The organism is Streptomyces olivochromogenes, from assembly GCF_001514115.1.
Classification (GTDB): Bacteria; Actinomycetota; Actinomycetes; order Streptomycetales; family Streptomycetaceae; genus Streptomyces; species Streptomyces olivochromogenes.
Genome location: NZ_KQ948478.1, coordinates 1 through 55,482, shown reverse-complemented (window position 1 = coordinate 55,482; position 55,482 = coordinate 1). Strand labels below are relative to the sequence as shown.

Annotated in this window: 53 protein-coding genes and 9 pseudogenes (1 of these 62 only partly in view); 35 read left to right on the top strand and 27 right to left on the bottom strand. The window is 68.4% G+C overall.

Annotated features, from left to right (window positions below):
- The 6 genes from AQJ27_RS44355 to AQJ27_RS44330 form a co-directional block, all read left to right on the top strand.
- Window positions 1-741, top strand: the 3' portion of a protein-coding gene (locus AQJ27_RS44355) for an alpha/beta fold hydrolase (RefSeq protein ID WP_067382597.1). 126 nt of this gene lie to the left of the window's left edge; 741 of the gene's 867 nt are visible here — the last part of the coding sequence; its start codon lies beyond the left edge, outside the window; the stop codon is at window positions 739-741.
- The gene (locus tag AQJ27_RS44350) at window positions 738-1,457 is read left to right on the top strand and encodes an SDR family oxidoreductase (protein WP_067382594.1); all 720 of its coding nucleotides are present in this window, start codon (window positions 738-740) and stop codon (window positions 1,455-1,457) included. The genes AQJ27_RS44355 and AQJ27_RS44350 overlap by 4 nt, the downstream gene beginning before the upstream one ends.
- A gap of 119 nt (window positions 1,458-1,576) precedes the next feature.
- Window positions 1,577-2,446, top strand: a complete 870-nt coding sequence (locus AQJ27_RS44345; protein WP_067382591.1) for a DUF427 domain-containing protein — start codon at window positions 1,577-1,579, stop codon at window positions 2,444-2,446.
- 52 nt (window positions 2,447-2,498) lie between these two features.
- The gene (locus AQJ27_RS44340; RefSeq protein ID WP_067382587.1) at window positions 2,499-4,229 is read left to right on the top strand and encodes an MOSC and FAD-binding oxidoreductase domain-containing protein; all 1,731 of its coding nucleotides are present in this window, start codon (window positions 2,499-2,501) and stop codon (window positions 4,227-4,229) included.
- Window positions 4,230-4,547: 318 nt separating this feature from the next.
- Window positions 4,548-4,769, top strand: a complete 222-nt coding sequence (locus AQJ27_RS44335) for a biotin/lipoyl attachment domain-containing protein (protein WP_067382584.1) — start codon at window positions 4,548-4,550, stop codon at window positions 4,767-4,769.
- Window positions 4,769-5,224 (top strand): VOC family protein, encoded by a 456-nt coding sequence (locus AQJ27_RS44330; protein WP_067382581.1) that lies wholly within the window; start codon window positions 4,769-4,771, stop codon window positions 5,222-5,224. The genes AQJ27_RS44335 and AQJ27_RS44330 overlap by 1 nt, the downstream gene beginning before the upstream one ends.
- A gap of 128 nt (window positions 5,225-5,352) precedes the next feature.
- On the opposite strand, the gene AQJ27_RS44325 is transcribed toward AQJ27_RS44330, so the two are convergent.
- Window positions 5,353-5,883, bottom strand: coding sequence for a GNAT family N-acetyltransferase (locus tag AQJ27_RS44325; RefSeq protein WP_067382577.1), 531 nt, complete (start codon window positions 5,881-5,883; stop codon window positions 5,353-5,355).
- Window positions 5,884-6,421: 538 nt separating this feature from the next.
- Here AQJ27_RS44325 and AQJ27_RS44320 point away from each other — a divergent pair.
- Window positions 6,422-7,534 carry an ABC transporter substrate-binding protein gene (locus tag AQJ27_RS44320; RefSeq protein WP_067382574.1) on the top strand — a complete coding sequence of 371 codons (1,113 nt, stop codon included), beginning with the start codon at window positions 6,422-6,424 and terminating at the stop codon, window positions 7,532-7,534.
- Window positions 7,535-7,972: 438 nt separating this feature from the next.
- Here the strand turns inward: AQJ27_RS44320 and AQJ27_RS44315 are convergent, their stop codons facing one another.
- Window positions 7,973-9,217: a ricin-type beta-trefoil lectin domain protein gene (locus AQJ27_RS44315; protein ID WP_067382571.1), complete on the bottom strand. Its 1,245-nt coding sequence runs from the start codon at window positions 9,215-9,217 to the stop codon at window positions 7,973-7,975.
- 342 nt (window positions 9,218-9,559) lie between these two features.
- Between AQJ27_RS44315 and AQJ27_RS61035 the strand changes: the two are divergent.
- The 3 genes and pseudogenes from AQJ27_RS61035 to AQJ27_RS44305 all read left to right on the top strand — a co-directional run.
- Window positions 9,560-9,830: pseudogene (locus AQJ27_RS61035) on the top strand (IS5/IS1182 family transposase); the annotation flags it as partial.
- 105 nt (window positions 9,831-9,935) lie between these two features.
- The gene (locus AQJ27_RS44310) at window positions 9,936-10,238 is read left to right on the top strand and encodes an amidohydrolase family protein (RefSeq protein ID WP_235613915.1); all 303 of its coding nucleotides are present in this window, start codon (window positions 9,936-9,938) and stop codon (window positions 10,236-10,238) included.
- 145 nt (window positions 10,239-10,383) lie between these two features.
- Complete coding sequence (locus tag AQJ27_RS44305) at window positions 10,384-11,523, top strand: lactonase family protein (protein ID WP_235613914.1); 1,140 nt, start codon at window positions 10,384-10,386, stop codon at window positions 11,521-11,523.
- A 108-nt stretch (window positions 11,524-11,631) separates the two neighbouring features.
- Here AQJ27_RS44305 and AQJ27_RS44300 read toward each other — a convergent pair whose 3' ends face one another.
- Both AQJ27_RS44300 and AQJ27_RS44295 read right to left on the bottom strand, forming a co-directional pair.
- Entirely contained in the window at window positions 11,632-12,177 is a 546-nt protein-coding gene (locus AQJ27_RS44300) for an ATP/GTP-binding protein (protein ID WP_067382565.1), read from the bottom strand.
- Window positions 12,178-12,454: 277 nt separating this feature from the next.
- The gene (locus AQJ27_RS44295; protein ID WP_067382562.1) at window positions 12,455-13,288 is read right to left on the bottom strand and encodes a helix-turn-helix transcriptional regulator; all 834 of its coding nucleotides are present in this window, start codon (window positions 13,286-13,288) and stop codon (window positions 12,455-12,457) included.
- A gap of 210 nt (window positions 13,289-13,498) precedes the next feature.
- Between AQJ27_RS44295 and AQJ27_RS44290 the strand changes: the two genes are divergently transcribed.
- The 4 genes from AQJ27_RS44290 to AQJ27_RS44275 all read left to right on the top strand — a co-directional run bounded on the left by AQJ27_RS44290 (window position 13,499) and on the right by AQJ27_RS44275 (window position 17,297).
- Entirely contained in the window at window positions 13,499-14,932 is a 1,434-nt protein-coding gene (locus AQJ27_RS44290) for an aldehyde dehydrogenase family protein (protein WP_067382559.1), read from the top strand.
- A 26-nt stretch (window positions 14,933-14,958) separates the two neighbouring features.
- Window positions 14,959-16,326, top strand: a complete 1,368-nt coding sequence (locus AQJ27_RS44285) for an MmgE/PrpD family protein (protein WP_067382556.1) — start codon at window positions 14,959-14,961, stop codon at window positions 16,324-16,326.
- The gene (locus AQJ27_RS44280; protein WP_067382553.1) at window positions 16,326-16,925 is read left to right on the top strand and encodes a carboxymuconolactone decarboxylase family protein; all 600 of its coding nucleotides are present in this window, start codon (window positions 16,326-16,328) and stop codon (window positions 16,923-16,925) included. Before AQJ27_RS44285 ends, AQJ27_RS44280 begins: the two co-directional genes overlap by 1 nt.
- Window positions 16,926-17,003: 78 nt before the next feature.
- The gene (locus tag AQJ27_RS44275; RefSeq protein ID WP_079065743.1) at window positions 17,004-17,297 is read left to right on the top strand and encodes a DUF1214 domain-containing protein; all 294 of its coding nucleotides are present in this window, start codon (window positions 17,004-17,006) and stop codon (window positions 17,295-17,297) included.
- A gap of 8 nt (window positions 17,298-17,305) precedes the next feature.
- Here the strand turns inward: AQJ27_RS44275 and AQJ27_RS44270 are convergent, their stop codons facing one another.
- Entirely contained in the window at window positions 17,306-18,406 is a 1,101-nt protein-coding gene (locus AQJ27_RS44270; protein WP_079065742.1) for a dipeptidase, read from the bottom strand.
- Window positions 18,407-18,461: 55 nt separating this feature from the next.
- The gene (locus AQJ27_RS44265; RefSeq protein WP_067382546.1) at window positions 18,462-19,775 is read right to left on the bottom strand and encodes an amidohydrolase family protein; all 1,314 of its coding nucleotides are present in this window, start codon (window positions 19,773-19,775) and stop codon (window positions 18,462-18,464) included.
- A gap of 117 nt (window positions 19,776-19,892) precedes the next feature.
- Between AQJ27_RS44265 and AQJ27_RS44260 the strand changes: the two genes are divergently transcribed.
- From AQJ27_RS44260 to AQJ27_RS44245, 4 genes are all read left to right on the top strand, one after another.
- Window positions 19,893-20,663, top strand: coding sequence for an IclR family transcriptional regulator (locus tag AQJ27_RS44260; protein WP_067382543.1), 771 nt, complete (start codon window positions 19,893-19,895; stop codon window positions 20,661-20,663).
- Window positions 20,660-21,604 carry an ornithine cyclodeaminase family protein gene (locus AQJ27_RS44255; protein ID WP_067382540.1) on the top strand — a complete coding sequence of 315 codons (945 nt, stop codon included), beginning with the start codon at window positions 20,660-20,662 and terminating at the stop codon, window positions 21,602-21,604. The genes AQJ27_RS44260 and AQJ27_RS44255 overlap by 4 nt, the downstream gene beginning before the upstream one ends.
- Window positions 21,605-21,956: 352 nt before the next feature.
- Window positions 21,957-22,256, top strand: a complete 300-nt coding sequence (locus tag AQJ27_RS44250) for a transposase (protein ID WP_067382537.1) — start codon at window positions 21,957-21,959, stop codon at window positions 22,254-22,256.
- Window positions 22,253-22,600, top strand: coding sequence for an IS3 family transposase (locus AQJ27_RS44245; RefSeq protein ID WP_079065740.1), 348 nt, complete (start codon window positions 22,253-22,255; stop codon window positions 22,598-22,600). The genes AQJ27_RS44250 and AQJ27_RS44245 overlap by 4 nt, the downstream gene beginning before the upstream one ends.
- A 169-nt stretch (window positions 22,601-22,769) precedes the next feature.
- Here the strand turns inward: AQJ27_RS44245 and AQJ27_RS44240 are convergent, their stop codons facing one another.
- On the bottom strand, window positions 22,770-23,780 hold the full coding sequence (locus AQJ27_RS44240) for an NADP-dependent oxidoreductase (RefSeq protein ID WP_201264527.1): 1,011 nt from the start codon (window positions 23,778-23,780) through the stop codon (window positions 22,770-22,772).
- 110 nt (window positions 23,781-23,890) lie between these two features.
- Between AQJ27_RS44240 and AQJ27_RS44235 the strand changes: the two genes are divergently transcribed.
- The gene (locus tag AQJ27_RS44235) at window positions 23,891-24,484 is read left to right on the top strand and encodes a TetR/AcrR family transcriptional regulator (RefSeq protein WP_067382531.1); all 594 of its coding nucleotides are present in this window, start codon (window positions 23,891-23,893) and stop codon (window positions 24,482-24,484) included.
- Window positions 24,485-25,139: 655 nt separating this feature from the next.
- On the opposite strand, the gene AQJ27_RS44225 is transcribed toward AQJ27_RS44235, so the two are convergent.
- The 4 genes and pseudogenes from AQJ27_RS44225 to AQJ27_RS55150 all read right to left on the bottom strand — a co-directional run.
- The gene (locus AQJ27_RS44225) at window positions 25,140-26,072 is read right to left on the bottom strand and encodes an alpha/beta fold hydrolase (protein WP_067382525.1); all 933 of its coding nucleotides are present in this window, start codon (window positions 26,070-26,072) and stop codon (window positions 25,140-25,142) included.
- 453 nt (window positions 26,073-26,525) lie between these two features.
- Window positions 26,526-26,723 (bottom strand): annotated as a pseudogene (locus tag AQJ27_RS44220) (GNAT family N-acetyltransferase); the annotation flags it as partial.
- Between the two features lie 28 nt (window positions 26,724-26,751).
- Window positions 26,752-27,195, bottom strand: coding sequence for a hypothetical protein (locus AQJ27_RS59485; RefSeq protein WP_235614039.1), 444 nt, complete (start codon window positions 27,193-27,195; stop codon window positions 26,752-26,754).
- Window positions 27,196-27,257: 62 nt separating this feature from the next.
- Window positions 27,258-27,353 (bottom strand): annotated as a pseudogene (locus tag AQJ27_RS55150) (IS5/IS1182 family transposase); the annotation flags it as partial.
- Between the two features lie 329 nt (window positions 27,354-27,682).
- Between AQJ27_RS55150 and fabV the strand changes: the two are divergent.
- Window positions 27,683-28,897: an enoyl-[acyl-carrier-protein] reductase FabV gene (gene fabV / locus AQJ27_RS44205; protein ID WP_067382515.1), complete on the top strand. Its 1,215-nt coding sequence runs from the start codon at window positions 27,683-27,685 to the stop codon at window positions 28,895-28,897.
- Window positions 28,898-29,257: 360 nt separating this feature from the next.
- On the opposite strand, the gene AQJ27_RS60325 is transcribed toward fabV, so the two are convergent.
- On the bottom strand, window positions 29,258-29,386 hold the full coding sequence (locus tag AQJ27_RS60325) for a hypothetical protein (protein ID WP_268814659.1): 129 nt from the start codon (window positions 29,384-29,386) through the stop codon (window positions 29,258-29,260).
- 252 nt (window positions 29,387-29,638) lie between these two features.
- On the opposite strand from AQJ27_RS60325, the pseudogene AQJ27_RS59480 reads away from it, so the two are divergent.
- Window positions 29,639-29,980: pseudogene (locus tag AQJ27_RS59480) on the top strand (ATP-binding protein); the annotation flags it as partial.
- 123 nt (window positions 29,981-30,103) lie between these two features.
- On the opposite strand, the gene AQJ27_RS44195 reads toward AQJ27_RS59480, so the two are convergent.
- Complete coding sequence (locus AQJ27_RS44195) at window positions 30,104-30,763, bottom strand: DUF1707 SHOCT-like domain-containing protein (protein WP_067382510.1); 660 nt, start codon at window positions 30,761-30,763, stop codon at window positions 30,104-30,106.
- Between the two features lie 605 nt (window positions 30,764-31,368).
- Between AQJ27_RS44195 and AQJ27_RS53545 the strand changes: the two genes are divergently transcribed.
- Window positions 31,369-31,908, top strand: a complete 540-nt coding sequence (locus tag AQJ27_RS53545) for an IS5 family transposase (protein WP_159064565.1) — start codon at window positions 31,369-31,371, stop codon at window positions 31,906-31,908.
- A gap of 132 nt (window positions 31,909-32,040) precedes the next feature.
- On the top strand, window positions 32,041-32,430 hold the full coding sequence (locus AQJ27_RS44185; RefSeq protein ID WP_235614038.1) for a hypothetical protein: 390 nt from the start codon (window positions 32,041-32,043) through the stop codon (window positions 32,428-32,430).
- A gap of 781 nt (window positions 32,431-33,211) precedes the next feature.
- On the opposite strand, the gene AQJ27_RS44180 is transcribed toward AQJ27_RS44185, so the two are convergent.
- Together AQJ27_RS44180 and AQJ27_RS44175 are read right to left on the bottom strand one after the other, a co-directional pair.
- The gene (locus AQJ27_RS44180; RefSeq protein WP_067382507.1) at window positions 33,212-33,550 is read right to left on the bottom strand and encodes a cupin domain-containing protein; all 339 of its coding nucleotides are present in this window, start codon (window positions 33,548-33,550) and stop codon (window positions 33,212-33,214) included.
- 93 nt (window positions 33,551-33,643) lie between these two features.
- A complete protein-coding gene (locus tag AQJ27_RS44175; RefSeq protein WP_159064564.1) occupies window positions 33,644-34,141 on the bottom strand; it encodes a hypothetical protein in 498 nt (165 codons plus the stop codon).
- 689 nt (window positions 34,142-34,830) lie between these two features.
- Here AQJ27_RS44175 and AQJ27_RS44170 point away from each other — a divergent pair.
- The 4 genes and pseudogenes from AQJ27_RS44170 to AQJ27_RS56880 all read left to right on the top strand — a co-directional run bounded on the left by AQJ27_RS44170 (window position 34,831) and on the right by AQJ27_RS56880 (window position 37,519).
- Window positions 34,831-35,697 (top strand): LLM class F420-dependent oxidoreductase, encoded by an 867-nt coding sequence (locus AQJ27_RS44170; RefSeq protein WP_067382500.1) that lies wholly within the window; start codon window positions 34,831-34,833, stop codon window positions 35,695-35,697.
- A gap of 460 nt (window positions 35,698-36,157) precedes the next feature.
- Window positions 36,158-36,679, top strand: coding sequence for a hypothetical protein (locus AQJ27_RS44165; RefSeq protein WP_235614037.1), 522 nt, complete (start codon window positions 36,158-36,160; stop codon window positions 36,677-36,679).
- Window positions 36,680-36,699: 20 nt separating this feature from the next.
- Window positions 36,700-36,919, top strand: a pseudogene (locus AQJ27_RS59475) (IS1380 family transposase); the annotation flags it as partial.
- Between the two features lie 447 nt (window positions 36,920-37,366).
- On the top strand, window positions 37,367-37,519 hold the full coding sequence (locus tag AQJ27_RS56880; RefSeq protein ID WP_159064563.1) for a hypothetical protein: 153 nt from the start codon (window positions 37,367-37,369) through the stop codon (window positions 37,517-37,519).
- Between the two features lie 287 nt (window positions 37,520-37,806).
- Here AQJ27_RS56880 and AQJ27_RS44160 read toward each other — a convergent pair whose 3' ends face one another.
- Window positions 37,807-38,379 (bottom strand): TetR/AcrR family transcriptional regulator, encoded by a 573-nt coding sequence (locus AQJ27_RS44160; protein ID WP_067382497.1) that lies wholly within the window; start codon window positions 38,377-38,379, stop codon window positions 37,807-37,809.
- Between the two features lie 76 nt (window positions 38,380-38,455).
- Here AQJ27_RS44160 and AQJ27_RS44155 point away from each other — a divergent pair, with 76 nt between their 5' ends.
- A complete protein-coding gene (locus AQJ27_RS44155) occupies window positions 38,456-39,151 on the top strand; it encodes an alpha/beta fold hydrolase (protein WP_067382495.1) in 696 nt (231 codons plus the stop codon).
- 76 nt (window positions 39,152-39,227) lie between these two features.
- On the opposite strand, the pseudogene AQJ27_RS55960 reads toward AQJ27_RS44155, so the two are convergent.
- The 3 genes and pseudogenes from AQJ27_RS55960 to AQJ27_RS44150 all read right to left on the bottom strand — a co-directional run.
- Window positions 39,228-39,383, bottom strand: a pseudogene (locus tag AQJ27_RS55960) (IS701 family transposase); the annotation flags it as partial.
- A gap of 65 nt (window positions 39,384-39,448) precedes the next feature.
- Window positions 39,449-39,805, bottom strand: a complete 357-nt coding sequence (locus AQJ27_RS53525) for a DUF1707 SHOCT-like domain-containing protein (protein ID WP_079065736.1) — start codon at window positions 39,803-39,805, stop codon at window positions 39,449-39,451.
- Window positions 39,798-40,385, bottom strand: coding sequence for a winged helix-turn-helix domain-containing protein (locus tag AQJ27_RS44150; RefSeq protein WP_079065735.1), 588 nt, complete (start codon window positions 40,383-40,385; stop codon window positions 39,798-39,800). The genes AQJ27_RS53525 and AQJ27_RS44150 overlap by 8 nt, the downstream gene beginning before the upstream one ends.
- 191 nt (window positions 40,386-40,576) lie before the next feature.
- On the opposite strand from AQJ27_RS44150, the pseudogene AQJ27_RS61030 reads away from it, so the two are divergent.
- Window positions 40,577-41,401: pseudogene (locus AQJ27_RS61030) on the top strand (IS5 family transposase).
- A 21-nt stretch (window positions 41,402-41,422) separates the two neighbouring features.
- On the opposite strand, the gene AQJ27_RS44140 reads toward AQJ27_RS61030, so the two are convergent.
- From AQJ27_RS44140 to AQJ27_RS44120, 5 genes are all read right to left on the bottom strand, one after another.
- A complete protein-coding gene (locus tag AQJ27_RS44140; protein ID WP_067382489.1) occupies window positions 41,423-41,881 on the bottom strand; it encodes a pyridoxamine 5'-phosphate oxidase family protein in 459 nt (152 codons plus the stop codon).
- Window positions 41,882-41,969: 88 nt separating this feature from the next.
- Window positions 41,970-42,677, bottom strand: coding sequence for a DUF4232 domain-containing protein (locus AQJ27_RS44135; protein WP_067382486.1), 708 nt, complete (start codon window positions 42,675-42,677; stop codon window positions 41,970-41,972).
- Window positions 42,678-42,996: 319 nt separating this feature from the next.
- A complete protein-coding gene (locus AQJ27_RS44130) occupies window positions 42,997-43,407 on the bottom strand; it encodes a hypothetical protein (protein ID WP_067382483.1) in 411 nt (136 codons plus the stop codon).
- A gap of 1,278 nt (window positions 43,408-44,685) precedes the next feature.
- The gene (locus AQJ27_RS44125; protein WP_067382480.1) at window positions 44,686-46,656 is read right to left on the bottom strand and encodes a phosphocholine-specific phospholipase C; all 1,971 of its coding nucleotides are present in this window, start codon (window positions 46,654-46,656) and stop codon (window positions 44,686-44,688) included.
- Between the two features lie 29 nt (window positions 46,657-46,685).
- The gene (locus tag AQJ27_RS44120; protein ID WP_067382477.1) at window positions 46,686-48,449 is read right to left on the bottom strand and encodes an endonuclease/exonuclease/phosphatase family protein; all 1,764 of its coding nucleotides are present in this window, start codon (window positions 48,447-48,449) and stop codon (window positions 46,686-46,688) included.
- Between the two features lie 722 nt (window positions 48,450-49,171).
- Here AQJ27_RS44120 and AQJ27_RS59460 point away from each other — a divergent pair.
- Both AQJ27_RS59460 and AQJ27_RS44115 read left to right on the top strand, forming a co-directional pair.
- Window positions 49,172-49,528, top strand: a complete 357-nt coding sequence (locus AQJ27_RS59460; protein ID WP_235614035.1) for a helix-turn-helix domain-containing protein — start codon at window positions 49,172-49,174, stop codon at window positions 49,526-49,528.
- A gap of 177 nt (window positions 49,529-49,705) precedes the next feature.
- Window positions 49,706-50,068, top strand: a complete 363-nt coding sequence (locus tag AQJ27_RS44115) for a cupin domain-containing protein (protein WP_067382474.1) — start codon at window positions 49,706-49,708, stop codon at window positions 50,066-50,068.
- 160 nt (window positions 50,069-50,228) lie between these two features.
- Here the strand turns inward: AQJ27_RS44115 and AQJ27_RS56875 are convergent, their stop codons facing one another.
- Entirely contained in the window at window positions 50,229-50,405 is a 177-nt protein-coding gene (locus tag AQJ27_RS56875; RefSeq protein ID WP_159064562.1) for a hypothetical protein, read from the bottom strand.
- Window positions 50,406-50,672: 267 nt separating this feature from the next.
- On the bottom strand, window positions 50,673-51,032 hold the full coding sequence (locus AQJ27_RS44110; protein ID WP_067382471.1) for a PIN domain-containing protein: 360 nt from the start codon (window positions 51,030-51,032) through the stop codon (window positions 50,673-50,675).
- A gap of 204 nt (window positions 51,033-51,236) precedes the next feature.
- Between AQJ27_RS44110 and AQJ27_RS44105 the strand changes: the two genes are divergently transcribed.
- The 3 genes and pseudogenes from AQJ27_RS44105 (at window position 51,237) to snpA (ending at window position 54,327) form a co-directional block, all read left to right on the top strand.
- A complete protein-coding gene (locus AQJ27_RS44105; protein ID WP_067382468.1) occupies window positions 51,237-52,526 on the top strand; it encodes an MFS transporter in 1,290 nt (429 codons plus the stop codon).
- Window positions 52,527-52,715: 189 nt separating this feature from the next.
- Window positions 52,716-52,850 (top strand): annotated as a pseudogene (locus AQJ27_RS59455) (VOC family protein); the annotation flags it as partial.
- Between the two features lie 718 nt (window positions 52,851-53,568).
- Window positions 53,569-54,327 carry a snapalysin gene (gene snpA, locus AQJ27_RS44100; RefSeq protein WP_079065734.1) on the top strand — a complete coding sequence of 253 codons (759 nt, stop codon included), beginning with the start codon at window positions 53,569-53,571 and terminating at the stop codon, window positions 54,325-54,327.
- A gap of 357 nt (window positions 54,328-54,684) precedes the next feature.
- Here the strand turns inward: snpA and AQJ27_RS56870 are convergent, their stop codons facing one another.
- A complete protein-coding gene (locus AQJ27_RS56870; RefSeq protein WP_159064561.1) occupies window positions 54,685-54,852 on the bottom strand; it encodes a hypothetical protein in 168 nt (55 codons plus the stop codon).
- Window positions 54,853-55,047: 195 nt separating this feature from the next.
- Between AQJ27_RS56870 and AQJ27_RS44090 the strand changes: the two are divergent.
- Window positions 55,048-55,482: pseudogene (locus tag AQJ27_RS44090) on the top strand (helix-turn-helix domain-containing protein); the annotation flags it as partial.

Here is a 55,482-nt window from a genome sequence, read left to right as displayed (position 1 = left end):
CGGAACCTGATCCCGCTGCTGGCCGACCGGTTTCACGTGATCGCCCCCGACCATCTGGGCTTCGGCCTCTCCGACGCGCCACCGGTGGATGAGTTCGACTACACCTTCGACGCCCTGGCCGACCTGACCGCGGAGCTGCTGGAACAGCTCGGGGTCAGCCGGTTCGCCTTGTACGTCCACGACTACGGCGCACCCCTGGGCTGGCGGCTCGCCCTGGCGGACCCCGCCGCGGTCACGGCGATCATCAGCCAGAACGGCAACGGCTACGAAACGGGGTTCACGGAGGACTTCTGGAAACCGGTGCGCGCGTACTGGCAGGACCAGACACCGCAGACCGAGGCCGCGATACGTCAGGCGCTGACCCTGGAGGTCACGCGATGGCAGTACCTGCACGGCGTGCCGGACGAGAGCCTGGTCGACCCCGACACCTGGTATCACGACTTCGCCCTGCTGTCCCGGCCGGGCAACGACCTGGTCCAACTGCGGCTGTTCGCCGACTACGCCGGCAACCTCCCGCTGTACCCGAAGCTGCACACCTACCTCCGCGACAGCGGGGTACCGCTGCTGGCCGTATGGGGCCGCAACGACGAGATCTTCCGCCCCGAGGGCGCGCTCGCCTTCACCGACGACTCACCCCGGGCCGAGATCTGCCTGCTCGATGGCGGCCATTTCCTGCTCGAAAGCCATCTTGACGCCGCTGCGGGCACCATCCGCAGCTTCCTGGAAAGGACACTGACATGACCGGCCTCCTGAAGGACGAGACAGTCCTTGTCGTCGGGCGGGGCGGTGGGATCGCCCGCGCCATCGCCTTCGCCGCCCGGGACGCGGGGGCCCGCGTCATCGCCGCGGGCCGCGACCGGCACGCCCTCGCCGACGCCTACGCCGGCGAGCCCGACATCACCACCGACACCGTCGACCTCACCGACGAAGCCGCCATCGCCGCCCTCGGCGAACGGCTCGGTACCGTCGACCATGTGGTGTCCACGGCCTCGGCCCGTGCTCGGGGGCACCTCGCCGGCCTGGACCGGGATGCGGTCAGGCTCTCGTTCGACACCAAGGTGATCGGCCCGCTCATGCTGGCCAAGCACCTGAGCCCCCGCATCGGTGAAGGCGGGTCGTTCACGCTCTTCTCCGGCGTGGCCGCGGCGAAGATCGCGGTGGGAACCCTGGCCGTGGCCATCACCAACGGCGCCGCCGAGGTCCTGGCCCGCTCGCTCGCCCTGGAACTGGCCCCGATCCGGGTCAACGCCATCTCTCCCGGTGTGATCGACACCGGCGCCTGGGACGCCCTCGGCGAGCAGGGCAAGGCGGACTACTTCGCCGATATGGGCGCCCGCAACCCCGCACGGCGTATCGGCACCGCCGACGACATCGCCAATGCCGTCCTGTTCGCCATGACCAGCACCTTCCTGACCGGCGTGACCCTGCACATCGACGGCGGTGAGCCGCTCACCTGATCCCGTCCCCGGTCCGATCCGAACAAGATTCCGAAAGGAAACGAGACTTTGAAAGGAGGCAGGACCCCGAAGGAAAGCATGACTCCGAAAGGAAGCAAGACTCCGAAAGGAGCAAGACGATGGGCCTCTCCTGGCAGCAAGGACCGCTCGCGCCCGCGGCGGTCGGCCGGTTTCTGGTCCCCGATCCGCTGCCCGAACGGATGCTGTTCGCCGAGCCGCTGCGCCGTCGCATGCGTGTCCGGTTCGGCGGCACCTGGATCGTCGACAGCGAGGACGTCGTACTGCTGCACGAGCCCGGCCGCTATCCGGTGGCCTACTTCCCGCTCGGCGACGTCACCGCCGACGTACTGCAGCCGGACGAGCACACGACCCGGCACCGTGACCTCGGCACGACGTCCTGGTACACCGTCCGGGCCGGGACGCAGAGCAGGCAGCGCGCGGCGTGGCAGCACACCGAACTGCCCGACCACGCCGGAGACCTGAAGGGACGGGTCGCCTTCGCGTGGCGGGCGATGGACGCCTTCTACGAGGAGGACGAGCGGATCGTCGGCCACGCCGCCGACAGCTACCACCGCGTCGACATCCGCTCCACCAGCCGCCACCTGGTCGTCCGCAGCGGCGACCGGGTCGTCGCCGACACCACCCGCCCCCTGGTCCTGTACGAGTCCGGGTTCGCACCCCGCTGGTACGTCCCGCGCGCCGATGTCGACGAGTCCGCGCTGACCCCGGCCGAGGGCCGGACGTTCTGCCCGTACAAGGGTCTGGCCAGCTACTACGACATCGTCGGCGCCCACCGCGCGGCGTGGTCGTACGAGGACGCCTGGACCGAGGTGCGGCGTGTCTCCGGGCTGGTGTCGTTCGAGCCGGACGAGATCGAGGTGCTCCTGGACGGCATCCGGCTGAGGCTGGAGCCCGGTCAGGGCGTGGTCTCGCACGGCGTCGACCGCAACCTCAGCCTCGACGAGACGACCGCCGTCCGGCAGGCATGACCGGCACCGTCGTACTCGACGGCACTGCCGGTGCCACAGGAAGGAGCACGCGATGCCCACCCTGCTGTCGGTGAACGTCGGCATGCCGAAAGTCGTGTCCTGGCAGGGCAGGACCGTCCGCACCGGCGTGTGGAAGCTCCCCATACACGGCCCGGCGAGGGTTCGTCGGCTCAACATCGACGGCGACGGCCAGGGCGACACCAACGGCCACGGCGGCGAGCAGCGGGCCGTGCTGGTCTACCAGATCCAGTCGTACCGGCACTGGCAGCAGTACTTCGGACGCGACGACTTCGGGTTCGGCCAGTTCGGGGAGAACCTCACCGTCGACGGCCTGCTCGACGACGAGGTCTGCATCGGCGACCGGTACCGCATCGGTGAGACCGAATTCGAAGTGACCCAGCCGCGGGTCACCTGCTACCGCGTGGGCCTGCGCCTCGGCGAACCCGAACTTCCCGCGCTGCTGGTCAGCCACCACCGTCCTGGCTTCTACATGCGGGTCATCCATGAGGGACACATCCAGGCCGGCGACCCGATCGTGCAGACCAGGACCGGGCCCGGAGCGCTGAGCGTGGCCGACACCGACGCGTTGCTCTACCTCCCCGACCCCGAACCCGCCAAGCTGCGCCTGGCCCTGCGGATCCCCGCCCTCAGCCCCGGCTGGCAGGAGTCGTTCCGTGACCTGCTCAAGTCCGTCGACAGCCCGGTGGTCGTCGCGGCCACCGGCCCGGCCTGGGACGGCTTCCGGCCGCTGCGTGTGGCCGAAGTGGTCCCCGAGAGCACGACGGTCACCTCGATCCACCTGGCCGCCCCGGACGGGTCCCGGCTCCCGGCTGCCCACGCAGGCCAGTACCTGACCCTGCGCATCCGCGAGGCCGGCCGGCCCGCCCCGGTGCGCAGCTACTCGCTGTCCTCGACGCCCGATGCCGGCCGCTACCGGATCAGCGTCAAACACGAGCCCCACGGCACCGCGAGCGGCTATCTGACCACGAGGCTGCGGCCGGGAGCGATCCTCGACGCCGCAGCACCGCGCGGTGACTTCATGCTCGACGAAGGCACCGGCCCGGTCCTCCTCGTCTCCGCCGGCATCGGCCTCACCCCGGTGCTGTCCATGCTGCACGAGCTCGCCGCCCAGGACAGCGAGCGCGAGATCTGGTGGATCCACGGGGCCCGTCGGCCACAGGAACACCCGCTGGCCGCCGAGGCACACGTCCTGCTCACCTCACTGCCGCACACCCACGAGCATGTCTTCTACAGCACAGCCACACCCGAAGAACGCAAGCGTGCCCATGCCGTCGCCGGGCGACTCACCAAGGACAAACTGGTCGCGCTGTCCGTTCCGGCCGACGCGACCGCCTTCGTCTGCGGACCCGCCTCGTTCATGACCGACATGCAGCACGCCCTCACCGCGGCCGGCATCGACCCGTCCCGCATCCACACCGAGCTCTTCGGAGCCATGCCCTCCATCAACCCCGGCCTCACCGGACAGGAGGCTCGGACACCCCACCAGCCCCCGGGGCCGCCCGGAACCGGCCCGCTGGTGACCTTCGCACGCAGCGGTATCTCCGTGCCCTTCCCCGACGGCAAGCCCAGCGTGCTCGAACTCGCCGACGCCTGCGACGTCCCCACCCGCTGGAGCTGCCGCACCGGCGTGTGCCACACCTGCACCACCCCGCTCCTGTCCGGCGACGTCACCTACTCCCCGACCCCGCTGGAGCCCCCACCCGACGGCCACGTGCTCATCTGCTGTGCCCAGCCCAGCACCGACGTCGTCCTCGACATGTAAGGCCGGCCAACACCATGACCACACCAGCCCCACAGCCAGACAGAGCCGACGACGACAAGCAGACAGCTGTCGCACCGGCCGAGTCGGATCCGGTCGCCGTCACTCCGGCCATCGGCCCGATACCGGCCATCTACATCCCCCGGTCATCGAACAAGGCATGCGCCGCCAATCGGATCTGGCATACCGCAGTCCGGGCGGCACGCAGGGCGGTCCAACGAGCCACCCGCCGTCCGCCGGACCACCGGATACCCCGGGACGGTGAACGTCCGGCCATCAGCTCTGCCACCCGCCCTGTGAGCAGTATCGACAGGAGGAACGATGCCCGAGACCCCAGCTGACCTGCGCTACAGCAGTGATCGCCGCTGGTTCCGCTTGGACCATGCCGGCGGCCTCGTCCGCGTCGGAGTCACCGGCTTCGCCAACACCGATCCCTATGGACAGGGCTGGATGTTCGAGACCGACATCGACCCATCGGCGTGGGACGAGCAAGTCGCCGTACGGATGGATGCCCGCGCCCACCGAAGCCCGGCAGGTGCCTGATGGACTACCAGCTCGAAGTGATCACCCTGTCCGTCAGCGACGTCGACCAGGCCGCCGCCTACTACACCCAGGCCGGCTTCATCCTCGACGTCGACTACCACCCGGCCGACAACTTCCGCGTGTTGCAGCTGACTCCGCCGGGCTCGGCCTGCTCGATCCAGATCGGTGTCGGGCTCACCGATGCCCCACCGGGATCGGCACGCGCCGTCTATTTGGCCGTCACCGACATCGAAGCCGCACACCGCCAACTCACCGAACGCGGCGTCAAGGTCAGCAGCATCCGACACAAGTCACCGATCGACGACTGGAAAGGCGACTGGGCGTCGGGCCCCGACCTCGACCGCCGGGACTACGCCAGCTTCGCCGACTTCGCCGACCCGGACGGCAACACCTGGACACTCCAGGAAATCGGCCACCGGCAGCCGGAAGGCGCCGACGACGAAGGGGGTCGCTGAATCTTCGTACGGCCGTCGCGCCCAGGCGCCAGCGGCCTCGGGGTCACATCAGGCGTGCCATGTACGACATGGCGCCGCCGCTCCTTCGCCCGAACCAGCGATAGCACCACACCTGTTGCGCACGTTGTCTACAGAGTGATCCAGTAGCGGCGCTTGATGCCCGCGTCGGTGGTGCGGACATCTTCCAGGACACCACCGTTGCGTTCGATGCTGCGTGCCGACGCGACGTTGTCGTCGTCGCAAGTGACGAGGACTCGATCCAGACCGAGCGCACGGGCCTCTGGTAGAACCGCCCCGAGAGCCCAGGTAGCCAAGCCGCGTCTCCGGAAGGAGGGTCGGATGCTGTAGCCGATGTGCCCGCCGATGTCGAGCAGAAGGGCGTTCAGGTAGTGCCGCAGATCAATGGCCCCCAGGTAGCTGTCACCCTCGACGATCCACCAATGGGTGGCATGAACGCGCTCCTCCCCGACGGCAACCGACCTGTCCGACTGCTGTCGCAGTCGTTCGACCCACTCCGAGAAAACGTCGGGGCTGTCGAGGTCCGCATCAGGAGCGAGACGCAGGCCCGTCCCGTCCTGGTGGGCACCTGGAGACCACTCGTCACGCGCTGCGAGCCATGAGGAATGCAGCCGACCTGTGGGTGCGATCAGTTCAGGCATACGGGCGACGCTAGCACTCGTTCGTATCCCGTGATCACGTTTTTCTGCGCTGGGTTGTTGGCGTGTGCTGGTCACGCGGTGAAGGTGGGATTGTGCAGGTGGGCCACGGCCTGGTCCGCGTGCTGGAGGTCATTGCCGCGGTGCCGGCAGCCGCCGAGGATCGTGTCGTGCTTCGGCATCCGTACCTGATCGCTTTCTCGGGCACCATCCTGCGCCGACACCATGACCTCGAACCACCAACGACTCGGTGTGTAGGCAGAGTTGCGGCTCGGCGGATAGCTGAGCCCCCGGATTGCCCTGGTGCCAGGCCCACTGGGATCCGGCCCTACTCGCCGCGTCCCGTGCTCCTGGTGGGCCTGTTGCGGCAGGGCTGCCCGAAGCCCCTCAGGCTCGATCGACGGCGCGAGGGCCGGCTGACGGCCACGGAACGGGGCGCCGAAGTCGGCCATTCGCGGCTCGGCTACTCTCGGCGCCACTGACGTTCACTCTGCGATTCGGGCAAACCGCGACCGAACCGCCACTCGGGAGACGCCACCGCATGAATACGCCACCATCGCCGCCTGGAGCGGAGCGGACTGACGGATCGTCCGTCCGGATCGGCGCTCTCGTTCCGCTGACTCGGCCTGGCTGGGTCGAGGCGGGCCAACACCTGCTCGCTGGACTCGAGTTGGCCGTTCGCGAAGTCAATGACGCCGGCGGGATCGTCGGAAGACCGCTCGAGCTGGTGGTCCGAGACACCGCGGCCGATCCGCAGAGGGCCGCGTCGGCCGTGGACGAATTGGCTGGCCTGGGCGTGGCTGCCTTGGCGGGGGAGTATCACAGCGTCGTCGCGCGCGCCGCTGCCGCCAGGGCCGACGCCCTCGGCCTGCCGTTCCTCTGCTCGTCAGCGGTTCTCGACGCGCTCACCGAACAGCCGACCGATTGGGTCGCGCGCCTCGCCCCCGCACAGTCCCACGGTTGGCGGATCTACGCAGACTTCCTCCTCAGCGCGGGCCACAATCGAATCGCCGTAGCAGCCGAGCCGAGTGTCTACTGGGCATCCGGGGCCCGCATTCTGCGGGACTACCTCGCTCCACGCGGCGGTACCGTCATCGGACTCGACATGCGCGCGCTCGACCCCACGGCCGTGTGCGACGAACTCGCCGACAATCGCGCGACAGCCCTCCTTCTTCTGGTCGGCCACCCGGAGCCGGCCGCGTCGATCGTCAAGTCCGTCCGCCGCGACCAGCGCCTCGCCGAGATCATGATTGGTGCGCCGGCCGGGCAACCGGAGTTCGCCGAATGGGCGAAGTTGCTGGGCGACGACAGTGCCGCGATCCCGTTCTTGCGCTACCTGCCCGAGCGCCTCAGCCCACTCGGTGCACGAGTCGAGACGGCCCTCCGCGAGCGGCTGGCCGAACCCCCCTCGTTCGTCGCCTTCGAGGGTTACGACACGGTCGTCGTCCTCGCCGATGTGCTGCGCTCTCACGGCGCGGACCGGGCGCGCACTGCCGAATCCTGGCCGCGCGTCTCAGTCGAAGGAACCCGCGGGCAGATCCAGTTCTCCCGCGCGCCAGGCATCAGCGTTTGGCAATGGGCTTGGACGCCTGTCCAAGTCGTTGATCGAGATCCGGCGCAACCCGATCGCTTTCGGATCCTCCACACCGGTTGAGAGAACACGGAAGTCCGACTGCCCAGATCTGTCCGTACCTGAGGCATCACGTTCGGCCCAGCAGGAGCCGGCGGTTGGGCGGATGGCGAGCTTGCGGATCCCGACGGGTGGTGCCGTTCCGCCTCCTGGTCGGAGATTCACGTTGAACCGGCACAACGAGCAACCAGGCAAGCATTCCCGGTCACAGCGCCGGCTGAGGATGCGCCAGTTCTAGATCAGTGGTTGACGAAGTCCGGGCCGGCCGCTCCGTATACGGACCGCACACCTGGTTCATGGGCTGCAGACCGGCGCTGTCCGCCCGTGGTGGGAGGCCGTAGGCGGACAGCCGACGGTACGTGCGCCCCGGGCGCTGAGCACGAGGGACGCGTACGGGGGTCCGGCCGGGGCGAACCCCACCGGACCCCCGTCCCCCGTTCCCCCGTCCCCCGTGGCGGAATCTCAGCTCACGGTCCACTTCTGGTTGGCGCCGCCCGAGCACGACCAGATCTGCAGCCGGGTGCTGTTGGCCGAGCTGTTGCCCGTCACGTCCAGACACTTGTTGGCCTGCGGGTTCACGATGTCGTGGGCCGCGCTGACGGCCCACTTCTGGTTGGGCCCGCCCGTGCAGTCCCACAGCTGTACGGTCGAGCCGTCCGCCGTGCCGTTGCCGGTGACATCCAGGCACTTGCCCAGCGCGCGTATGGTGCCGTCGGAGGAGACCGTCCACTGCTGGGCCGTGCTGCCGTTGCAGTCGTAGAGCTGTACGGGCGTGCCGTTGGCCGCGTTCGCCCCGGCCACGTCCACGCACTTGCCGGCCAGGCCGGTGATCGGGCCGCCGGTGGACCCCGAACCGTCGCTCGTCGTCACCTTCACCTCGTCCACCACCAACTGCTGCGGGAAGACGGTGGAGCCGTCGGGGTCGCCCGGCCAGTAGCCGCCGACCGCGAGGTTGAGGATCATGAAGAACGGCTTGTTGAACACCCAGGTCTTGCCGCCCAGATCGGCGGGCGTGCGCCGCTGGTAGACCGTGCCGTCCACCGACCAGCTGATCGAGTCGGGGGCCCAGTCGACGGCGAAGGTGTGGAAGGCGTCGGCGAAGGCCTGGCCCCCAGGCAGGGAGTAGGCGGCGCCGATGCCCCCGGATCCCGAGTACCCGGGCCCGTGGATGGTGCCGTGCACGGTCGAGGGTTCGAAGCCGACGTTCTCCATGACGTCGATCTCGCCCGAGTTCGGCCAGCCGACCTGTCCGATGTCGCTGCCGAGCATCCAGAAAGCGGGCCACATGCCCTGCCCGCGCGGGATCTTCATCCGCGCCTCGACATGGCCGTAGGTTCCGGTGAACTTCCCGGAGGTGTTCATCCGGGCCGAGGTGTACTCACAACGCCCGTACCAGCACTGGTAGTTGCCAGGATTCTCGCGACGAGCGGTGATCACCAGGTGACCCTGGCCGTCCAGCGTCGCGTTGTTGCTTCCGGACGTGTAGTACTGCCGCTCGTGGTTGTTGACGTTGTCTCCGGTCTCGATCTGCCACTTCGAGGTGTCGACGCCCGCACCCGCGGGACCGTCGAACGTGTCGGAGAAGGTGGTGACGGCCGCGGCCGCCGTGGGGGGATCCGCCTGGGCGGGAACGATGGCGGCAGCGGTGACGAGCGCTGCGGACAACGCTGCCAAGAGGCATCTGCGGAGCAGACGTGGGGAGTCCAAGACTCTCCCTTCCGTACGGTGCCCCGAGAAGGGGGCGCCGACTGAGGTGGGGGGTGCGTGCATCGCCTCTTGATTTAAGGAGTGAGGTAAGGGGGTGTCAATACTTTGGTCCGGACCAGCCGTTCGGGTTTGGCCCAGGTCTCCTGGGAGTCGCGCCGGTTGCGGAACTGACGGCCCGGGCGCGGCGCATCGCCCGGCCGTGTCGTCGCCCCAGCTGGGACAACTCCCCAGCACTCCAATGGTGTTGAGAATGACGTCGTCGATGTCGAAGCGCGCCGGGTGATGACCGCTTTGCTGACTGAAGGGTGTTGCAGAAGCCTGTGAGCCGGGCGTTTCCCTTGCATGGCTGGGGTCTTGAGGGCTGAGCCGTGTGGGTGGAGACGTTCACCGGGCTGCGGATGAGGCAGTTCGAACGGGTGCTGACGGTGGTGGGGGAATGGGGCGGGACCGGTCCCGGAGGCGGCCGATCGTGCTGCCTGCCGCTGGCCGAGCAAGTGCTGCTGGGGTCGGTCTAATACCGCACGAATCTCACGACGTCGAGGGGCTGGAGCGGTTGTGGATCGTGAACGGCACGCTGATCCCGGTCCGTGACCGGAAGGGCGGTGCGTCCTCGCCCGGTCACTGCGTGGTAGACGGTCTCAGCGGGGGGTGCCGCTTTGTGTTTGGTCAAGGTGGTGGGTTGCTGCCGGGCCGGAGGCCACCTGGCACCCTGTCTGCCATGAGCGATGAAGCATGTGTGGAAGAGCCGGTCGATGAGGGCGTGCGGCCGTGCGTCTTTTGCCATCACTCTGTGGTGGAACTCGGCATGGACCCACTGGCCGCGATCACCGCAGGCACGCTCACCGCGGCCCGGCTCCTTGGGGTCGACGACCGACTGGGTTCCCTGGAGGCGGGTAAGACCGCGGACTTCGTGGCGGTCGACCAAGACCCCCTGCGCGACATCGGCAGCCTCGGCAGGCCCGAGAACGTTGTACTGGTCGCCCAGGCGGGAGCACTGCGCAAGGACCTTACGAGACTCTGACGCGGAGTCCGAACGCCTTGATACATTGCTGCACAGTGGCAACTCTGGTCCCACACCCCCCGGGCCAGAGGAGCCGCACATGAGCAGGCACAACAAACGCAGGTCGAAGCTACAAAAGAGACTGACCGTCTTAGGCGGAGGGGCGGTGGCCGTCGTGGCGGCCGTGGTCGCGGTCAACGTCGCGTCCGCGGCGCAGGTTTCACCCACCCCGCGCGCCGCCTCGAAGGCCGACCACGCCGTATTCGTCCAGGGCAACGAACTGAGCGGAAACACCATCCGCGTCTTCCGCCGGGGCGACGACGGGCAGTTGACCGCCGCGGGGACGTACGCGACCGGCGGCAAGGGCGGCGACCAGACCGACGCGCCCACCGACTCGCTCGCCTCGCAAGGATCACTCGTCTACGACCACCGCTCCGGCCGGCTCCTGGCGGTCAACGCGGGCAGCGGCACGCTGACGTCCTTCGCCGTGCACGGTCAGAAACTGACGAACCGTCAAACGGTATCCACGGGAGGCGACTTCCCATCCGCCGTCACGGTCTCGGGGGATCTCGCCTACGTCATGAACGCGGGCGGTGCGGGAAGCGTCCAGGGCTTCCGGATCACCTCCAAGGGGCTGAAGCCGCTGAGCGGTTCGAGCCGCGGTCTGGCGCTGAAGAACGAGAAGGTGCCGCTGTTCAGCAGCTCGCCGGGACAGGTCGCGTTCACGCCGGACGGCCGGAACCTGGTCGTCACCACCAAGTCGGCGAACACCATCGAGGTCTTCCCCGTGGGGGAGGACGGCCTCCCGGCGGACAAGCCGGTCGTGAACAAGTCGGCGGGCATGGTGCCGTTCGCCATCGCCTTCGACAAGTCCGGGCGCATGCTGGTCGCCGAGGCCGCCCATTCCACCGTCACCACCTACAAGGTGCGCCACGACGGCGAGTTGAAGACCGTACAGGCGTCCCTGCCGAACGGGCAGAACGTCCTGTGCTGGCTGGAGCGGGCCGGTGACTTCTTCTACGGCGGCAACACCGGCAACTCAACCGTCAGCGGCTACCGCCAGGACGCGCACGGCCGACTCGCCCTGACCGACGAGGCGGGCATCGCCGCCGCGCCGTCCGGAATGTCGCAAGGTGTCATCGACCTCGCCGTCGCCGCCGACAAGTTCGTCTACGTCCAGAACGCGACCTCCGGCACCGTCGACGGCTTCCGTGTCGGGCGCACCGGCGCCCTCACCAAGATCACGACGGTCACAGGACTGCCCGCCTTCGCCGCTTCCGGCATGGAGGGCATCGCCGCGGTGTAAGAAAGCGGCCACCGCGGCGGAACGTCCCGGGCACGCGACGAGCGCGCCCGGGACGTCGCGCATGGGGCAGTCGTGTTCCCCGCGCGGATCGAGCATGACGGGCGTTGTTCACGAGGCAGGGCGTGAGATCACTGAGCTGACCGCTGCAACACGGTGGGCCAGGTCGCCGGCAGGGATGTCGATGAGCTCGTAGCCGAACGAGCGGTAGCTCTGTTCATGGATCTTCTCGAACACCAGTGACTCCTGGAAGCCGATCCGTCGTGCCGCGGTGGGCTCGCAGAACCCCAGATTGCGGACGAAGAGCACCTGGCGCTCGTAGATTCCCTCGCAGGCGATCCGTTCGAGCTCCGCAGTCAGTGACCGGGGCACTGGCCACCCTAGATAGGTAGCGAGCGCGTGGGTGCAGATCGGCGACCGGTCGAATACTTGGACAGAGCCTGTGGTGGGGGCCGCCAACTGCCGCTGTCGCTGCAGAACGACGATCTCCTCGACAAAAGACGCCCGTGTCCATGGCTCGTCCTCGCCCCGGGCCTGCGCTTGCGCGATAACTGCTGTCGCCGCCTCCTCGACGACCCCGTAGCCGAGATCATCCAGACACCGCAGGATCGATGTCTTGCCGGCACCCGGAGTGCCGGTCAGAACGTACCGTCGCATGATCGCAAACCTTTCCTGCGTGTCGGGGCAAGCTGACTGACCCCCAAGTTCCGGTGGAGGCCCAGAATCAGCGGAACGCTGGGGATGAGGACGTCGGCAGTGGCGGATCCTCGAACGGCTTGGATGCCGGAGGCGCTCACCACGCCCGTGAGGTCGAGCAAGGCGACTACCGCCAGGTTGCTCAACGTCGTGCTCCAGTACAGCCTGCCTGCCGGGGCCGTGGCAACCGCCCTTCGGCGATCAGCCAGTGGGAACTTTCCGAGTCGTTCGCCGCACGTCAAAGGAGTTGGTCGCCCAGAACGGAGAGGAATTGGAGTCTCTCGTAGCTCTCGCTGCCTGGGGTGGCGGTGAAGACAGTCAGGATCTGGGACTGGTCGGGATCTATCAGGCTCTGTCCGTGCAACTCCATGAGGCCGACTCGGGGATGCTCTATCAGCTTGGGTGCGCAGTACGGGCCCAGGACCGGGTGCTGGCGCCAGATATCGGCGAACTCCTCGCTCCTCTTGAGCAGTGCCTCGACTAGGCCGGTGACGCGGGGGTCGTCGGGATTGCGGGTGTGGGTCGCGAGGAGCTGGGCGGAGACGGTACGGCCGTGCTGGGCATGGTCGTCGGCCGGGAAGCGCTGCCGTTCGGCGGGGTCGGTGAACCAGCGGTAGGCCAGCGAGCGGGCCATGCCGGTGTGCAGGGTCTGGTCGCCGACGAGGAGGGTGGAGAGGCGGTTCTGCGCGAGTGTCTCGCCCAGATGGTTGATGATCTGGGCCGGACTGTCGTCCATGCGCTGGAAGATGCGCTGCATCCCGGGGTTGATGTGGTCGGTGCGTGAGACGCGCTTGGGAGTGTCGTAGCCGCCCAGCCGGAAGAGGTGGTCGCGTTCGTCCAGCGTCAGGCGCAGGCCCTGCGCGAGGGCGGCGAGCATCTGCTCGGAGGGACGTGGGCCGCGCTGCTGCTCGATACGGCTGTAGTAGTCGGTCGACACGCTGCTGAGGGCGGCGACCTCCTCGCGGCGCAGACCCCCGGTACGGCGGCGACGAGTCCGCGGCAGACCGACGTCCTCGGGCTGCAGCGCCGCGCGCCGGGTACGCAGGAAGTCGGCGAGCTCGGCGCGGTCCATACGCCTGCTCCTCTCACTTCGCTCATCGGCGACGCCCAGGTCAGAAGCGCTCCCATCACCCAGTTTCGCAGATCGGACAGGGCCGCCGAAGAGCTCAGCCAGGGTCGGTCGATCCGTGGATGAGCGGCCACCAGCCGTACTGAATGTGACGTGGATCACGGGACAATCTGTCCCTGGATACGATCTTCGGCGCTTGTGACTCTGGGTTGCATGAACGCCAACAGCGAACTCAGCTTCCCCGCCCCCGCCCACTGGATCGACGGCAAGGCGGTTCCCTTCGACGGGCCCGTGATCGAAGTGGTCAACCCGGCCACCGAGGCCGTCATCGCCACGGTCCCGGCCGGCACGGCTGAGGACGTGGACCGTGCCGTGGCGGCGGCCACCGCCGCGTTCCCGGCCTGGGCCGCGACAGACCCGGCGGAGCGTGCCGCCGTCGTCCGGCGCGTCGCGGCGGGGCTTCAGGCGCGCTCCGAGGAGATCGCCGCCACGATCAGCGCCGACATGGGTGCACCGATTTCCTTCGCCCGTATGGGCCAGGCGGGCCTGCCGGTGATGGCCGCCGAGGCCACCGTCTCCGTCGTGGCGGACTTCCCCTGGACCGAGGAGATCGCGAACTCGCTCGTCGTACGGGAGCCGATCGGTGTGGTCGGCGCGATCACCCCGTGGAACTTCCCGTTGCAGCAGGTCATCACCAAGGTCGTCCCGGCTCTGCTGGCGGGCAACACCGTAGTGCTCAAGCCGTCGGAGGTCGCCCCGCTGGCCGCCCGGATCCTCGCGGAGGTCACCGCCGAGGCCGGTGTGCCCGCCGGGGTGTTCAACGTCGTGCACGGCACCGGTCCGGTCGTCGGTGAGGCGATCGCCGCGCACCGGGGAATCGACATGGTGTCCTTCACCGGCTCCACCCGCGCCGGCAAGCGTGTCTCGGAGCTCGCCTCGGCGACCGTCAAGAAGGTCGCGCTGGAACTCGGCGGCAAGTCCGCGAACATCATCCTGCGGGACGCCGACCTGAAGGACGCCGTCACCCGCGGCCTGTCGAGCGCCTGGATCAACAGCGGCCAAGTGTGCGGCGCTTACACCCGCATGCTGGTCCCGGCCGAACTGCACGATGAGGTGGTCGACCTGCTCCGCGAGGCGGCCGCCGCGTACACGGTGGGCGACCCGACCGAGGAGAGCACCCTTCTCGGCCCGCTCGCCTCCGAGACCCAGCGCGCACGCGTCGCCACCTACATCGAACGCGGCGTCGCCGACGGTGCCACGGTCGTCGTCGGCGGACCCGGCCGGCCCGAGGGACTGGAGACCGGTGCCTACGTCCGGCCCACCGTCTTCGCCGACGTCGACCCCGACTCCGTCATCGCCTGTGAGGAGATCTTCGGCCCCGTGCTGGCGGTCATCCCCTACACCGACGACGACCACGCCGTACAGATCGCCAACAGCACGGACTACGGCCTCAACGGCGCCGTGTTCGGCGAGACGGAGCACGCACTGGCCATCGCCAAGCGGATGCGCGCCGGGCAGATCGACGTCAACGGTCCGCAGATGAACCTGCTCGCCCCGTTCGGCGGCTACAAGCAGTCCGGCAACGGCCGCGAGATGGGTCGCTTCGGCCTGGAGGAGTTCCTGGAGACCAAGGCCATCCAGCGCTGACCACCCCCACCGCGACGAGGTGCGTGATGAGTGAGAACACTCTGGCAACCCGGCTGGCAGCATGGGTCGCGGCCCTGGAGTACGACCAACTGCCGCCCCGCGCGGTCGAGATGGCGAAGCTGCTGATCCTCGACCAACTGGGTCTGCAGGTCCGCGGCGCGACCCTGCCCAACGTCCAGCCCGAGCTACGGCTCGTCGAAGCGATGAAGGCCACGCCGGAGAGCACGATGGTGCTCTCCGGCGCCCGGACGGTCGCCCCGTACGCTGCCTTCGCGAACGGAACCCTGGGCGCCGCCTTCGAGTTCGACGACGTCCACATGTACGCCGCGCACATCGGCTCGGCCGTGGTCCCGACGGCTCTGGCGTTCGGCGAGAGCACCAGTGCCGACGGCCGTGAGGTGCTCACGGCCGTGGTCGCCGGGGCGCAGGTGATGTCGCTGCTGGGCGCCACCACCGTGCGGGACATGGTCCGTGTGGGCTGGCACGGCTCCAAGATCCTGGGCACCTTCGGTGCCGCGGCGACGGCGGGCCGGCTCCTCGGCCTGACTCCGGGCCGGCTCACCGAAGCCCTCGGGATCGCGGGCCGTGACGCGGGCGGCACCATGGAGTACGAGCGGAGCGGCGGCGAGGTCAAGCGGATGCACTCCGGATCAGCCGCTCGCAGCGGCTCCCAGGCCGCGCTGCTTGCCCAGGACGGACTCACCGGACCGGCGACGATCATCGAGGGCGAGCGCGGACTTTTCCGTCTCTTCGCCGGCACCCGGGACACGTCGGGCGTCGACGGGCTCTGGGACCACTTCCACATCGTCGACACGATCTTCCGGCTGTATCCCACGATCGGATCCGCCGGACCGGCCATCGAAGCCGTGGCTCATCTTCTGGCCCGCGACCACCTGCCGTGGCGCGAGATCAAGGAGATCCGGCTCGGTCTGCCCGCGATCGCGGTCGGGCACGGGGCGGCGGTCACCCGGCCGACGGACATGGTCTCGGCACAGTTCAGTACGGCGTTCAGCGTGGCGCTGCGGCTGGTCCGAGGCCACAACCGTCCCGAGGACTACATGGATCCCGCTCTGTGGACCGACCCGGATCTGTTGTCGGTCGTCGACAAGGTGGTGCCCTATGCGATGGAGTTCCCGTCGGACGCGCCCTTTCTGAGCTGCCGGGTCGACATCGCCCTCGTCGAGGGCCGCGTGCTGTCCCACACCCAGTGGGGCGTCCGGGGACACCCCGCGCACCCCGACACCGAAGACACCGACATCGAGACCAAGTTCCTCGACAACGTCGAAGGCATCATCAGCCGCCCGGCCGCGCGAAAGATCATCGAGCGGATCAAGGGACTCGAACGCCTCCCCGACGTGGCCGAGTTGATGAATCTCACCGGACGGAGAGAGTAATGACCCGACTGCGGGACCCCGACCCGAACGACATCCCCGAGGATGTCGCCCGGTTCCTGGCCGACTTCCCGCCGGACCCGATGTTCAGGATGCTGGCACACTCACCGTCCACCGTTCAGCCCTTCATCGGCCTGGCGCAGGCCCTCTACACCTCACTTGAACTACCCGTGCGAGCGCGGGAGTTGGCCATCCTGACCGTGGCCGAGGGTGTGCGGTGCGACTTCGTCTTCACTCAGCACGTACCCCTGTCACGGAACGCCGGCGTGGACGACGCGACCCGCGAACTGATCAAGAACGGGGACCATGTGAATTCGGCACTGTCGAAGCACGACCGTGCGGTGATCCAGTTCGCCGCCGAGGTCGTCGCGGGACCCCGGGTGTCCGATGAAGTGTTCGCCGCAGCAGGCGAGTTCCTCTCCAGCCGCGAACTTGTCGAGCTCCTTCATCTCTGCGGCTACTACTGGACCTTCAGCCGTCTGTGCACCGTGCTGGACGTGCAACTCACCCAGATGTACACGCAGTTGCAAGAAGCGGACGGCTGGGCGGGTCCCGAACGACCGGCGGACAGGCCGCCATCGGGCCGGGGCGCTACGCGATGAACGGCGCGAGTTGTCCGGTGTTCAGCCGCTGTCGCGGGTGCCTCTGCGGCGCAGGGCGATGAAGCCGCGGCCGGCGAACTGCCGCCGGTCGACGCGTTCTGGTCGGTCACGCTGTACGGCCAGGACTGGCGCCTCGTGGAGAATCCGATCCAGCGCTACTCGATCGGCGACCGTACGACGGGCCTGGCCTACGGCACCGACGGTTCGCTCGAACTGCTCATCCAGAACGATGAGCCGTCAGAAGGCCAGGCCAACTGGCTTCCGGCGTCGACTGGTTTCTTCATCCTGGTACTGCGTACCTATCAGCCGGGCAAGGCGCTGCTCGACGGCAGTTACGAAATGCCGCCGATCACGACGGCCGACCCCCTCTGACGCCGGCATCAAGAAGTCCAGACGCGCTCCGCGTAGTCCGCGAAGTTCTTGCCGAGGATCTTCTCGATGCGATCCGAACGGTAACCGCGCTTCTCCAACAGCCGGATCAGCTCGCGGAATTGGTCGACACCCCGCAGGTCGACGACGAACGGGTAGACGTCGTCGCCCTCGCCCGTCGCGCTGGCGCCGGCCTCGCGGCGCCGGGCAACCTGCTCGGCGAGGTCGGCCCGGTAGGCGTCCAGGTCGTCGATGGCGGTGACGGGACCGTCGGTGCCGATGCCGACATGGTCCTCGCCGCAGACGTTGACGGCGTGGTCGATGTGCTCGACGACATCGGTGGCGCGGGCGTGGCCGGAGGAGGTGAGGAACGGCATGAAGTAGATGCCGACGAACCCTCCGCGCGAGGCGACCAGGCGCAGTTCCTCGTCCGTCTTGTTGCGCGGGAGGTCGGTGAGCGCGCGGCAGCCGGTGTGGTTGATGGAGACAGGCTGTCGGGAGATCCGCGCTGCTTCCAGGCAGGTCTGCTCGCCGCTGTGGGAAAGGTCGACCATGAGGTGACGGTCGTTCAGGCGCTGGATCACCTCACGGCCGAAGGGCGTCAGGCCGCGGTTGCGCGGCTCCATCGAACCGTCGCCGAGTGCGTTCGCCTGGTTGTACGTGAGCTGGACGACGCGTACGCCGAGCCGGTCGAAGGTGTCGACACGAGTGACGTCGTCGCCGAGCGCGACGGCGTTCTGGAAGCCGTAGATGACGCCGATCCGGCCGTCGCGCTGGGCCTGGTGGAGGTCGGCCGCCGTGCGCACCTTGACGACGTCGGCTGCGTTGTCCCGCAGGATCGTGTCCCAGACCGTTATGTCGTGCAGGGTGTGCTCGTAGGGGTCCATGTCGCCCATCACGTATCCGAGCGTGATGTTGACCGCGGTCAGCCCGGAGGCGTGCGCCTCGGCCAGGGTGCGCGCGTCGATGGTGACGTCCTCGCCGGTCTGGACGAGCTTGCCGGCGGTCGCCGACGAGTGGGGCGCGTTGGGGTTGTCCAGCACACCCAGCGCGTTGATGATCATGTAGTCGCGTGTGAAGTGGTCCGCGTCTGCAAGGGGATTGGCGGTCATCGGGCGTCGTGTCCCTTCGGGGTGTGCATGTCTCGTGGCTGGGGTCCGACGACTGTCAGCGGCCGGGGGCGGCCGGCTCGTAGTCGCCACGGTCGTAGCGGCAGCCGCGTTTGACAACGAACTCGATGCCGGTGAGATGGGCCATGTCGTCGAGCGGATTCGCCGACAGGACGGCGAAGTTCGCGAGCTTGCCCGTCTCAAGCGTGCCCATTACGTCTTGTGCGCCCATGCTCATGGCGCCGACCAGAGTGGCTGAGCGGATGACCTGTACTGGGGGAATGCCGCATTCCCGAGCCAGGAAGGCCATCTCGTCGTGCAGTGCGGGGAAGGGGTGCTCGGGGGCGTTCTCGTAGTCGCTGCCCGCGGAGACGGGGACGCCGACGCGGTACGCGTGGCTGGTGATCCGGGCGGCCAGGCGCGAGTTGGCCCGAACACGCTCCTGTGACTCGGGATCCGTCGCCTCGGCGGCGAAGTAGTTCGCCCACATGCCGGCGGTCGCGTCAAGGATCGTGCCCTGCTCCAGCATGCGCTCGAACAGCGCCTGGAGGTTCGGGTCGTCGCCGTCCGCGAACCGGTCGTACTCGATGGGTGGCTTGTCCTTGTACGTGGTCAAGGGGTGCTGGGTGCCCTCCTGCGCGAGCGCCGTGGCGTGCGAGACCACGTCGACGCCGGCGTCGACGACGTCACCGGGGCTCGCGGGATAGACCGTGCCGTGCGCCCAGGCGGCGAGCCCCTGCCGGTGTGCCTCGGCTGTGATCGCTGTGACCGTGTCCGCGGTGAGGTCGGCGTAGATCTTGACCGCCCGGGCACCGGTGCCCCGAGCCATTGCCACCGCCAGGGGCAGGTCGGTCTCGTCGGTGATCGCCTGCATCCACGGCACGGCGCCGGGCGTTCCGCCCTGTGACACCTGCTGGGTGCGCGGGTCGTCGAAGAAGGTCGGCCCGGCCATGAGGGCGGCGAAGTGGATATCGGGTCCGGGGATCTCGCCGACCTGCGCGGCGCGGGCGAATTCGGCCACCTGACGGAGGTCGTCGGCCATGACCCGGATCGCCGTGACACCGCCGTAGACCTGTCGGCGCAGCATGGCCTCGGCGGCGTCGCGATCGGGCGGCGTCGCGATGTGCTGGTGGGAGTCGATCAGGCCGGGGACGACGAAGCGTCCCGTGAGGTCGACGACCGTCGCTGTGCTGTCGGCGATCTCGGCATCGGGGACGACGGCCCGGATGGTCGTGCCGTCGGTGACGATCGACGTCGCCGTCCGCGCCGGTCCGCCCGTCCCGTCGATCACCGTCGCTCCTCGGTAGACCACCACGGCGCCCGTCGCGGGCGGGGCCCAGGGAGTGGGCGCACCGAGAACCTCATGACCCATCGAATTGACCTCTCCGTGGTGGGGACGCAAGTAGTGGTGTTACATCAGGCGCAACATGTGTATCATCATGTGCAACATCGAGAATGTAGCACCGGAGTGCGACAAGGGGCGCCACGCATGCCGAAGCCATCCAGCTCCGCTGTCGACAAGGCACTGGACCTGATCGAGGCACTCGCCCGGTCCAACCGCCCGTTGCGCCTCAGTGAGCTCGCGGGCGAGGTCGGTCTGCATCGTGCGACCGCCTACCGCGTCCTGATCGACCTGATCCGCCGAGGCTGGGTGCTGCGCACCGACGACCACTACCTCCTCGGCGCGGCAGCGCTCCAGCTGTCGCACTCGGCTGCGCACAACTCGCTTGTCGCGGTGGGCCGTCCGATGCTGGAGGCCCTCTCGGAGCGCACCGGCATGATGGTGAACCTCCAGGTGCTGGAAGCCGACCGCTCGCGCGTGATCGACGTCGTACGACCGCCGCGACTGGAGATGATCAATCATCTGCGGGACGAGATGCTCCCCGTCCACAGATTCGCCGGTCCAGTGGCGCTGGTGGCACTGCTCGACAAGGACGCGCGACGCCCCTATCTGCGCCTGGCGGAGGAGGCCGGTCATCCGCTGACCGGCCCGGAAGGCCTCCTGACGGACATCGAGGAGGCCGAACGCACCGGTTACGCCTTCGAACGCGGTCGCGCCGAGCACCTCGTCGCGTCGGTGAGCCGGGCCGTGGTCTCCGCGAAGGGGTGGCCGATCTGCGCGCTCACCCTGGTCGGGCTCGACGCCGAGTTCGACGAGCCGCACCTGTCCGAACTGAAGCGGCAGCTCCGCGGCGCGACGGACGCACTGCAGGACGCGCTGACGGGCCTTTCCTCGTCGCCGCAGGCGGATCCCGGATGAGCGGCGTACTGGTCCTCGACCGCTCGCAGACCCGGGCCGGCCTGGATCCGGCGCGGGTCCTGACAGCGGTCACTCAGGCGCTCGTCTCGATCAGCCGCGACGAGGTCTCGGCTCCTGCCCGGATCGCCGCGCAAGCGCCCGCGGGACTCCTCGGCGCGATGCCGGGCTACGTTCCGGGCCTAGGTCTGGCCGCCAAGCTGGTGTCGGTCTTCGCCGTGCCCGGCCGGACAGGAGGCAGCGCGCATCGTGGCGTCGTAGCCCTGTTCGACGAACACGACGGCCGCCCGCTCGCGCTCATGGACGCCGAACCGGTCACCGCCGTACGCACCGCCGCCGTCGCGACGATCGCCATGCGCGCGCTGGCACGCCCTCACCCGGACCGGATCGCCGTACTGGGCACGGGAGTTCAGGCCCGCGCCCAGGTCGAACTGCTCGCGACGATCGACGCCGATGCACCCCTCGTCGTGGGTGGCCAGGATCTTGAGCGGGCCCGGCGGCTTGCGGAACTGCACCCGAACGCCTCCGCGGGCTCCATCGAGGAGGCGGCCCGCGGGGCCGGCGTCGTGTTCTGCTGTACCAGCGCCCGGGAACCCGTGCTCGACCCGTCGTGGTCGGCCGAGGGTGCTCACATCAGCTCCGTCGGCGGTTCCCACGGCCACGAACTCGCCTCCGACACCGTCCGCGCCGGATCTCTCTTCGTCGAATGGCCGGGTGCCGCCGGCTCGGCTCCGCCGGCGGGGGCCCACGAACTGCAAGGCATCCCGTCACACCGGATCACCCTCCTCGGCTCGGTCCTCGACGGCCGTCATCCCGGCCGTCGCGAGCCCACCGAGCTGACAGTCTTCAAGTCGACGGGCCACGCCGCGCTCGACGTCGCTGCGGCGGCGGTGGTCCACGATGTCGCCCGCGCCCATGGCATGGGTACGACCCTGGAGATGTAGCGGCCATCACGGTCCTGCGCCGCGACCTCGACCTCGACCTCGACCTCGGCGTCGGCGTCGGCCAGGACGTGGATTGTCGCGCTCCTCTGTGCGGCCGTCTGGACTCGCGTCAACTCGCCGTCCGCGGGAACGAGATCTCGTCGCGCCAGTTCTCTCGTCGTCCGGCCCCCGCCGTGTTCGACGCGGCCGGGTGCCGCTCGCCGAATCCTCGCGTCTCGAAGGTGACCGTTGACGGGAGTACGTCGGCCAGCCAGGCCTGTACGGCGTCGGCGCGTTGCCGGGAACTGAACCTTCCCCTTGATCGTGGACACCTGGAGACTGGGACCTGAGGTTCCAGAGGAAGTAGCACCAGGTGGGAAGCAAGTACACGAAGCGGTACACCGAAGAGTTCAAGCGGGACGCAATCGCGCTCGTCGACTCCTCGGGCAAGACGGTCACGGCCGTCGCCCGGGAGCTCGGCATCAGCTCCGAGTTCCTGCCCGGCTGGTACCGCAAGGCGAAGGCGGACCGGGGCGAGAGCATTCCCGGCGAATTGAGCAGTGCCGAGCGTGAGGAGCTCAAGCGGCTGCGGCGGGAGAACCGCGAGCAGCAGCAGACGATCGAGATCCTGAAAAGAGCGACCGCCTTCTTCGTGAAGGAGAACGACCGGTGAGCGAGTTGTGCCGGTTCATCCACGCGGAGAAGGCGAACTACCCGATCGTTCTGCTGTGCCGGGTGCTGCACATCGCTCGTTCCTCCTATTACGCGTGGCGCGAGGGCGAGGCCGCCCGCCATGCCCGGCAGGCCGCCGACGACGCACTCGCGCACGAGATCACGGTGCTGCACGTCGCCTCCCGCCGCACCTACGGTGTCCCGCGCATCCACGCCGAACCGCGGCGTCTGGGGCGGCGGGTGAACCGCAAGCGCACCGCCCGCGTGATGCGCGAGCGCGACATCCTCGCCCAACGATTTCACCGACCTCCGCGAGGTCCAGGAACGGCTCCGAGCATGCGATGACCGCTACTACGCCACGGCACAGCCGTTCCGGTGGAGGTTCATCGCCTCCGGCCTGGGCGATCTGCCGGCCAGACTTGACCGGCATGCACCCGATCGGCAGGAAGAATCGAAGAATCCTCCGCCCGGATCACCGCGTGATCAACCCCTGAAGTATTTCCGGAACGGACCACTAAGCGACCGTGAGTACGATCTTGCCTCGGATATGCCCCCGCGCTGCGCGTTCGTGTGCCGCTCGGGCGTCAGCGAGCGGAAACGTGCTGTCTATCGCGACGCGAACCGTGCCCGCGTCGAGGAGGCGTCCCAGTTCAGCGAGTTGCGCGCCGTTCGAGCGGACCTGGGTGCCCGAGACCGTGACGCCCAGCTTCGCGGTTTCTTCGTCGTCGTAGTCGCCGAAGAACACCGGGTACAGGGCGCCGCCTCGCTTGAGCGTGCGCAGGAAGCGACTGCTGTCGCGGCCACCGACGGTGTCAAGAACGAGATCGATGTCGTGCACGAGTTCCTCGGGACGGCTCTTGGTGTAGTCGAAGAACTGGTCGGCGCCGAGCTCGCGCAGGAACGATTCATGCGCGCCCGATGCCACCGCGACGACACGCGCACCCTTCCATTTCGCCAGCTGTGCTGCGAAGTGCCCCACGCCGCCCGCGGCGCCGTTGATGAGCACCGTGGTGTCGGCGCCGAGTGCCATCGGGCGATGCCGTGCCTCCTGGAAGGGCGACGGATGATCGTGTCCGAGCTCGATCAGGAACTGCCACGCCGTCAACCCGGCCATAGGCGTTCCGGCGGCGTGCACGTGATCGATGCCGTTCGGCTTGCGCGCGAGGTCCGGCGCGGGCGCGGCCACGTACTCGGCGTATGCGCTGCCGTCGAAGCTGGGAAAACGCAGAAGTCCGAAGACTTCGTCACCTACGTCGAGGCTGTCCACATCCGCGGCGACGGCCTCGACGACGCCAGACACGTCCGTCCCCGGAATCACGGGCAAGCTGAACTTCGGCCTCGTCTCCGGAGGCAGGATCGTCAGCCCGTCGCGCAGGTACCAGTCCGGAGGATTGACACCAACCGCGTGAACGCGAACGAGCACCTCACCCGGCCTCGGCTCGGGAATCGGCACCTCGTCGTAACGCAGAACTTCAGGGCCACCGTGCTCATGCACCCGGATCGCCCTCATCGTGTGTCTCGGCATCGTTTTCTCCTGCCCCTGTCGGGGGATAGGCTTACCGGATCAGCGATCCGCATATCCGGACCACTGATCCGAATATATGGACCACTGATCCAGATAGTCAAGAGGGACAGATGCGGGCCGACGCCAAGAAGAACCGCGACCATGTGCTGGCAGCTGCGGGCACCGCCATCACCGAGCAAGGCGTCGACGTGTCACTGCGTGACATCGCGCGCAGGGCCGACGTCGGGCTCGCGACGCTGCTGCGTCACTTCCCGACGCGCGAGGCGCTGCTCGAGGCTCTGCTCCGCACGAGCTTCGACGAGATGACGGCGCGGGCAGGCGAGCTGGAGACGTCGAGCTCGCCCGAAGATGCTCTCGTTACGTGGCTACGCGACTGCGTCGCGTGGACAACCGAGTATCGGGGCGTGACGGTGCTGATGGCAGCCGCCATCGAGGACGCAGGGTCCGCACTCCACGTTTCGTGCGTCGCCTTGCGCGCGGCCGGTGCGCGGCTTCTCGCCCGTGCCCAGGCCGCGGGCGTAGCGCGGGCCGACATTGATGGCACCGATGTGTTCGCGCTGGTAGCGGCACTCGCGTGGCTCAGCGATCAACCCTCGCTCGCCCCACGCGCCGATCATCTCTTCGATATTGTCGCGAGTGCGATCCTGACCAGCGTAGCGAGCTCCGATGCCCCCGGTGAACGCCGCCCCCGGACTCGTAGTTGAATTCGTCGCGCACGCGGACCATCGAACTCGGCCGCGCGCGGCAAGGAGCGGCGCGACACTTTGCTGGCGAAGAAGATGCGCTTGCGGTCCGCGAAGGCCAGGAAGCTGGGGAATGCGGTGGGTCCGGACGACAGTTCCGTGTCCCAGTAGAAGAGCTTGAACTTGGGGTCCGCCTGTTCAGTGCGTCCCGGAGCGGTGGTTACTTCGCGTCTCCGAGGTGGACACCCTCGTAGTTGCTCAGGGGCACGACGCCGTCGGCGTCGATCTCGTCCAGGGCGTGTTCGGCCTCGGACACGGCGCCTTCGACGTCGGGCAGTGGGACGGTGGCGAAGTTGCCGAAACGCTGGTGGCGATCTGGTTGTCGTCCATGAACTTCAGGTGTGCCTCTGGGCTCCATTTCAGGGTGGGTCAACCCGACGGTCTCCACCGTGACTCGGCAATACCTCACCCCAGAACGGTGGTACCACGGGGGTGTGGACGTCGATACGATCTGCGTTCGCCCGGCGACCTGCCTGTTCCGGCTCACCACGAATTCACCGAACGCGACCCTCGCTCCCGAGTGGGAGGAGCGGCCGGCGTTCGTCCTGGCCTCGGGGCAGGCCGCGGACAGCCCGCAGTTCATCCTCGTACTCAAGAAGATGGCATTTGGCCGGTGTCAGTCGCCTTGAGCGGTGAAACGGGCTAGGGCGGCAGCGACGGCGTCGGGTTGTTCGTCCGGGATGAAGTGTCCTGCGTCCGGCACGACGACCCCGGTGGCGTCGTCGGCCCACGGCCTGAGGGAAGCTGCCATGTCGGGGATGGAGCCGTGGCTGCTGGAAATCCCGAGAACCGGCACTGTCAGGTGCTGTTGTTCAAGGGCCGCGTGGTTCTTTCGCGCCGACTCAGCGGCGTCTCGGTAGTAGGCCAGGGAAGCGCGGAGTCCGCCGTCAGCGGCGATGGCCGCGGCGTACTGGTCGATCTCGGCGTCGTCGAAGGTGTCGGGGGAGAGGGTTTTGACCTTCAGGAACCAGCCGACGTACTCGCGTTCGCGGCCTGCGAGCAGTGTCTCGGGAAGGTCGGGCACGAGATGGAATGCGAAGTGCCAAGTCTTCCACGCCACCTCGGGGTCGGTCGGGATGGTGTCGGGGAGTGTGATGCCCGGGATTCCGGCGTCGAGCAGTGCGACGCCACGCAGTTGGCTCTCGTATTTCAAGGCGAGCGAGAAGGCGACCCACGCGCCGATGTCGTGGGCGGCCAGCCAGTATGTGGAAACCCCGAGCGCTTTCACCGCGGCGTGGACGTACGCGGCGACGGTGTGCGTGTCGTAGCTGCCCTCCGGGCGTTCGGAGTGGCCCTGGCCTGGCAGGTCGATCGCGATGACGTGGAATCGACCGGCCAGGTCGGGCATCACCTTTCGCCATGCCCACCAGGTCTGCGGGAATCCGGCGAGCAGCACGACGGCTGGGCCGCTCGGCTGACCGCCTTCAACCGCATGAAGTCGGACGCCGCCCGCGTCGACCCAGCGGTGGGTGAATCCGGCCAGGTCGTGGAGTGGTAGGTCGCGGACCGGGTTGTCGAAGACGCGGGCGTTGATTGCAGGGTCAGTCATGGCTTTCCTCCATCGGTGTTGGGTGCATTGGTTCGGTGTGTCGGTCGAGGACGAGGCCTGCGAGCGCGGTGAACACGACGAGCGTGGCGAGCATGGCCCATAAGCGGACCTACAGCCCTTCCCCTGCTCGAGGGCCGTGTCCCGACGTCCTGATGCGCGCAGGCCCGCAGCGCCCACCGCGGCCCGGTAGATGCCATGCGTCGGCAGCACCAGCGAGAGATGTACTCCGCCCTTGTACTCGGATACGCGGTGGCTGGAAGCGCCAGAGTGACCGATTCGTTCGGGCTCTCGGCCGTCCATGCCGGCTCCGCGTGACGGGCACCGGCCCGCCAGAACTCGGCTTTGTACAACCCGGCATGCCGACAGGCACTGCCGTCGGCGTGGTGCCGAGATCGTCGGCGCTCTCGCGGACGGAGTGCTCAAGGGCGCCGCCCTTGACCGTCGGGCGGCAGCCTAGGCCTTCGAGCCTGGCTTCGAGTCCAACTTCGACTCCAACTTCGAGTCCGGCTTCCAGTCCTGGACGAGGAGCCCGAGCAGCACCTCGTCCAGGAACTCGCCCAGCACCCAGGCCGAGGAGCGCAGCACGCCCTCGCGGACGAACCCGTTGCGCTCGGCGGAACGCAGCATCGCGGCGTTGTCCGACAAACGCTCGACGAGCTCGCCACGTTTGTCGCGGCTGTCAACCAGTCGCTGGCCGTGGCAGCCCGACCTCTGCGCCGACAGCTGCGACGTTGTGGACGTGCAACTGTTCACGGAGGAAGGAAGGAACCAACGACGAGAACAGTCCGCTGACCGCGAGCGCGGCGAGAACGGCTGTGGCGGCCCGCAGGAACTCGGTCCGCGCTGCCCGCCGGTCGGGAATGGCCGGGCGGCGCACGGACACCCACAGCGTCGCGGTACCGACCAGCGTGCCGCCGTCCAGCTCCACCACGGAGAACGGGACGAGCCCCTGCTCCTTGTCGTCCACTACGAGCCGCGAGTCCTTCGAACCGGGCGTGATCGGCCGCCACGGCCGGCTTTCGGCCCGCGAGCCGTTGACCACGTCGTCGTAGAGCTCGGCCCGCAGGACCGGGATGTCGTCCTCGTGCCGGGCCCTCAGCCCGACCTTGCTGCCCTTTAGCATGCGAGCTTCCTATCCGACCGGGCTGGCCGGCGGCAAACCAATAAGCGGCCGCCTCAGTTGGTTCAACGGCGGTAGCGGATGAGGGCGCTGGCGATGCCGGCGAAGGCCAGGAAGTGCTCGGCTTTGCGCTCGTAGCGCCTGTGCGGGCGGCGGCAGCCCTGTCTCGTCGTCATCCGCATCCCTGGAGGACGGGAAGACCTCAATCTGCCGCGTTGCGGCCCCGCTTCGCAGCGGCGGCAGCGCCCTGTCTCCCTCTCGTCCGGCCCGGCGGCGGATCAGTGGAGGGTGTAGGCGAAGTGCTGGGCGGTAATGCCGAGCCGGCGGCAGCTACTGCTCTGCTGGAAGTGGTGGAAACACTCCAAGACCTGCTCGTGATCATTGTCTCTGGCAGGACCTCTGTCCGTGTCCGTCCTGTCGCAGACTTGCAGGACGCGGTGGCCCGGCTGGTCGCCGTGTCTTCGCCCCAGCCGAACCAAGGACTGCAATCGTGAGCGAGCGCGTTCTCACCCCCCGCAACCGGGGCTTCCTCTTCCTCGACTCCCACCCGGCGGGCTGCGAGCAACTGGTGGCCGACATGTGGCAGGCATGCCCCGACCCTGCCAACGTGCCGGAGGGCGCCGGGCCGGTGGCTCTGATCATCGGTTCCTCGGCCGGATACGGCCTGGCGGCCACTCTCGCCGGACTCAAGCGCGCCGGCATCCGCGGCATCATGGTCTCCTTCGAGAAGGCCCCCACCGAACGTCGTACCGCTACAGCCGGCTGGTACCGCACTGCCGCCACCGCCGACATCGCCCGCACCGCCGGGCGGGATCTGGTCTTCCTCAACGGCGACGCGTTCTCCGACACGATGAAGAACGAGGTCGCCGACCTCATCGAGCAGCGTTTCGGCGGCAGGCTCGATTACCTGATCTACTCGGTGGCCGCGCCCCGGCGCACTGACCCCGACACCGGCACCACGTACGCCTCCGTCCTCAAGCCGATCGGCCAGGCGAACCGCACCAAGACCCTACTTTTCGACGACCAGGGCGTTCCCGAGGTCCGCGAGGTCGAGACCGGGCCGGCCGAGGACGATGACGTCGACCAGACCGTGGCCGTGATGGGCGGCGCGGACTGGGAACGCTGGGTCGACCACCTCGCCGGACGGAACCTGCTCGGCGACGGCTTCGCTACCGCCGCGCTGTCGTACATCGGATCGCCGCTGACAGCGGCGATCTACCGGCAGGGCACCATCGGCGCGGCCAAGGCCCACTTGGAGGCCACCGCCCGCACCCTGAACGAGCTGCTCGAGAAAACGGTGGGCGGGCGGGCCGTTACCTCTGTCAACGGCGCCGCCGTCACCCAGTCCTCCACCGCCATCCCCGGCATCGCTCTGTACACAGGGCTGCTGCGCGGCGTCGTTGGAGAGCACATGGTTCCGCCGGTACACCAGCTCGCCGCCCTCTGGGACCAGCTCACCGGTGCTGCCCCGCTCACTGTGGATGACGAAGGCCGGGTCCGCCTGGACAACTGGGAACTCACTGACGACGTACAGGCGGCCGTCGCCGAACGCTGGGAGGCCGCCACCACCAACACCATCGCCGACCTCGCCGACCTTGCCTGGTTCCGCGCCGAAGTCCAACGCCTGTACGGATTCTCCGTGCCGGGCATCGACTACACCGCCGCAGTCGCCACTGACATCCCTTGGCCCACCTACACACCCTGACCCCGGCATCCGGCATCCGGCATAGGGGAACGCCATTTCAAGGAGCGCACTGAGGTGATCGGCGCCGTGCGCCGCGCCAAGGAGGAGGTCCTGGTGGCCGCGCCGGCTGAGCGAGGCGGCTTCACCCATGCCCGAGCAGCGGCCCGCCTGACCCAAGGCGGGGGCCCGAGGCGGGGCCCAAGGCGGAGGTCCAGGGCGGGGCCCAAGGCGGAGGTCCAGGGCGGGGCCCAAGGCGGAGGTCCAGGGCGGGGCCCAAGGCGGAGGTCCAGGGCGGGGGTCCAGGGCGGGGAGAAGTACCGCACGCTCCTGGACGTCGGGCAGGCCACCGTCTCCCGAGCCCTCAACACCGCCCGCCAAGTCCTATCCGCGGGCCCCGAGCGCACGGCGCTCTGCCACGCTCCGGACGACCTCGCTCGTCGGCACCTGCTGCCTGCCCAGGTCGAGCACATCGCCGACGAGCAGCTCGCGCCGGAGATCGAGACGAGCCACGCCTCCGACGTGACGGCTTGGGCCCGCAGGCAGACGCCGAGTACGTCGCTCCCGCACCCGACCCATCGAGGCCGATCTCGACGGGTTCCGCCCCCAAGACACCTGACCGGCAGGCGTATGAGCACAGGGCCCGAGCCTCCCAGGGGGCGCGGGGTTGGGCGTTGGGGTTGCGATTTCCTTGGCCTGCCGCGGAATCCCCGTGATGCGGCAGGCCAAGGCACTTCCCTCACGGCACGGTGGCTGGGGGCGGCGATCGCGACGTCCTTGGTGAACGAGCCGGTCGAAGCCGCCGACGACAAACAGCTGGGCAAGACCCGCGCCCGCTGCGGGCGCGTCGGCCTTATCGAACTCGACGAACTCGACGAACTCGACTACCTCGAACGGGACCGCCGCGGCGCGGAGAGGCTCTTCCAACTTCTCGCCGAGCGTGAGGGGAAGAGCAGTATCACGGTCGCATCGAACGAGGCGTTCACGGGCCGGAGCCGCACCCTCACCGACGCGCGGCTCTGCACGGCGATCGTGGACTGGCCCACCTTCTCCGCCACCTTGATCGAGACCGGAACCGAGTCCTCCAGGCTCGCCCGCAGCGAAGCCGACCAGACCAAGCAGTCGAGCCGACCAGGCTCACCTCGGCAGCGGCCGTGCCCGCAATACGTAAGTGTCGCCGATTTTAGGAGACCAGAGCGACCGCCCCGCCGACAGTTCACGACGACGAAGTCAAGCTCCTCTAGAAGGTGACGTGGGCTTGCGCAGCAGCCACTGCCCGAACGTCCGACGCGGGGGTCGCACCACCACGCGGCCGTGGGCCTTCTGACCGACCAGCTCCACTCGCAGAGTGACCGGCGTATCAGGATCCGTCGGAGTCTGACGGTACTTGACCCTGCTGTGCACCAGCTGGAGACCATCAGTATCGACCACGATGCCCGGCCTCGTGACCAGCGTCAGGGTCCTCCCCGTCATGCCCACGTCGATCCGCAAGGTGCCGTGCGTGATCACTGCGTCAGTGAAGTCAAGCGTCACCTGGCAGTACGTCACCGCGAGCTCCAGCCTCCGCGGTACCACCCAGCGCCCCACGCGCTCGACCGCGCCGCTGTGTACCTGTTCGATCCGAACTATGTCCTTGACCTCTGCTCCAGTCCCGCCGACCGTAGCCGATACGGGCGGCAGGTCAGCGGTGAGCGTGGACAGTTCGCTCAGAGTCCGCGCCGACAGGGCAGCTTCCAGGCGCTCGTCCAACTCGTCCGCGGTCAGCAGGCCGTCCCCCGCCGCGATACGCAGCACATCCACCACCCGGTCCCGATCGGCATGAGAGGCTCGCAGCTCGGGCGGCGAGCCGGGGCCGGAGTGCTTCCCGGTGGGCGAAATCTCTCCCGACATACTTCCGTCCTGGTCCTGTGAAACGTCTCCGCGCGACGCAGGCAGCGGCGCGAGGAGAAGACTAACGCTATATCGCGACATGAATGCCGGCCGGGTCCCATCACGGAGAGGCGATGGGCAGCGTCGATTCATGGCATGCGGCATCCATCATGCCGAGGCCCGGTCGCGACAACAACCGCATCCCAGCGGCCAGTTCACACCGTGCCCGGGGCCGCTTCAGTGCGTAGGCAATACAGGGAACCTTCACAAGACGGGGCCACCGCAGACCGTCATGCTGGGGCTGTTGAACGGGTCCGGCCCACTTCTCGGGCTCTGTCGCCGAATTGGGGGTACATGGCGTGATCCAGAGCTGGCGGGCATCACCTGGGCGTGATGGATGCGGTTCGCCTCCGACCTTCCTTTTCCCGGGGTTGGGGTGGAGGTCGCGGAGGTGGCCTGGGCGGGGGAGAGGCCCGACTTGCTATGCGCTACCCGGCGGGGTCGGCCGCGCGTCCGAGACGCGGACGGAGATCCACGCGCGTGCACTGCTACTACCAGCGGTGTCTGGCGGACCGTCCTGTCGCCGGCCGACAGGTGCGACACGATCTGCGGGCACGTCGTCTCGTGTGTGGCAACGACGCTGGCTCGGGTACTGGAGGCGAGGGCTGCCGTGGCGGGCGGCGGGACGGAGTTGGGGGGGAGCCTCAACCGATCCGTCACCGGTCGACCGGCGGAAGACGGGCAGCGAACACCACCTGATCTGCGACGGACGCGGCATCCCGCTCCACGTCATCACGACCGCGGCCAAGGTCAACGACATCACCCAGACACTCAACCTGGTTGACGGCATCCCGCCGGTGGTCGGGCGTCCGGGCCGTCGACGACGCCGCCCCGAATCCGTCCTGGGCGACAAGGCGTACGACTCCCGAGCCGTGCGGCGCGAGCTGCAATGCCGGCGCATCATGCCAGTGATCTCCCGCAAGGGCGCCCCGAACATCAAGGGCCTGGGCAAGCTCCGTGATGTCGTGGAGCAGACCTTCGCCCTGCTCCACCAGTTCAAACGCCTCGCTGTCCGCTGGGAGCGACGTCTTGAACTGCACGACGCATTCGTCTCGCTGGCCTGCAGCCTCATCTGCTGGGGGCGACTCAAGAGACAGGTAGCGTGATCACCCGAGGGCTTCGAGTGAAATTCCAGACCGGATGCGACGGCAAATGCCATCCCCGATCCGGTGGAACATGGTGTCCGTGCAGGCTAGGCACCGGGCCCGGTTCGGCGGATTACTGGAAAGGGCGAGCCTGTGTCGCAAGACATGGTGAGAGCCAGCGAGCTGTTGACCGAGCACGAGGTCGAACTGTTGACTCGTGCGCTCCTGGAGTGGGGTGGCCCCGCACACTGCAGCGATCAACTCGCCGTCGGCATGGGGTTTACTGACACGCAGGATCTGTTCGACCAGTGCCAAAGGCTCCGGAGGGCCCTTGGCGAAGACGCCCCACTCGGCGCAGCGGACTGGGCACGGACACTTCTGGCTTCAGAGATCGTCTTCGTCAGCGACCTCGCCGGCTCGGGCGTCGAATGGTCAACGACCACGGGGCGCGACGACGCGACGACGATCAGGGTGCTGCGGGTGATCCAGCGGAAGCTGGCCCGGACCGTCAGCCCCTACTACGGAAAGCGACCGAGCGAGTAGCTCAGGGGGCCCCTCCGTCAGCTTCCACGACTCGAAGATCTCTCGACCGCTTCACTGTGGCTGTATCCGGGCCAACGCAGAAGATCCTGTTACGAACTCATAGACGCCAGATCCTGCTGTCTCTCCGCTGGAGAAGGAGATATCTGGGCTTGATCCACTTTGACGGACATTTGAGATCAGGGGATCTGCCCCGAAAGGGTGTCCATCATGGAGAGCCTGGGGAAGAAGAAGTCTCGGCCTCGCCGTTCGTTCACGTCGGACTTCAAGGCTGAGATCGTCGAGCTGTGCCGGCGCGCTCCTGAGCCCGTTGCGTCGTCCCAGGCGCGCCTCGAGCGACGGATGACCGTCAGCCGCTGCCGGGGCTCGGGGCAGCCGGCCCGCGTTGGTGTGGAAACGTCTTCCAGGTCACCGTCACCGTGGCGTCGATCCGCCTCTGGCCGCAGCATGGACATCGTGTCCCAACTCAGCCGGCCTCCAGGGCGCCTGCCCGCCTCGTCAGGTCCGCTGCGACGCGATCCCGGTCCGGGTCTGTGCACCCACAGGTGCTCGGCGGTTTCACGCATGAGCGCCGGCTCGTCAGGTCGCTGCAGGAGCACCAACCGATAGGACAGTTCGCGAACCCAGACCGGCGGACGACCATCGAAGAGATCAACGAGTGGCGCGGACTCGGCGAGCACCCGCTACGACAAAGCCCCGACCTGCTACCTGGCCGGACTCCGCCTACGTGGCGCGATCATCTGGCTCCGTAGCCTCCACTGAAGACCGGAACTCGGGCCACGCTCTACGGCCGGTAGCGGATCTCCAACATCACGCAGCCTCCGGTTGTCCGGTACGGGCCGTGTTCCATGCCTGGGGGCCGGGCGGCGAAGTCTCCGGCGCGGAAGGTTTGGTCCAGGGTCAGGTCGTGCAGGTCGCCTTCGAGGAGATAGACCTCCTCGACCCACTCGTGCCGGATCACGCCGGAGAGCGAGGTGTCGAGGCCGGGCTCCCAGCGCACCAGCCGGGTCAGGGCCTCCGGATCAGCCTCGTCCCTGCTCAGAATCCTCTCGGCGGTCCCGGGCTGCGGCCCGGTGCGCCACTGCATGGTGTCCGGTGAAAAGAATTCCCGCTCGTTCTTCATGACAGTGACCTTCTGTAAGCAGTGAGGAGTAAGGAGCCGGGGTTGGCCGGAGCCCGCTGGAAACGTGACGTACGGGGTCGGAGGCTACATGGCTCAGCCTCTGCGAAGCTGCGGCCATGAGTAACCGAGTTGCCTGGCGAACTCCGGTGAGCCACCGCAGACTTCGGCGGCTTGGCGTGGGTCAGCTGCGACGAGTTGCTCAGCGAGCCGTTCAGCTTCATCGGCCGGGTCGTCACCGGAGACGGCGAGGATCATCCGGAACTGCAGCCATGGACGGTCTTCCCTGATCGCAGAGCGGCCTGGATGGAAGAGGAAGACGTTGACCTGGTGCGGTTCCCAGGGCCAGGCGGACAGGGCGCCGAGTTCACATTCCCACTGTGCGAGCCAGTCAGTGCGTGCTCGGAGGTCTTGCTCCAGCAGTCGTGCAACGGTCCGCGCCGGCCATTCCCAGCTGCGGTCCGCGGCCGCCCGCTCGACTTCTCTTTGGTACTCCTGAGCCTCAAAGCGGAAGGCAGGCAGGTCAACCTCGTCCCCGTCGGGATTGCGCCACTCGTCCCAGAGCACGTAATCGCCGTTGCGCTGGATGGTCACGTAGAGAGCGCCGCAGCAGCCTTCGGTGCACGCTGCCTCGGCCAGCCGCACCTCGTGTGGTTCGGATGTAGCAGTGAGAGGGCCGCCCGGCACCAAGAGGTACTGGGGATCTTCGCCCGGGCCCTCTGCGAATGCGTCAGCCAGGATGTCCCTACCATCAATCAGCGCCCGAACCTCCACGTTTGCGCCCCTCCGCGTGGGATCAGGAACGACAACGCGAAGGGTGAGGCAACGCTTCTCATCAGTCACTGGACGATTGTTGAATGCGCCGGGACCGGACGGCACCCCAATTCTCACCACCGACCTCGTCGGTGGGAACGCCACAGTGCCGGAGGCCTGAGACACCAAGAGGATGTTGCCAGGTCGTCGGCCCTGTCCCTCAGATGTGACACAGCAAGTGTCAACTACCTGGCAGGCGCTAATCCTCGACACCTCGAAACCTCGACACCTCGCTCCTCTGCTCTGGCCACCACGTAATCGATCCAGTCCCTCTTGGCATGCTGGACCCGGCGGACAGAAGTGTTGATGTGCATATCGAACAGATCCGCGATCGCGGACGCAGGCATGTCAACGGCGGGGGCGGTGGTCTCACTCGTCCGGACGACAGGCCCCGCTGCCTCCGCGCGCGTCGCGCCACGTCACCGAGCGCGTCCGCCCTTCGCACCTAAGGTGACGCCCGGAGGTGGAGAATGCGAGTGGGGTTGCACGCGCTCGGTATCGGTGACGGTGCCCGTCCCGAGGTGATCCGTGCGGTGGCCACAGCCGCGGAGACGCACGGCTTCGCGAGGCTCTGGTGCGGCGAGCACGTGGTGCTCGTGGATGCGCCCGCCTCCCGTTACCCCTACTCCGTGGACGGCCGGATCGCCGTGCTCGCGGACGCGGACTGGCTGGACCCGCTGCTTGCCCTGACCTTCGCTGCGGCGGTCACCAGCCGGATCGAACTCGCCACCGGGGTACTCCTACTGCCTGAGCACAATCCGATCGTGGTCGCCAAACAGGCCGCCACACTCGATGTGCTCTCCGCCGGGCGGTTCAGCCTCGGGGTCGGAGTCGGCTGGTCGGCCGAGGAATTCGCAGCGCTCGGAGTCCCCTTCGCCAGGCGCGGGCAGCGCACCGAAGAGTACCTCGCCGCGATGCGCACTCTCTGGGCCGAGGACCCGGCCTCCTTCACAGGGGAGTTCACCCGGTTCGATGCGATCCGGGTCAACCCGAAGCCGTTGCGCGGCGGTCGGCTCCCGGTCGTGGTCGGAGGCAACAGCGACGCCGCCTTGCGCCGCGCGGTCACGCTCGCCGATGGCTGGTACGGGTTCAGCGTCCCGGTGGCCGACGTCCCGGCGCGCATCGCCGTTCTCGTCGACGAGTGCGCGCGCCACGGTCGCGCTTTTGACGAGCTCACAGTCGCCGTCGCGCTGAGCGACGGCACCCCGGAGCACCTCCCCGCACTTGGCGCGGCAGGCGTCACCGAACTGGTCGTCGTCGGCGCACCCCCACCTGCTCCCGAGGCGGCGGCCACCTGGGTCGCGGAAATCGCCCAAACCTGGATTCGCCCGGAGTAACAACCAGGCCGACCGGGCCCCAACCGATGTTTTCACACCCGCAGGGCGTCCCCGCAGACAAGGCGACTGACCTGCGGATACTTCGTAGCTCACACATGCGCGAGAGCTCTAACCTCGCGCTTTCATCAGCTGCGGTGTCCGAGGTGTCATTGGACAAGGGCCGAGCCCGCTGTGTTCGGGCCGGTTGCCTCCGATTCGACTGCATCCTGCCTGATCGGCGTGCTGCCCGCAGCCGGTCTCCGTGCGCTGACGGCCCTCTGCCGTCGGGTACCTGCATCCCGCGGCTGAGGACCCGAAAGTCGTACAAGCGTGCGGTGATTCAGACCCTATGAGTACTCCGCGCCGGTGTCCGCTGCGGCCGTACATGCCTCCGAGACAGGCCAAAGACGATGACGAGTGCCGCCCGCAAAGCTGCCTGGATCCGTGCCCGCTCCGCTCGGTGGCGATAGCGGCGGCTGCCGTGGCGGACACGTTCCGCGCGGCGGCGGTCCGGGATCACAACCTGCACCATACGGATGCGTCCCTGCACAAGTCGGGCCTCATCTCCATGATTTTCCTCTATCTGATGACTCTTGCGATCGCGCTGCTCCTCGTGTGGCTCGTCCGGTCCCGGCGCAACGCCCAGGAGCTGTACCCCCTGGGCCTCGGTCCCGAGTCGGGGCTGGACGATCGGCACGTGGTTCATACCGGTGGCCAACTTCCTTGTCCTGCGCCAGTTCGTCCTCGACATGGGGTGCGCGAGCTCCGCGTCGTGCAAGCAGAAGCGAGACACGACACTGGTGAACCTGTAGTGGGTCGCCTGGATCACCCACGCGTCGGTGCTCGTGCCGGGGGCCCCGGGGGAGATGGCTTCCTCGTGGTGGCGGAGGCGCTCGTGATCGCGGCGGCCGTGCTGCTGGGGCTCGTCATCAAGCGCATCACCGCGTCGCAGGGCGCCGCGCTCGGCGCCACCGTTCCGGTCGCACCTCTCGCCCAGGCGTGAGGCAGTTCCCCCGATGTCCCCTGAAGAATGGTGCCGGGTACTACCCCCGTGACCGCGTCGAGGGCGGCTGTCACGGGGGGGTCTCCCAAGGCCGGGGCCGTACTGCCGGCGGAGACGGTCCGCAGGTGTGGCCCTGACACTGCGATATCGGCGGCGCTCGCGCCGTGGCGCAAGCCGTGGGTGGTCCACGATCCGAGCAGGATCCTGCTCGATGTCGGGCTCGCGGTGGCACTCGGCGGAACAGGGAGGGGGAGACGCCGACCGGTCTCGACGCCGTCTTGCCGAGGCCGAGCCCCCGCCTCAAGGGTGAGGCGGGAGAGTCTGGCCGGATGGAGGGACTGCTGTGATCGTCCGACTCGTGGTCAGCCCGCTCGGTGGCCGTGAGCTGTCGACCACCCCGGGCCCGTGAGCAGGGGACTGGTTCACCGCTGGGGAGGCCGACTTGGCCCTGTACGTCCCCGTGCACCGTGACCCCGTGGCGGGCGCCGTCCTCGCGGAGATCCGCGCCACCGCACCGCGCCACCGGTAGCCACCCTGAGCCGCCGGCCGGCACCGCGAGGCGACGGGCACCGATTGGTGTCCACCGTATGGCACACACCAACTGGGCAGTTGACTACCCGGTCGCCCCGTCCGCGTCCGCCCGCCCCTGTCGGAGTCAAACTGCTTTCGAATCTCCAGGCGGCTCTCGTGGGCGCCGCTTTCGATGAATGGGCGTTCGAAGTGGAGGGCGAACCGGTTGCGAGCTACCAGGAGTTCCAGCAGCGCCTCGACCTGGCGGCAAGCATCCACGAGGGCGAGTTTGCCGCGCGCACCAACGGCATCGTCGTACGGTCTGTCTGACGAGAAGAGACGAGAGGTCCTGTCCGTACGACAACAGCGTCCCTCAGACTTTCTCGCCTGGGGCCGCTGCGCGCATGTCGTCATGCCCGCGGGCTGCCGTTGGGTTCACGCACGCTGTCGCCCCACAGAGCGGTGTGCCCTGCCACCGCGGGCGCCGACATGAGCCGTCCGGGGTCCGTCACGGTGGATCTGTACGTGGCATCTCAGAGCGTTTGTTGCTCAGCCTGGAGAGCGCTCGGTTTCGCCGGAGGGTGACGTCTGCGAGTTCTGACAACGCTTCAGGGAGCTTAAGCGCTTGAGCGGTAGCCGCTGGGCAGGTGCTCGACTGCGCCGAGGAAGTCGCGGAAGGCCTGGTCGGTGCGGGTGGTGTCGCCGGTGGCGTCGAGGTCCATGAGGAGACCACGGATGACAGCGAGAACGAGCGTCGCGAGATCAGGCCGACCGATGCTGCGCAGGCCGTCCTCGAGCGGTCCGAGCCAGTCGGTCGTCGCGGTGCGCCGGAAGTTGGGCCACAACTGCTGCTCCGCGCTCTCGCGCAGCTGACCGAACATCCGCAGGTACGGCCGCCCGTCCGGGCCGGTGATGGAGGTCCAGGCGCGATCCAGGGTCGCCGTGTAGGGCTCGCCGGGTCGCACCCGCAGGAGCTCGCCGAATGTGTCGAGTTGGCGTTGCCGCGCGTGCCCGAGGACTGCCCGCAGTAGGGCGTCGCGGGTGCCGAAGTGATAAATCAGCATGCGGGCTGAGGTACCAGTGGCGGTGGCCAGCGGCTCGAGCCGGTCGGGGAGGCCGTGCGCGAGGGCGTGATCAGCGCAGGCATTGAGCAGCTTCTCCTTGATGTGCGGTTGCGGTCGTCTGCCCACGGCGCGACTTTTTCACGTAACGGCGGCTACGTCTACCGTTGATCGAAAGGCAGTCAAGGCAGACGTGGAGGCAGCGATGAGGGTCGTGTTCGTGCATGGGGCGTGCGTGCGGGACGGGTCGTGGTGGTGGCACCGCACCGCCGAGCTGCTGCAGGAGCGAGGGGTGCCGAGCGTGGCCCCGGCGCTGCCGAGCTGCGGCGAGGCGGGCGTGCCCGGCGGCGTCGCCGGTCCGGGGCTGTCCGAGGACGTTGCCGCGGTGCGACAGGTGCTGCAGGCCGGCGACGAGCCGACCATCGTGGTCGCCCACAGCTACGGCGGCATCATCACCGCGGAAGCCGCTGCGGGAATCGGGTCGGTGCGCCATCTGCTGCTCGTCTCCAGCTACCTGCCCGAGGTCGGGCAGAGCCTGTCGGAGTTCGGGGACGGCAGTCCTGCCCCGTTCCTCGACGTCGACCCCGACGCCGGCACGTTCGGGGTCCGCCCCGAGCTGCTCGTGGACACGTTCCTGCAGGACTGCGACCCTGAGGTCCAGGCGCAGGCGGCGGACCACCTTGCCCGGCAGAGTGTGCAGGTGACCGGGCAGGTGGTCGGGGCGGCCGCATGGCACCAGGTGCCCTCGACGTACCTCGTCTGCACTCAGGACCGCGGAACCCCGCTACGCCTACAGCGCGAGTTCGCCCGCCGGGCCGGCAGCGTCGTCGAACTCGAGGCCGGCCACCATCCGTTCCTGTCCCGGCCCGCCGCGGTCCGGGACCTGCTGCTGAGCCTCTGACGGCAGCCACGGACGAGCCGGGCCGACGGTCCGAGGGCCGGGAGGCCGTCGTGAGCGCCGAGGAAGCTGTACTTACTGGTGCGTGATCGGGCTTGATGTCGTCAGCGCGGACGACGCCGAGGAAGGCGTGGGCGAGCATGGCGAGGGTGACCCAGCGGGCCCAGGTGACCGGTCCGGTGGAATGGCAGCGGTAGTAGGCCAGTTCACCGGTGCGGCGGTTGCGGCGGATCAGGGCGCCAAGCCGCAACTCAGACATGAAGATCACGATTTATCGCTGGAGTACTAAGGTCTCCCTGTTCATGCACATTCCAGGGTCTGTGGCCGCGGGTCCCTTCGACGGACCGAGCGTTGGGAGATGAGCCAGTAGATGAGCGCCGCGGGAGGCGAGACGCACAGCAGGACGATCAGCAGGCGGGAGTCGATCACACGAATGGGTGACGCAGGTATTTCCACTTCGCGTGGCAGATCCCTCAAGAGGGCGTGGAGTTGCTCGCGGGTCCGCGCTTCGTAGGCCGCGACCACCCGTTCTTCAAGTTCGGGAAGTGTCAGTCGGCCTACTGCGTAGTGGTGTTGCAGTTGTGCCTCGACCTGGTCGCGTTCGGCGTCCGAGGCTCGTAATGCGGGGCTGGTGATGTGCTCCTCGCTGTCATTCATGGCGACCTCTCTGTCGCGGGGGAGCGGCGTCCGGGGATGGGCGGTCTTGCAGGTCGACGACCGTGACAACCACCCGCGTCCAGACCCCTGGAGCGTCGCGGTCCCCGAATTGGGTGGCGAGCCGTTCGATGTGACCGCGCAACTCAGCGAGTGCCTCGTCGGTCAGTCTCAGCGCACCTCGATGCAGGTCGACCTCCCGGCGGCCCCCAGTCTGCTTGGACCGGTAGGCAGCGTTGATGTCGGCCCGGGTGGCGTCGAGCATCGAGCCGAGGAACTCGGCCATCTCTTCGGGGTTCGCAGCATCGCTGGGGGGTTCTGTAACCGCGGGGGTATAGACCCGCTCGACCTTGCCGCGGGCCAGCGGCCGGTATTCGGCGATCTCGATCAGCCCGGCCCGTTCGAGGTGATTCAGGTGGTAGTAGAGCCGGTCAGGTGGAAGGTCGACGTGGTCGGCGAGTTCGCGTGCGGACTGTGGCATCTCCCACAACGCTTCTAGAAGCCGGATGCGCAGGGGATCGGCGAGCGCTTTGTGTACACCGTGCCACGGCCGGGGCGATGCACCGGAGCCCTGTGTGCTCATCGGTCCCCTTCATTGCATGGGTCTTCAGTGGTTGGAAAACTCTACAACCAATAGGGGAGCGCGGCCAGTTGGAGCTGTTGATGCCCAGCGGGGGGCGAGGGGTTCCCCTCCCGGACGCGGGCCGGTGCGAGGCCTGGGCGACCGCGTCAGCCGACCGCGGCTTGCTGGGCTTGCGCCTTGGTGTGTGCGAGGTGGTTGGACTCGGTGCCGGGCTGGATGATGGCGTGTGGACGCGGCGGCAGCTGATAGACGGCATACGGTGGCGGACCCGCGCCGGTGGCTCCCTGGCGCGACGTGCCGGAACGCTACGGCCCTGGGACCGGATCTATGACCTTGTTCCGACGCTGGCAGCGCGATGGCACATGAGCGCGGCTCGTCACCCAGCTCCAGATGTAGGTCGATGCGAGGGACTGATCACCCGGGATGTGAACGTCGACTCCACCGTCTGCCGGGCCCACCAGCACGCCGCCGGGGCGTCGAATAGGGGGGCCTGCGGAAGGAGCCGCCCGACGGCGTTGCCGTTGAGCCGGCCGACCATGGTCTTGGACGTTCCCGGGGCGGGCTGAGCACCAAGACCCACCTCGCTGTCGAGCAAGGGCCGAAGCCGCTGTCGGTTGTGATCACTGCCGGGCAGCGTGGGGATTCCCCGCAGTTCGAGCCGGTCCTGGAGGCGATCCGGGTGCCTCGCGTTGGCCCTGGCCGGCCCCGCGGCAGGCCGGACCTGGGCGGGGGCCGTCAAAGCGTACGACTCCCGCCGCAACCGTGCCTACCTGCGAAGGCGGGGGATCAAGGCGACCATCCCGGTCCCAGCGGACCGGGTCCGCAACCTCCAGAGACTCGGCTCCCGGGGCGGTCGGCCGCCGAAATTCGACAACGTCGACTACCGCGAGCGGCATGCTGCCGAGTGCGGGACCAACCGTCTCAAGCGGCACCGGGCCGTGGCAACGAGGTACGACAAGCTCGTTGTCCGCGACGAAGCGACCGTGCTGGTCGCAGTCCTCAACGAGTGGCTGTGACCAGCACGGGCCCGATACGTGCTAGCCGTCGATGTCGAGCACTGTGCCGTACAGTCGGTCCACCTTCAGCCGGATGACCACCCGGCGCTCGGCAACCAACTCCTCCAGGAACGCGGCTTCGTCCTCGGGCCTCCCGGACTTCGGGATCATCCCGAGCAGTTCCCGCCCGACCGCGTCCCCAGGAACTGCCGTGCTCTCAGAGACCACGGTCTCGCCCTCGGCGACGGCAAAGGACCACACGCCGCCGCCCGACACGTGCAGCGCCGCGCGTGGATCGCGCCGCAGGTGCTGGACTTTGACCCGGTCGGTCGTGGTCGAGAACCGCACTATGCGGGCTTCGGGGTCCCAGCTGTACACCATGGTTGTCAGGTGGGGGTGGCCACTGCGCTTGATGGTGGCGAGCGTGCCGAACTGCTGCTGGCCAAGCAAGCTGGAGAGGGCTTCCTCGGACAGTGAGCGAGGCGCTGGTCGTTGAGTCATGAAGTGATCAACGCCCCTGGCCCTCCAGCAATTTCATGGACTCCATATGCCCAACACCAACTTTCACAACACGCCCTGGGCGTGCGGGTCAGCCGCCCTGACCGGCGCTTCCGACCGGGCCGACCTTCACCGGGGAGCCGGAGCCGTCCGTGACGGGCAGCGTGGCGGCGCCCGGCCAGTTGAGGGTGACCGACTTCGTCTCGTCCGGCGGGGTCACCACCAGCCCGGTGACGCGGACGCCGGAGCCGCCCGACTTGTTGAACGGGTAGTTGACGGGGAAGTACGTCGACTTCCCGTTCTTGAGGACGGCCGAGTCGGCCTGCTGACCGGTGCGCTTCGCGGACAGCGACCCCGCGTTGGTCTTCAGGTCGACGCCCGCGTACCCGGAGATCGTGCAGTCCCGGCCGCTGTGGTTCGTCAGCTCGACCACGACGGTGCCGTCGGGGTCGCCGTCGATGGTGTTGTCCTTCGCCGTGATCTCCAACTCGTCGGTGCGGCACTTGCCGACCTTGGCGTTCGCGTTGGAGCCGTTCCCGGCAGCCGTACCCGTCCCACCGGAGCTCGTTGCGCCGGAGTTCGTTGCGGAGCTCGTCCCGGCGGAGTCCTTCGCGCCGCCCTGGTCCGAACTGCCCGAGTCCGAACCGCCGCCCGAGGGCGACGCGGTGGCCCCGGATGAGGCGGTGGCCCCGGACGACGGGTCGCTCTGTCCCTTGCCGGCGTCGTCGTTCTGGCAGGCCGTGAGCGAGAGACCGGCGGCGACGGCCAGGGCGGCGAAGGTGAGCTTGTGAACGCGCATCGTTTCTTCCTCAGTATCGGTTGGCAGTGTCGGCCGCTCGGTACGGGTCGGTACGAGCGAGCGTTTCCGACCATCAGGAGCGGCCCTGCCCGGTCGGCCGTTCCGTCCAGCCGCCGCATAAGACATTCCTGTTACACGCACAGCCAGGCACAACGCGCGCTATCACCGGGCAGACCGCGCCGGGACGCGCCGCAGGCCAGCCGGGACGGCGGTTCCTGCCACCGTCGCGGACCTGTTCGCAGCCGTCGCCCGTTGGGACAGACCCGTAACCCGACGGACCACAACCGATCCCCTGCCCTCCTCATCCCGCTCCGCTCGTTCACGGGAGCAGCCGCCCGGCCGCACCGCCCGGTCCGCGAGGCCAGGTGTCCGGCAGATTGAAGGCGCATCGACTCGCCTTGGCGGCCACGAATTCCGCGGTCTCGGGGCCGTCCCGCCCACCGAGGGCGAGGTCCTGGGTCGGCAGGAACAGCACGTGGTGCAGGGCCGCGACGAGCGCCGCCGCCATACGCGGGGTGACGCCGCCCGTCGCACCGGTCGCTTCGGCGAGCACCTCCGCGAAGACCTCTTCGCGCCATTCGTGCGGGGCCCGCGGACAGGCGGAGAACGTCGGGCTGTCGTCGATCGTCCGGGAGAACTCCGGGCCCGCGAATCCGGCGATCGGCCCCGGCGACGACGTCCTCGGAGGCGCCGCGCAGCACCGCCAGGTGCGGACTCCCTCACCAGGCACCCGGCCGCGAGCCCGGCCAGGCTCCGGACGAACGCCTCCCGGTGCTCCAGCACCAAGTCCTCCTTGCGGGCACCGCAGTTGGCCACGGTCGCCCGATGCGTCAGTCCACCATGGCCCAGAGTCGAACCTTCGGCCTCGAGGTCCACGCTGACGCGCTTGCCGGCCTTTTGTCTGAGGGCTGATCCCCACATGCCCCCGACGTGCTTTCCTCGCCGACACCAGGGGGGCCCGGCAAGATCCGCCGGACAGGCTCTACACCTCGTTGAAGCCGCGCGCCGCGTTGTGGATGCGTAGATGTCCGTCTCGATGGCGACCACGTAGAAGCTCGTCACGACGTAGTGGACCATCACGTGGTCTTCCCAGGCCGAGCGCGTCACTTCGTCGGTCGTGTAGGCAAGGTGTCTGTCGGCGCCTTCAGGCTCAGCTGCGATCCTGTCCACGAGACGCAGGAACTCCTCCCGATCTGCGGCCGGCATGTAGTCACGGAACCGCCCAACCTGCGTCGAACTCCGGGACGTTGCGGCAGTCGCCGCACGCGTACTTGATGCCGCCGTCGTCGGTGATCCCCAACTGAGCACGTCTGTCTGTACTTGGTTGAGCACCCTCAAGTACGCCGACGACCGGTGCCTTCGTCAGTACGCGGCGGCCTGGGACCCTGCTCGATGCTGATCTGCCATCTTGTCGTCGGGCGGCCGTCGCATGACCAGACTCACAACGACGACCGTAGGCTGCGGGCGCCGACTTCGAGCCGGGCCGGCCGACGACAACCGGCAACTCCCCCTGAGAGGGGCTCTCGGAGTCGTGTCCCGAAATTGTGAACAGGCTTCCAATGTGACTACGACCCATGCGTCGTCGGCCCATACCTGGGCAAGCGGGTCCTTCACAGAGACACGGTCACAACCATGTCGGCGTCGCAGGCTCGCGGTGCTGGCGGGCGTCGGCTGGGTCTGCCGGCAACACCAGAAAGCTCGGTGGGAAGCGGTATGCGCCCAGGGGCTCGCGCTACGGGCCGTCGCAGCTGGACGGCCTACACCACTTCCGGTTCGAGGGCGCGGTGCGGGACCTGACGCGCCCCGACGGATGCCGGGCACGGTTCGAGTGGGCGGTGGCGGGGACCTGGGCGCGGAGGTGAAGGCCACCGACCCCTGTGGGCGACGCAGGGTGATCCAGTGCCAGCACCGCCGCAACGGCCCGTCGGCTCCGCGGTGGGCACGCCGGAACGCCGGGTGGGCCCGGACGATCCGGCGTCGTCGGCGCCCGGTCCCACCCGGCGGTGTCTCACACGGTGTGGACGGTTCCGGCGTACCGCTGGGCGAACCGGGTGCCGGTAGCCGCGGATACCGTGACGTCGTACCGCCCCTCATCGGTGCGCCACGTCAGGCGGGTGCGGTCGTCGGCCCCGACCCACACGGTCCGCTCCTCTCCGACGAAGTCGTTCGGCGTGATCGTGAACGCCGCCTCGGTGCCGCCGGCGTTGCGGAGCTCCAGCTCCAGCGAGGCGTGCTCCGGCTGCCCGGAGTACCGAAGGGCCGCCGTGACCGACGGCACCGCCACATCGTCCTGACCTGTGCGGACGACGGTGCCGGAGAAGCGGCGGACGAAACCATCGGCGCCGTACACGGAGAAGTCGTAGCGGCCGTCGGTGTCCGCGGCGTCCCACACATAGGTGCGGGACGAGCGCGGCGGGACCGTGAAGGGTGTGCCGGTAGAGGGCAGCGAGACGTTCGGCAGCACGCTGAAGTGGTAGCCGACGCTGCCGTCGTTGGTGAGCGTGCAGGTGACCTTGCCGGTGGTCCGGTCGACCGTGACGTCGGCCCACGGACGATACGGCAGCGCGCGGTGCGGGCGCCGGCCCTGCTCCTGCGCCGGCATGGACTGCTGGTCGGGCACCTTGACCGGCGGCAGGGAGTTGCCGGCGTCGGCCTTGGCCATCAGGGCGACCGTGTCGGGCAGCGTCGGGATGCTGTAGTCGGGCTTGCCGAAGTCGAAGCAGCTGGTGAGGTCGCCGCATACGGTGCGCCGCCAGTCGGAGATGTTGGGTTCCCGCACACCGGTGACCCGTTCCAGGAAGCGCAGCACCGATGTGTGGTCGAAGACCTGGGAGTTGACCCAGCCCCCGCGCGACCACGGCGACACGACCCACAGCGGCACCCGGCTGCCCAGTCCGATGGGCTTGCCGTTCGCGAACTCGTCCTTGGTGCCCGGCTCGGGGAACGGCGGTATGACGTGGTCGAAGTACCCGTCGTTCTCGTCGTACATGAGCAGGAAGACGGTGTGCTTCCACACCTCCGGGTTGGCGAAGAGCGACTGCAGCGCGGTGTCGACCCAGTGGGCGCCGTAGTCGGGGCTGGCGTTCGGGTGCTCGCAGAACAGGTAGGGCGCCACCAGCCAGGAGACGGTGGGCAGCGTGCCGTCCTTGCAGTGCCGGTCGAAAGCCGTGAGGTCGAACTTCGTCATGGCGTTGACATAGCGCGGATCGTCCTTGGGGAACGCGTGGAACTGCTTGAAGTACGACAGGGCGTTGTCGTCGTAGTCGCCGTAACGGTCGTCCGAACCGTCGGGGTTGTGGTAGACGCGCCAGCTGATGCCGGCCTCCTCCAGGCGCTCGGCGTACGTCGTCCAGTCGGCCACCGGGTTGCCCGTGACCGGTGTGTTGTCGGTCCATGGTCCGGTGGTGCCGTCGACTCCCGGTCCGGCGGTGCCGGTCCACAGGTAGAGGCGGTTGGGGTCCGTGGGGCCGTTCAGCGAGCAGAAGTAGCCGTCGCAGAGGGTGAAGGCGTCGGCCAGCGCGTACTGGTAGGGGATGTCCTGCCGGGTGAAGTAACCCATGGTCCGCTCGCCCTTGGCGGCGACCCACTTGTCCATGGCGCCGCCGTTGACGGCCGTGTGGCCGGTGTCCCAGTCGTGCGGAAGGCCGCCCGCGTTCTGTGCGTTGTACTTCGTGGTGTCCATGCGGAACGGCAGGAGGTAGCCCTCTTTGCGGCCTCTGGCGGGCTGGCGGAACACCGGGTCGCCGCCCGGTAGGACGGCCGCTTGGCGGTCGGCGAAGCCTCGTACGCCACTCAGGGTGCCGAAGTAGTGGTCGAAACTGCGGTTCTCCTGCATCAGGATGACGACGTGCTTGACGTCGGCGATGCTGCCGTCGCGGGCGTTGTGGCCGGCGGCCTCGGCCGTGCCGGGGAGTCCGGCCGCGAGGGCGGCTCCGGCCGCGGCGGTGCCGATGAAGGAGCGGCGGCTGATCTCGGTCATGGGAGGAAGGTCCTTCGGATCGTTCGCGGTCAGCCGCGGGCGGGCAGGGAGAAGGTGACGACGGCGGCGGCGTGGTCGGAGGGCCAGCCGTTGGCGGCGGTGTCCGGCACCGGTCGGGGCCAGCCGGTGAAGAGGTTGTGCGCCTCCAGTACCTTGAGCCGCCCGGCGAACTGGATCTGGTCGATCCGGTCCTGCGGTTCCGCGCCCCCGCCCTCGCGCTGCGTCCTGACGGGGGACCAGGTGATGCCGGGCGTCTTCAGCGGGCCGGGGTGGGCGTCGCGGAAGGCGTCGACTAGTCCGGCCCGCTCCAGCGTCTCGGTGACGGGCCAGCGCACCCGGCCCACTCCGCCGTGCGCGGACGCCGTCCGGCTCGTCCAGTCGTGGTGGGACGGTGAGGCGAGTCCCGCCGCCAGCACGAGGGGGGTGCGCGCGGCGAGTTCCGGTCGCAGCGCGGCCACCAGTGCCTGCACCTGCTGGTAGCGGGTGGTCTCCTTCTCCGCTGCCTCGGCCTGCGCGGGGGTGCGGCCCGCGAGCAGCGCGTACGGCCCGTAGTCGGCTTCGTCCAACCGGGCCGTCCACAGACGCACCGTGCGGTCGCCGGGCAGGTGCAGTGTCGCAGCGGCGGCCGGCAGTGCCGCGGTCGGGGCGACTACGTCGGTGAGCGGGTAGCGGCTCACGAGGCCCAGGCCGCCCGCTTGGTGCACGTGCCAGCCGAGCGCATCGGCGAGGTTGCCGGCTCCGTTTTCACCGCACTCCTGCAGCGTGACGACGTCCAGGTCCTGGGTGAGGACCAGCCGCAGCTGCTTCTCCAGGAACCCGTCGACGTGGGTACCGGCGTCCCAGAGGTTCAGCGTGGCGACCTTCAGCCGCAGCCGGTCCCGGGCGGCGCGCACGGGCACCTGGACAGCGACGGTGTCGGTGCCGACGGCGCTGTCGGTCACGGCGACCACGATCCGGCCGGGATTGCGCGGGGCGGAGGCCGGGGCTCTGCCGCTGACCGTGCCGTCCTCGGTCACCGACAGCCACGGGTCACCCGCGACCCGTCTGAAGGTCGCGCCGCCGGGGGCATTGCCCTCCGGTCTGACCCACAGACCGCCCAGCTTCACCGAAATGTCTGTGCCGGCGGTCTGCGGGGCCGTGGTCAGGGCGTCCACCACCGCATGCGGGCGGGGGATCACGGGGCGGACAGCGAAGCTGAACGCGGCCGAGCGGGCCAGGATGCCGTAGCCGTCCTTGGCCAACAGGTAGGCGGTGTACGGCCCGCCGCTCAGACCGGAGGTGTCGAGGGTGATGTCGCCGGCGGCGCCGGGGGTGTACTCCCAGGCGAGGGAGGAGCCTTGCCCGGGCAGCCGGTCGCCGTCGTACACACCGACCCAGTTCTTCGCGTCGGGTGTGTCCGTCGTCCAGTGGAAGGCGACCTTGTCCCCCTCGTGCGGGGTGGGTGTGGTCAGCTTGATCGAGTCGCCGGCGGGCGGGCCCGCGAAGCTGAACGACTCTGTCCGGGCGAGGATGTCGTAGCCGTCCTTGGCCAGCAGATACGCGGTGTAGGGGCCGTCGCTCAGGCCCGAGGTGTCGAGGGTCGTCCGGCCGGACGTGCCGGGCGTGTACGCCCACACCAGGGAGTTGCTGCCGCTGCCGGGCAGTCGGTCGCCGGGGTAGACGCCGATCCAGTTCTTGGGGTCGGGCGCGTCCGTCGCCCAGGTGAAGGACAGTTTGTCGCCGCGCCGCGGGGCTGTCGTGGAGCCGGTCGTGATGCTGCTCTCGGACGCTGCGGCCTGTGAGAGGGATGACACGGTGTTGGATCCTCTCCGCCCCGAGTGCGGCCTTGGCGACACCCGGGTCAGCAAAGTTGTCTAGATAACTTCGCCCCCAGCAAGCCGTCTCCGGGTGACACCCCCGTGAACGAGGGGTTGCCGCTCCCCGGGTAACAGGCGGAAATCTGAAGCGCCGTGGTGCGGGGCGGACTATCAAAACGTTTCGAAAGGTGACGCCTGACCTGCAACTTCCTCACACTTTCAGCCTCCACTGGGACTCGCGGAAGCCATCATCGTCTCCTTGCGCCCAGTTGCCGTCCCGGGTGGGCGCAAGAACTCACGTCCGCCACCGACGCGCACCGAACTGTGCACAGGAGGTCGCCGAGCGAGCACAACGGGACTGCCAGGTACGGCTGATGTTCCACAGGGGTTACCGCGTCGGCCGTGGCCTTTGCCGAGCAACAGCAGTTGTGTGTGGTCGACCGCCATACCGCGGCATTGGGGTCCGGCTCGGGTCCCCTGAGAGCTGCTTCCGGCCCGGGAAACGAGGCGTCGCACCCGGGGACCTTTCGGCACAAAGACTTCGGGTCAGTGTGTGGTCGGTGGAACGGTGGAGCCGATCCTGGTGGGAGGGAGGGCGAGAGGCACTGCGCACTTCGGGCCCTGCGAAGCGGCCGAAGGCCGACGACAGTGACTTTGCCGTGGTCGAGCCGCTCCTGCTGGAGGGTGCGATGGCTCAGTCAGGGCTGGGCGGATGAGCGATGGACGTTGACGCGGGTGCGGCTGCTGACCGCGGAGGAACTGGGGTGTTGTTGTCGGTCCGCGGTGTGTGGGAGTTGTTGCGGCGGCACAGCTGGTTGTGTCTGCAACCTGCGCGGCGGGCGGTCGAACGAGACGATGCGGCGGTGGCCGGCTGGGCGAAGGAGACCTGGCCGCGCGCAAAGCCACCGCGGCGGCGCTCGGGGCACGGCTGGTCTTGTGGTCTTCTGGTCCTCGAGGATGAAGCCGCCGTCTCGATGACGTCACACCGCGCACGCACCTGGGTACCGAAAGCCGGCACACTCATGGTCCGGTTCAACGGCGCCTCTCCCGCGGCCGCATCACGATGGCCGCGCTGACCTGCTTCAAGGCCGGCGAAGGCAGCCGACTGGTCTACCGCCCTCGCATCCAGGGCCATCACCGAGGCGATCACTGAGGCGATCACCGGGACTTCACCTGGCGGGTCTACCGCGACCTTCTCGTCCGGGCTCACCTCCAGCGCGGCGGCCCCATCGTGGTCGTCTGGGATCATCTGAATGTTCATCGCCGCAGCCGATTACGGCAGTACGCAGCCGAGCACAGCTGGCTCATCGGAGGTGCTGACCCGGCTGGTGCGCTGGGAGCCCGGCCTCGACACCTCGCTCTCCGGCGTGATCCGGCACGAGTGGGTCGAGGAGGTCTATCTCCTCGAAGGCGACCTGCACGACCTGACCCTGGATCAGACCTTCCGCACCGGAGACTTCGCCGCCCGGCCCCCGGGCATGGAACACGGCCCGTACCGGCCAACCGGAGGCTGCGTGATGTTGGAGATCCGCTACCGGCCGTTGAGCGTGGGCCGAGTTCCGGCACGTGCGCGTCGCCCGTTTCTAGGTGAAGGTCGGCGCGGAGGGTCTCTCTGACCCCGGAGACGAAGGGCTCTCCCGCACCCTGCTGAACGCCGGTTCATCGTCGACGAGCCCGTCGCCGCGCTCGAACTGGCCGAAGACGGCGACCAGCTCGACGGCCTCGACGGTGTCCAAGACGTCACCGTGCCCACCGACGTGGTGTCCGTAGGCACCATTACGCCCAGGGCGGGGAGGTGATCTGCATGTTGGCCCTGCCGACCTGCCAGTTCCCGGGGGCGGGCAGGTGGAAGGCGGGGAAGCGGTGCAGGAGGCGGCCCACTCCGACCATCTGCCGACGGTGCGGGTGCTGCGCGGCGGCGGGAAGGGCCGAGAGGATGTCGGTGCGCGTCAACCGGCTCGGGCGCGCGGGCGAGCAGCCGGGCGACGAGGGAGAGCAAGTCGTCCGCGGGGACGTCGCGTTCGGCGTCCGTCCAGGTCCCCGTGTGCAGCTGGTGCCGGGCGAACGGCTTGGCGAGAAACTGCATGACCTCCATGCCGACCCGAGAGAGTGTCGCGCGGGCCTGTGGGGGTCGGGCGTTGCGGTACGTGCAGATGTCGGCGGCGGCCGCCAAGGCGCCGGTGGCCAGCGGGTAGGCACGTGCCAGGCGTGCGGTCTCGATCAGGGAGCGGCTGGACAGCTCCATCGCGACGGTGCGCCTCGTACCGCCTGCTCGGCCGCGCCGATCTTCCCGAGCACGGTCCGCAGGGCGGGCCAGTGCCGGGCGGCGACGTCCTGGCGGACCAGGTCGGAGTCGGCGGCGAGGAGGACGACAGGGGCGAAGCCGCCCAGCGTCCCATAGTGCATCCCGGCCAGGATCGAGAACGGCCTGCCCCGCTTCAGCGCGGCGGTGATGTTCGGGGTGAGCACCGAGGTGTCGAACCCCCCGGGCCGGAAGCCGCCGTTGGGACTGACGGGGCGCGGGCACAGACGCTGCTGTACATGACGCGAGCGGAGGCCCTTGCCCGGAAGGCAGTGCACGGATCTTCCGCACTCCGCCCCTCGCCTGGTTGCGTCAGGCGAGAGCGGGCAACGTCTATCGACGGTTTGGGGCAGCACTTGGCGGTCAGGCCGCTCGAAAAATGTCGATGAGAACTGACAACACTGGCGCATCCTGCCGTCGTTGAGTGAGGGTGACCTGTTCCGACATCGTCTGTCGGTGATCTTCACTGGTACGGTCCGGTCATGCCGCGCCTGGTGGAAGTTCCTGGGTACGTACGTTTCTGGACTGCCTCGGCTGTGTCCGCTTTCGGTTCTCAGGTCACGGGGCTGGCCTTGCAGATCCTGACCGCTGTGGCGCTGAGCGCGTCTGCCACGGAGGTGGGCATCGTCAATGCCGCCCGCTGGGTTCCGTATCTGCTCTTCGGACTCATGGCCGGGGTCGTAGTGGACCGCTGGCGGCGCAAGCCGATGATGGTCGCCACTGATCTCGGAAGGGCAGTTCTGCTCGGCGCGATACCCGTGCTGTATGCGCTGGATCGGCTCAGCATTCCCGCGCTGTGCGTGTTCGTCTTCGTGTTCGGGGTGCTGTCTTTGCTGTTCGAGGCGGCGAACCAGTCGTATGTGCCACAGCTGGTACCAAAGGAGCTGCTCAACGCGGGGTATGCCCGTGTGCAACAGGCCGACGCGGTGGCCGGCTCGACCGGCCCTCTGATTGCCGGGGTACTGATCAAGATCATGGGAGCGCCGCTGGCCGTGCTGGTGGATGCCCTCACCTATCTGATATCTGGCCTGCTCCTTGCTTCGGTGAAGGCGCCCGACCCCGTCCCCGATCGAGGTGCACGGCGCAGCCTGGGCAGCGAGCTCCGTGAGGGGGTGGCATGGGTCTACCGGCATCGCACGCTGGCGTCCATCGCCCTGACCTCGCACGCGATGCTCCTCTTCAACAGCATGGTGAGCACGGTCTTCGTGGTCTTCGCCCTGCACGGCCTCAAGATCGGGGAATTCGGTCTGGGGGTCACCTATGCCTGTGCGAGTGTCGGCGCGTTACTCGGCGGTGCGCTCTCCGGGCGCGTGGCCAGAAGACTGGACGTCGGGGCCACTCTGATTGTCTTCCGCCTGCTCGCAGCCATCGGCTGGCTGCCTCTGGTCCTGGCCGAGCGCGGTCCGTGGGCGCTTGCCTGCGTGTCGCTCGCCTGCTTCATCGTGTCCCTGGCCATCGGCGTCGGAAGTCCGGTGGAGATGAGCTACCGCCAGGCGGTGACACCCGACCGGCTGCGCGGACGGATGAACGCGACGATCCGCTCGATGAACTGGGGAATGGTAGCGGTGGGGGCACCACTTGGCGGAGTACTTGCCGACCAGATCAGCTATCGCTTCGCCCTGTGGATTGGACTGTCCGGAGCAGTCATCCAGGCACTCGTGCTGGCAGCTTCTCGTACCCGCGGGGCCCGCGCTGCCGACGAACTCGATCTCTCGACACCTGACCCGACACGGCACGGCGCAGCAGCCGCTGCCGGGCAGGGCAAGGACTGATCACCTCGCGGTGGCAATGTGTGCCCGCGCTGCCCTGGCGCCGGCGAGCGGTAGACAGACTCCAACACGGCCTTCACCGTTCAGAATCCAGCTTCGTACTCACGCATCAAGGCCCGGTGCGGCACCCTTGCCCGGGTGTCACGGCGGATCGCCGCGTAGACGTGGATCTTGGACCTTCAGAATCGGCGCATGGTGAGAGTCGGTTCCGTTGTGCTGGGTGTCTCGGATGTGCCGCGTGCGGCCGCGTTCTGGATGGAGGCCCTGGGATACGTCCCGCGCAAGGACATGGAAGGCCACCGGGTGGTGCTGGTGCCGGCGGAGGGGCCGGAGTGCAGCCGGCACTCTACGACCGGGCACGCACCTCGTTCGCGTGGCTGACGGCAGCCGGGCCCGCGTAGTCCTGAAGCCACCGGGTGCGGCGGACACGCTGCTGGAGGCGGGCGAGGAACCAACCGATCTCTCCCCTCGCCGCTCGCCGCTCGCCGCTCGCCGGGCTGCACGGCGGGCCCGGCTTCAGTCCTGATCGGGACTGAGCGGCGGCGGCTCAGCGGTGAGGGATGCCGCCCAGCGCCGAGGGTGACTCCCTGGGGGGCGGCCCCGGGGTCGGCGGGGCGCGAAAGAAGCGGAAGGTCATGTTTTATGACGTCGGTCACAGCGCCCCGCCAACCAACCGGCGCACTTAGTAGACGCGGCATGGCAGACATTTGAGTATTTGTCCGTCTTGGCCCGGATGCGGATTCCGCCGCGTGTTCCGGGATTCCGCCCGGTCGGCCCGCACGCCCATTGCCCCGTGATGTAAGGCTTCTGACGCCGCGACAGATTCCTCTCCTGCCGCCATGTGCGGACCGGAGACCCCGTGGACTGCCCTGGCGAGGTCCCGGGACCTACGAGGCGACGTAGTGGCGGGACCCATTGTGCGACCCGTCGAGCCGTTCTAAGAATGGCGACCCACAGGACGTCGCCGCAGTTCGGAACCGGTGTTCACGCTGAGTCGACCGCGCACCGTGCGCTCGGCGTCACCGAGCGAGTAGGAGCCCCCCAAATGAAGTCGTCCCGAATGTCCACGAGAGTCTTCGCCCTCGGCCTGGGTCTGGCCTCCAGCGTGCTGGGCGCGGCGGTGCCGGCGAGCGCCCAGACGGCCGCCACCCCGTCCGCTGCCGCCGGTACCTCCATGGCACGGTACGGCGGGTCGGTCGAGGAGGCCGCGAACAACAAGGCGTTCTTCCAGGCCGTGCTCAAGTCCGTCGCCGAGAAGCGCGCCGCCCAGCCGAACGCGCAGACGGTGACTGTCTACTACAACGCCTCCCAGGCACCGAGCTTCCGTTCGCAGATATCGAGCGCGGCCTCGATATGGAACAGCTCCGAGTCCAACGTCAAGCTCCAGGAGGCGTCTAGCGGTGCCGACTTCTCCTACCAGGAGGGCAACGACCCGCGCGGGTCCTACGCCTCCACCAACGGCCACGGAAGCGGCTACGTCTTCATCGACTACACCCAGAGCCAGCAGTACGACCCGGTCCGCGTCGTCACCCACGAGACCGGGCACGTGCTGGGCCTGCCGGACGACTACGGCGGGCCGTGCAGTGAGCTGATGTCGGGCGGCAGCGCCGGCCCGTCCTGCACCAACCGCTACCCGAACGCCACCGAGCGCTCGCGTGTCGACCAGCTGTGGGCCACCGGACTCACGCAGGCCCCGGGCACGGTGACCAGCCCCGCTGCCCCCTCGAGCGCTGCGCCGCCAGCACGCACCGTGGTGCCGAGCCACGGTCCGTGGGGGCGGCTCCACAGCACGCCCTGGCGTTGATTGCGTTCCCGAGCGGGAAGCGGCTCGCCGTCGAGGGTGGCTTCAGTCACATGCTCAAGACGGTCGTCTGAGCACTCTTGCAGGCCGGCTGACAGACGCTGGTGCTTTGTACGGCTGTCCTGCGGGCGGAGCCGGGAGGTGAAGCCGCTATGCGGCACTAGTGCCGCATCAGGCAACGATTGCTTCTTGGGACGTCGACTGCTGGTTGGCCGGACGCCCGCACCCGGTCGTGGGAAAGGACTTGTGGTGGCCAGTACCCACGTTCGGGTGTTCAACCGGCTTGAGGTCAGTGCGTTGCCCCCGGGGCCCCGATGGGCTGCCCAGTTGCAGTTCTGGGTTGATGGCGAGGAAGTGGTGTCAGAAGTGGTCGGCGAGGGAGGTCGCGGGCCGTTTGCGGAGGAGGCGCTGCCCGCCGACGGCCACGGTCCCCTCTGGGCGACCGGCGAGGGGCGACGTGTAGTGCTGGGCGAGCCTGAGTGCACCGGCGGGTGCTGTGGCTACCTGTCCGTCTTCGTGCAGCGTCATGGCGGGATCGTGGAGTGGTCCGAGTGGCAGGTGCCCGTTGACAAGGTGCGGCCCCCAACGTTTCATTTCGACGCCGATCAGTACCATGCCGAACTCATCCGAGCACTGACAGACCGTCGGCGGTAGGTCTACACGGAGTGACTGACGCGCCGCCGGTTCTGTCCTGGGTGGCGCGTGGCCGCCAAGCCATGCGGGGTGGCGGAGCGAGTACGCGTTCGTGGGATCGATGACGATGAGGGCCGGCGGTTGCGGCGGATCGTCGGCAGGGGCACCGGGCCGGTGGTGACGTGGCGGCGGGCCCAGATGGTGCCGCTGTCCGCGCAGGGCATGCCCGTGGCGAAGATCGTCGAGGTGACGTTCACCAGCGCCGACCGGGTCCGGGGCGTCATCCATAATTTCAGCGCCGACGGCTTCGAGTCGATCTACCTGAAGTGCAAGGGCGGACGGCCGAGGACCTTCACGCTGCCTGAGCGTCGCGAGATCAAGAAGATCGCCAAGTCCAAGCCGGCCGAGCACGGCCTGCCCTTCTCGACCTGGAGGCTGGCCAAACTGGCGGACTTCCTGGTCGCCGAGGGGGTGGTCGACGACATCAGCCACGAGGGCCTGCGTATCCTGCTCCGCGAGGAAGGT

Coding starts and splice junctions, on each gene's coding strand:
- AQJ27_RS44325 (WP_067382577.1), bottom strand. CDS start 5,883: ATGCCTGAACTGATCGCACCCACAGGTCGGCTGCATTCCTCATGGCTC.
- AQJ27_RS44125 (WP_067382480.1), bottom strand. CDS start 46,656: ATGACCGAGATCAGCCGCCGCTCCTTCATCGGCACCGCCGCGGCCGGA.
- AQJ27_RS44225 (WP_067382525.1), bottom strand. CDS start 26,072: ATGACTGACCCTGCAATCAACGCCCGCGTCTTCGACAACCCGGTCCGC.
- AQJ27_RS44300 (WP_067382565.1), bottom strand. CDS start 12,177: ATGCGACGGTACGTTCTGACCGGCACTCCGGGTGCCGGCAAGACATCG.
- AQJ27_RS44270 (WP_079065742.1), bottom strand. CDS start 18,406: ATGACCGCCAATCCCCTTGCAGACGCGGACCACTTCACACGCGACTAC.
- AQJ27_RS44170 (WP_067382500.1), top strand. CDS start 34,831: ATGCGAGTGGGGTTGCACGCGCTCGGTATCGGTGACGGTGCCCGTCCC.
- AQJ27_RS59460 (WP_235614035.1), top strand. CDS start 49,172: ATGGACGTTGACGCGGGTGCGGCTGCTGACCGCGGAGGAACTGGGGTG.
- AQJ27_RS44240 (WP_201264527.1), bottom strand. CDS start 23,780: ATGCCGAGACACACGATGAGGGCGATCCGGGTGCATGAGCACGGTGGC.
- AQJ27_RS44260 (WP_067382543.1), top strand. CDS start 19,893: ATGCCGAAGCCATCCAGCTCCGCTGTCGACAAGGCACTGGACCTGATC.
- AQJ27_RS44195 (WP_067382510.1), bottom strand. CDS start 30,763: ATGTCGGGAGAGATTTCGCCCACCGGGAAGCACTCCGGCCCCGGCTCG.
- AQJ27_RS44115 (WP_067382474.1), top strand. CDS start 49,706: ATGTTCATCGCCGCAGCCGATTACGGCAGTACGCAGCCGAGCACAGCT.
- AQJ27_RS44295 (WP_067382562.1), bottom strand. CDS start 13,288: ATGGACCGCGCCGAGCTCGCCGACTTCCTGCGTACCCGGCGCGCGGCG.
- AQJ27_RS44140 (WP_067382489.1), bottom strand. CDS start 41,881: ATGACTCAACGACCAGCGCCTCGCTCACTGTCCGAGGAAGCCCTCTCC.
- AQJ27_RS44135 (WP_067382486.1), bottom strand. CDS start 42,677: ATGCGCGTTCACAAGCTCACCTTCGCCGCCCTGGCCGTCGCCGCCGGT.
- AQJ27_RS59485 (WP_235614039.1), bottom strand. CDS start 27,195: ATGCTAAAGGGCAGCAAGGTCGGGCTGAGGGCCCGGCACGAGGACGAC.
- snpA (WP_079065734.1), top strand. CDS start 53,569: ATGAAGTCGTCCCGAATGTCCACGAGAGTCTTCGCCCTCGGCCTGGGT.
- AQJ27_RS44350 (WP_067382594.1), top strand. CDS start 738: ATGACCGGCCTCCTGAAGGACGAGACAGTCCTTGTCGTCGGGCGGGGC.
- AQJ27_RS44320 (WP_067382574.1), top strand. CDS start 6,422: ATGAATACGCCACCATCGCCGCCTGGAGCGGAGCGGACTGACGGATCG.
- AQJ27_RS44235 (WP_067382531.1), top strand. CDS start 23,891: ATGCGGGCCGACGCCAAGAAGAACCGCGACCATGTGCTGGCAGCTGCG.
- AQJ27_RS53525 (WP_079065736.1), bottom strand. CDS start 39,805: ATGAATGACAGCGAGGAGCACATCACCAGCCCCGCATTACGAGCCTCG.
- AQJ27_RS44265 (WP_067382546.1), bottom strand. CDS start 19,775: ATGGGTCATGAGGTTCTCGGTGCGCCCACTCCCTGGGCCCCGCCCGCG.
- AQJ27_RS44330 (WP_067382581.1), top strand. CDS start 4,769: ATGGACTACCAGCTCGAAGTGATCACCCTGTCCGTCAGCGACGTCGAC.
- AQJ27_RS44180 (WP_067382507.1), bottom strand. CDS start 33,550: ATGAAGAACGAGCGGGAATTCTTTTCACCGGACACCATGCAGTGGCGC.
- AQJ27_RS44335 (WP_067382584.1), top strand. CDS start 4,548: ATGCCCGAGACCCCAGCTGACCTGCGCTACAGCAGTGATCGCCGCTGG.
- AQJ27_RS44150 (WP_079065735.1), bottom strand. CDS start 40,385: ATGAGCACACAGGGCTCCGGTGCATCGCCCCGGCCGTGGCACGGTGTA.
- AQJ27_RS44280 (WP_067382553.1), top strand. CDS start 16,326: ATGACCCGACTGCGGGACCCCGACCCGAACGACATCCCCGAGGATGTC.
- AQJ27_RS44310 (WP_235613915.1), top strand. CDS start 9,936: ATGAGCGATGAAGCATGTGTGGAAGAGCCGGTCGATGAGGGCGTGCGG.
- AQJ27_RS44105 (WP_067382468.1), top strand. CDS start 51,237: ATGCCGCGCCTGGTGGAAGTTCCTGGGTACGTACGTTTCTGGACTGCC.
- AQJ27_RS56870 (WP_159064561.1), bottom strand. CDS start 54,852: ATGACGCTGCACGAAGACGGACAGGTAGCCACAGCACCCGCCGGTGCA.
- AQJ27_RS44155 (WP_067382495.1), top strand. CDS start 38,456: ATGAGGGTCGTGTTCGTGCATGGGGCGTGCGTGCGGGACGGGTCGTGG.
- AQJ27_RS44340 (WP_067382587.1), top strand. CDS start 2,499: ATGCCCACCCTGCTGTCGGTGAACGTCGGCATGCCGAAAGTCGTGTCC.
- AQJ27_RS44255 (WP_067382540.1), top strand. CDS start 20,660: ATGAGCGGCGTACTGGTCCTCGACCGCTCGCAGACCCGGGCCGGCCTG.
- AQJ27_RS44285 (WP_067382556.1), top strand. CDS start 14,959: ATGAGTGAGAACACTCTGGCAACCCGGCTGGCAGCATGGGTCGCGGCC.
- AQJ27_RS44345 (WP_067382591.1), top strand. CDS start 1,577: ATGGGCCTCTCCTGGCAGCAAGGACCGCTCGCGCCCGCGGCGGTCGGC.
- AQJ27_RS44290 (WP_067382559.1), top strand. CDS start 13,499: ATGAACGCCAACAGCGAACTCAGCTTCCCCGCCCCCGCCCACTGGATC.